General features: G+C 46.2%; 57 protein-coding genes and 1 pseudogene (1 of these 58 running past the window's edge). 25 read left to right on the top strand and 33 right to left on the bottom strand.

The window, feature by feature from the left end:
• On the top strand, positions 1–873 hold the 3' portion of the coding sequence (locus tag L5M11_RS10915; protein ID WP_263192080.1) for a response regulator. The gene continues 123 nt to the left of window position 1, outside the view; only the last 873 of its 996 coding nucleotides appear in the window; the start codon falls outside the window, past its left edge; the stop codon is at positions 871–873.
• An 18-nt stretch (positions 874–891) separates the two neighbouring features.
• Positions 892–1,866, top strand: coding sequence for a sensor domain-containing diguanylate cyclase (locus L5M11_RS10910; RefSeq protein ID WP_113939163.1), 975 nt, complete (start codon positions 892–894; stop codon positions 1,864–1,866).
• 82 nt (positions 1,867–1,948) lie between these two features.
• Here L5M11_RS10910 and rraB read toward each other — a convergent pair whose 3' ends face one another.
• The 6 genes from rraB to L5M11_RS10880 all read right to left on the bottom strand — a co-directional run bounded on the left by rraB (position 1,949) and on the right by L5M11_RS10880 (position 6,822).
• On the bottom strand, positions 1,949–2,356 hold the full coding sequence (rraB, locus tag L5M11_RS10905) for a ribonuclease E inhibitor RraB (protein WP_113939164.1): 408 nt from the start codon (positions 2,354–2,356) through the stop codon (positions 1,949–1,951).
• Positions 2,357–2,662: 306 nt separating this feature from the next.
• Positions 2,663–3,406 (bottom strand): 1-acylglycerol-3-phosphate O-acyltransferase, encoded by a 744-nt coding sequence (locus L5M11_RS10900; protein WP_105250295.1) that lies wholly within the window; start codon positions 3,404–3,406, stop codon positions 2,663–2,665.
• Positions 3,407–3,568: 162 nt separating this feature from the next.
• Positions 3,569–4,369, bottom strand: coding sequence for a metal ABC transporter permease (locus L5M11_RS10895; RefSeq protein WP_263163652.1), 801 nt, complete (start codon positions 4,367–4,369; stop codon positions 3,569–3,571).
• A gap of 4 nt (positions 4,370–4,373) precedes the next feature.
• Positions 4,374–5,282, bottom strand: a complete 909-nt coding sequence (locus tag L5M11_RS10890; protein ID WP_173913152.1) for a metal ABC transporter solute-binding protein, Zn/Mn family — start codon at positions 5,280–5,282, stop codon at positions 4,374–4,376.
• Positions 5,266–6,450, bottom strand: a complete 1,185-nt coding sequence (locus L5M11_RS10885; protein ID WP_263163654.1) for a hypothetical protein — start codon at positions 6,448–6,450, stop codon at positions 5,266–5,268. The genes L5M11_RS10890 and L5M11_RS10885 overlap by 17 nt, the downstream gene beginning before the upstream one ends.
• Before the next feature lie 81 nt (positions 6,451–6,531).
• The gene (locus L5M11_RS10880; protein WP_263163656.1) at positions 6,532–6,822 is read right to left on the bottom strand and encodes an ABC-type zinc uptake system zinc chaperone; all 291 of its coding nucleotides are present in this window, start codon (positions 6,820–6,822) and stop codon (positions 6,532–6,534) included.
• A gap of 288 nt (positions 6,823–7,110) precedes the next feature.
• On the opposite strand from L5M11_RS10880, the gene L5M11_RS10875 reads away from it, so the two are divergent.
• Entirely contained in the window at positions 7,111–7,236 is a 126-nt protein-coding gene (locus L5M11_RS10875; protein ID WP_105250299.1) for a hypothetical protein, read from the top strand.
• A gap of 146 nt (positions 7,237–7,382) precedes the next feature.
• Here L5M11_RS10875 and L5M11_RS10870 read toward each other — a convergent pair whose 3' ends face one another.
• Positions 7,383–7,712 (bottom strand): hypothetical protein, encoded by a 330-nt coding sequence (locus L5M11_RS10870; RefSeq protein WP_263192078.1) that lies wholly within the window; start codon positions 7,710–7,712, stop codon positions 7,383–7,385.
• Positions 7,713–7,947: 235 nt separating this feature from the next.
• Here L5M11_RS10870 and L5M11_RS10865 point away from each other — a divergent pair, with 235 nt between their 5' ends.
• A complete protein-coding gene (locus L5M11_RS10865; RefSeq protein ID WP_263192076.1) occupies positions 7,948–9,606 on the top strand; it encodes a mechanosensitive ion channel family protein in 1,659 nt (552 codons plus the stop codon).
• 85 nt (positions 9,607–9,691) lie between these two features.
• On the opposite strand, the gene L5M11_RS10860 is transcribed toward L5M11_RS10865, so the two are convergent.
• A complete protein-coding gene (locus L5M11_RS10860; protein WP_263163658.1) occupies positions 9,692–11,404 on the bottom strand; it encodes a formate--tetrahydrofolate ligase in 1,713 nt (570 codons plus the stop codon).
• A gap of 346 nt (positions 11,405–11,750) precedes the next feature.
• Entirely contained in the window at positions 11,751–12,581 is an 831-nt protein-coding gene (locus L5M11_RS10855; protein ID WP_106651707.1) for a MaoC/PaaZ C-terminal domain-containing protein, read from the bottom strand.
• 727 nt (positions 12,582–13,308) lie between these two features.
• Between L5M11_RS10855 and L5M11_RS10850 the strand changes: the two genes are divergently transcribed.
• The gene (locus tag L5M11_RS10850; protein WP_219234758.1) at positions 13,309–14,082 is read left to right on the top strand and encodes a methyltransferase domain-containing protein; all 774 of its coding nucleotides are present in this window, start codon (positions 13,309–13,311) and stop codon (positions 14,080–14,082) included.
• A gap of 33 nt (positions 14,083–14,115) precedes the next feature.
• On the opposite strand, the gene L5M11_RS10845 is transcribed toward L5M11_RS10850, so the two are convergent.
• Positions 14,116–15,018, bottom strand: coding sequence for a TraB/GumN family protein (locus L5M11_RS10845; protein WP_263171808.1), 903 nt, complete (start codon positions 15,016–15,018; stop codon positions 14,116–14,118).
• Between the two features lie 48 nt (positions 15,019–15,066).
• On the opposite strand from L5M11_RS10845, the gene L5M11_RS10840 reads away from it, so the two are divergent.
• Positions 15,067–15,375 carry a prephenate dehydrogenase gene (locus L5M11_RS10840; RefSeq protein WP_105250305.1) on the top strand — a complete coding sequence of 103 codons (309 nt, stop codon included), beginning with the start codon at positions 15,067–15,069 and terminating at the stop codon, positions 15,373–15,375.
• A gap of 165 nt (positions 15,376–15,540) precedes the next feature.
• Positions 15,541–17,298, top strand: a complete 1,758-nt coding sequence (locus L5M11_RS10835; protein WP_263182568.1) for a GGDEF domain-containing protein — start codon at positions 15,541–15,543, stop codon at positions 17,296–17,298.
• A gap of 43 nt (positions 17,299–17,341) precedes the next feature.
• Here the strand turns inward: L5M11_RS10835 and L5M11_RS10830 are convergent, their stop codons facing one another.
• Positions 17,342–17,866: a DUF3016 domain-containing protein gene (locus tag L5M11_RS10830; protein WP_131523944.1), complete on the bottom strand. Its 525-nt coding sequence runs from the start codon at positions 17,864–17,866 to the stop codon at positions 17,342–17,344.
• A 278-nt stretch (positions 17,867–18,144) separates the two neighbouring features.
• On the opposite strand from L5M11_RS10830, the gene L5M11_RS10825 reads away from it, so the two are divergent.
• Positions 18,145–18,453, top strand: coding sequence for a hypothetical protein (locus L5M11_RS10825; protein WP_105250308.1), 309 nt, complete (start codon positions 18,145–18,147; stop codon positions 18,451–18,453).
• Between the two features lie 135 nt (positions 18,454–18,588).
• Positions 18,589–18,903, top strand: a complete 315-nt coding sequence (locus L5M11_RS10820) for a hypothetical protein (RefSeq protein WP_263182570.1) — start codon at positions 18,589–18,591, stop codon at positions 18,901–18,903.
• A gap of 13 nt (positions 18,904–18,916) precedes the next feature.
• Here the strand turns inward: L5M11_RS10820 and L5M11_RS10815 are convergent, their stop codons facing one another.
• Positions 18,917–19,426, bottom strand: coding sequence for a DUF4240 domain-containing protein (locus L5M11_RS10815; protein ID WP_113939178.1), 510 nt, complete (start codon positions 19,424–19,426; stop codon positions 18,917–18,919).
• A gap of 127 nt (positions 19,427–19,553) precedes the next feature.
• Here L5M11_RS10815 and L5M11_RS10810 point away from each other — a divergent pair, with 127 nt between their 5' ends.
• From L5M11_RS10810 to L5M11_RS10795, 4 genes are all read left to right on the top strand, one after another.
• Positions 19,554–19,934, top strand: coding sequence for a hypothetical protein (locus L5M11_RS10810; protein ID WP_105250311.1), 381 nt, complete (start codon positions 19,554–19,556; stop codon positions 19,932–19,934).
• An 82-nt stretch (positions 19,935–20,016) separates the two neighbouring features.
• Positions 20,017–20,814, top strand: coding sequence for a response regulator (locus tag L5M11_RS10805; protein WP_105250312.1), 798 nt, complete (start codon positions 20,017–20,019; stop codon positions 20,812–20,814).
• A gap of 159 nt (positions 20,815–20,973) precedes the next feature.
• Entirely contained in the window at positions 20,974–21,246 is a 273-nt protein-coding gene (locus L5M11_RS10800) for an HU family DNA-binding protein (protein WP_006079990.1), read from the top strand.
• 291 nt (positions 21,247–21,537) lie between these two features.
• The gene (locus L5M11_RS10795; RefSeq protein ID WP_105250314.1) at positions 21,538–22,230 is read left to right on the top strand and encodes a TorF family putative porin; all 693 of its coding nucleotides are present in this window, start codon (positions 21,538–21,540) and stop codon (positions 22,228–22,230) included.
• Between the two features lie 59 nt (positions 22,231–22,289).
• On the opposite strand, the gene rimK is transcribed toward L5M11_RS10795, so the two are convergent.
• The 4 genes from rimK to L5M11_RS10775 all read right to left on the bottom strand — a co-directional run bounded on the left by rimK (position 22,290) and on the right by L5M11_RS10775 (position 27,683).
• On the bottom strand, positions 22,290–23,195 hold the full coding sequence (rimK, locus tag L5M11_RS10790; RefSeq protein WP_263192075.1) for a 30S ribosomal protein S6--L-glutamate ligase: 906 nt from the start codon (positions 23,193–23,195) through the stop codon (positions 22,290–22,292).
• 178 nt (positions 23,196–23,373) lie between these two features.
• On the bottom strand, positions 23,374–25,089 hold the full coding sequence (locus tag L5M11_RS10785; RefSeq protein WP_263192073.1) for a putative bifunctional diguanylate cyclase/phosphodiesterase: 1,716 nt from the start codon (positions 25,087–25,089) through the stop codon (positions 23,374–23,376).
• Between the two features lie 9 nt (positions 25,090–25,098).
• On the bottom strand, positions 25,099–25,533 hold the full coding sequence (locus tag L5M11_RS10780; RefSeq protein WP_105250317.1) for a response regulator: 435 nt from the start codon (positions 25,531–25,533) through the stop codon (positions 25,099–25,101).
• A complete protein-coding gene (locus tag L5M11_RS10775; protein WP_263192072.1) occupies positions 25,530–27,683 on the bottom strand; it encodes a CHASE domain-containing protein in 2,154 nt (717 codons plus the stop codon). Before L5M11_RS10775 ends, L5M11_RS10780 begins: the two co-directional genes overlap by 4 nt.
• Before the next feature lie 324 nt (positions 27,684–28,007).
• Between L5M11_RS10775 and L5M11_RS10770 the strand changes: the two genes are divergently transcribed.
• A complete protein-coding gene (locus tag L5M11_RS10770; protein ID WP_006079984.1) occupies positions 28,008–28,184 on the top strand; it encodes a PA3496 family putative envelope integrity protein in 177 nt (58 codons plus the stop codon).
• A gap of 541 nt (positions 28,185–28,725) precedes the next feature.
• Positions 28,726–30,081 (top strand): flavohemoglobin expression-modulating QEGLA motif protein, encoded by a 1,356-nt coding sequence (locus L5M11_RS10765; RefSeq protein WP_263163680.1) that lies wholly within the window; start codon positions 28,726–28,728, stop codon positions 30,079–30,081.
• A 198-nt stretch (positions 30,082–30,279) separates the two neighbouring features.
• Here L5M11_RS10765 and L5M11_RS10760 read toward each other — a convergent pair whose 3' ends face one another.
• From L5M11_RS10760 to L5M11_RS10750, 3 genes are all read right to left on the bottom strand, one after another.
• Entirely contained in the window at positions 30,280–31,719 is a 1,440-nt protein-coding gene (locus tag L5M11_RS10760; protein ID WP_263163681.1) for an MBL fold metallo-hydrolase RNA specificity domain-containing protein, read from the bottom strand.
• A 117-nt stretch (positions 31,720–31,836) separates the two neighbouring features.
• Positions 31,837–32,706 (bottom strand): DUF2927 domain-containing protein, encoded by an 870-nt coding sequence (locus tag L5M11_RS10755; RefSeq protein WP_263163682.1) that lies wholly within the window; start codon positions 32,704–32,706, stop codon positions 31,837–31,839.
• Between the two features lie 339 nt (positions 32,707–33,045).
• On the bottom strand, positions 33,046–33,282 hold the full coding sequence (locus tag L5M11_RS10750; protein WP_113939188.1) for a thioredoxin family protein: 237 nt from the start codon (positions 33,280–33,282) through the stop codon (positions 33,046–33,048).
• A gap of 566 nt (positions 33,283–33,848) precedes the next feature.
• Between L5M11_RS10750 and L5M11_RS10745 the strand changes: the two genes are divergently transcribed.
• Positions 33,849–35,486, top strand: a complete 1,638-nt coding sequence (locus tag L5M11_RS10745) for a lactate permease LctP family transporter (RefSeq protein WP_113939189.1) — start codon at positions 33,849–33,851, stop codon at positions 35,484–35,486.
• 273 nt (positions 35,487–35,759) lie between these two features.
• Here the strand turns inward: L5M11_RS10745 and L5M11_RS10740 are convergent.
• The 5 genes and pseudogenes from L5M11_RS10740 to L5M11_RS10720 all read right to left on the bottom strand — a co-directional run.
• A pseudogene (locus L5M11_RS10740) lies at positions 35,760–35,858 on the bottom strand (radical SAM protein); the annotation flags it as partial.
• 28 nt (positions 35,859–35,886) lie between these two features.
• Positions 35,887–36,213 carry a putative quinol monooxygenase gene (locus tag L5M11_RS10735; RefSeq protein ID WP_113939190.1) on the bottom strand — a complete coding sequence of 109 codons (327 nt, stop codon included), beginning with the start codon at positions 36,211–36,213 and terminating at the stop codon, positions 35,887–35,889.
• Positions 36,214–36,312: 99 nt separating this feature from the next.
• The gene (locus L5M11_RS10730; RefSeq protein WP_263192071.1) at positions 36,313–36,768 is read right to left on the bottom strand and encodes a GNAT family N-acetyltransferase; all 456 of its coding nucleotides are present in this window, start codon (positions 36,766–36,768) and stop codon (positions 36,313–36,315) included.
• A 162-nt stretch (positions 36,769–36,930) separates the two neighbouring features.
• Positions 36,931–38,559 (bottom strand): DHA2 family efflux MFS transporter permease subunit, encoded by a 1,629-nt coding sequence (locus L5M11_RS10725; protein ID WP_263192070.1) that lies wholly within the window; start codon positions 38,557–38,559, stop codon positions 36,931–36,933.
• A 1-nt stretch (position 38,560) separates the two neighbouring features.
• Entirely contained in the window at positions 38,561–39,619 is a 1,059-nt protein-coding gene (locus L5M11_RS10720; RefSeq protein ID WP_173247738.1) for an HlyD family secretion protein, read from the bottom strand.
• A 94-nt stretch (positions 39,620–39,713) separates the two neighbouring features.
• Between L5M11_RS10720 and L5M11_RS10715 the strand changes: the two genes are divergently transcribed.
• On the top strand, positions 39,714–40,658 hold the full coding sequence (locus tag L5M11_RS10715; protein WP_263169935.1) for a LysR family transcriptional regulator: 945 nt from the start codon (positions 39,714–39,716) through the stop codon (positions 40,656–40,658).
• A 203-nt stretch (positions 40,659–40,861) separates the two neighbouring features.
• Positions 40,862–41,272, top strand: coding sequence for a large-conductance mechanosensitive channel protein MscL (mscL, locus tag L5M11_RS10710; protein ID WP_105250328.1), 411 nt, complete (start codon positions 40,862–40,864; stop codon positions 41,270–41,272).
• A 76-nt stretch (positions 41,273–41,348) separates the two neighbouring features.
• On the opposite strand, the gene L5M11_RS10705 is transcribed toward mscL, so the two are convergent.
• From L5M11_RS10705 to L5M11_RS10675, 7 genes are all read right to left on the bottom strand, one after another.
• Complete coding sequence (locus L5M11_RS10705; RefSeq protein ID WP_317629872.1) at positions 41,349–41,624, bottom strand: antibiotic biosynthesis monooxygenase; 276 nt, start codon at positions 41,622–41,624, stop codon at positions 41,349–41,351.
• 479 nt (positions 41,625–42,103) lie between these two features.
• A complete protein-coding gene (locus L5M11_RS10700; protein ID WP_131524252.1) occupies positions 42,104–45,328 on the bottom strand; it encodes an efflux RND transporter permease subunit in 3,225 nt (1,074 codons plus the stop codon).
• A gap of 29 nt (positions 45,329–45,357) precedes the next feature.
• Positions 45,358–46,629 (bottom strand): efflux RND transporter periplasmic adaptor subunit, encoded by a 1,272-nt coding sequence (locus tag L5M11_RS10695; RefSeq protein ID WP_263192068.1) that lies wholly within the window; start codon positions 46,627–46,629, stop codon positions 45,358–45,360.
• A gap of 10 nt (positions 46,630–46,639) precedes the next feature.
• The gene (locus L5M11_RS10690; RefSeq protein ID WP_263192067.1) at positions 46,640–48,130 is read right to left on the bottom strand and encodes a TolC family protein; all 1,491 of its coding nucleotides are present in this window, start codon (positions 48,128–48,130) and stop codon (positions 46,640–46,642) included.
• A 329-nt stretch (positions 48,131–48,459) separates the two neighbouring features.
• A complete protein-coding gene (locus L5M11_RS10685) occupies positions 48,460–48,903 on the bottom strand; it encodes a hypothetical protein (protein WP_263192110.1) in 444 nt (147 codons plus the stop codon).
• Between the two features lie 195 nt (positions 48,904–49,098).
• Positions 49,099–49,308: a DUF3012 domain-containing protein gene (locus L5M11_RS10680; protein WP_028759383.1), complete on the bottom strand. Its 210-nt coding sequence runs from the start codon at positions 49,306–49,308 to the stop codon at positions 49,099–49,101.
• A 36-nt stretch (positions 49,309–49,344) separates the two neighbouring features.
• A complete protein-coding gene (locus L5M11_RS10675) occupies positions 49,345–49,710 on the bottom strand; it encodes an STAS/SEC14 domain-containing protein (protein ID WP_105250333.1) in 366 nt (121 codons plus the stop codon).
• 136 nt (positions 49,711–49,846) lie between these two features.
• Here L5M11_RS10675 and arfB point away from each other — a divergent pair, with 136 nt between their 5' ends.
• From arfB to L5M11_RS10655, 4 genes are all read left to right on the top strand, one after another.
• Positions 49,847–50,278 (top strand): alternative ribosome rescue aminoacyl-tRNA hydrolase ArfB, encoded by a 432-nt coding sequence (arfB, locus tag L5M11_RS10670; RefSeq protein WP_263143115.1) that lies wholly within the window; start codon positions 49,847–49,849, stop codon positions 50,276–50,278.
• A 288-nt stretch (positions 50,279–50,566) separates the two neighbouring features.
• Entirely contained in the window at positions 50,567–51,007 is a 441-nt protein-coding gene (aroQ, locus tag L5M11_RS10665; protein WP_263192066.1) for a type II 3-dehydroquinate dehydratase, read from the top strand.
• Between the two features lie 35 nt (positions 51,008–51,042).
• On the top strand, positions 51,043–51,507 hold the full coding sequence (gene accB / locus L5M11_RS10660; RefSeq protein ID WP_263192065.1) for an acetyl-CoA carboxylase biotin carboxyl carrier protein: 465 nt from the start codon (positions 51,043–51,045) through the stop codon (positions 51,505–51,507).
• An 81-nt stretch (positions 51,508–51,588) separates the two neighbouring features.
• A complete protein-coding gene (locus tag L5M11_RS10655; protein WP_263192064.1) occupies positions 51,589–52,275 on the top strand; it encodes an SDR family NAD(P)-dependent oxidoreductase in 687 nt (228 codons plus the stop codon).
• 54 nt (positions 52,276–52,329) lie between these two features.
• Here the strand turns inward: L5M11_RS10655 and L5M11_RS10650 are convergent, their stop codons facing one another.
• Both L5M11_RS10650 and L5M11_RS10645 read right to left on the bottom strand, forming a co-directional pair.
• Entirely contained in the window at positions 52,330–53,553 is a 1,224-nt protein-coding gene (locus L5M11_RS10650; protein WP_263192063.1) for an MFS transporter, read from the bottom strand.
• A gap of 109 nt (positions 53,554–53,662) precedes the next feature.
• Entirely contained in the window at positions 53,663–54,472 is an 810-nt protein-coding gene (locus L5M11_RS10645; protein WP_263192062.1) for a hypothetical protein, read from the bottom strand.
• Positions 54,473–54,631: 159 nt separating this feature from the next.
• Here L5M11_RS10645 and ubiD point away from each other — a divergent pair, with 159 nt between their 5' ends.
• The 3 genes from ubiD to L5M11_RS10630 form a co-directional block, all read left to right on the top strand.
• Positions 54,632–56,113 carry a 4-hydroxy-3-polyprenylbenzoate decarboxylase gene (ubiD, locus tag L5M11_RS10640; protein WP_113939206.1) on the top strand — a complete coding sequence of 494 codons (1,482 nt, stop codon included), beginning with the start codon at positions 54,632–54,634 and terminating at the stop codon, positions 56,111–56,113.
• 114 nt (positions 56,114–56,227) lie between these two features.
• On the top strand, positions 56,228–56,938 hold the full coding sequence (gene fre / locus L5M11_RS10635) for an NAD(P)H-flavin reductase (protein ID WP_028759394.1): 711 nt from the start codon (positions 56,228–56,230) through the stop codon (positions 56,936–56,938).
• Between the two features lie 575 nt (positions 56,939–57,513).
• The coding region (locus L5M11_RS10630) for a transposase (RefSeq protein WP_259573881.1) at positions 57,514–57,671 on the top strand (158 nt) is incomplete at its 3' end.

Raw genomic sequence — 57,671 nt, 5'->3', positions numbered from 1 at the left:
GCCATCCGCGCTGGAAAAGGCGAAGTGGTGTTTCTTGATCTCAACATGCCTGTAATGGACGGTTATGAAGTACTGCAAACCGTCCAGCAACAGGACTTACCCGCGCTGATTATTGTGGTATCCGGCGATATTCAAATCAAAGCTCACGAGCGGGTTAAAGCCTTGGGTGCGTTAGATTTTATTCAAAAACCGGTGAGCGCCGATGCCATCAGCAACATTTTACAAGATTACGGCATCTTAACGCTGACGCAGAAAGATCTCACCGACGAAGTCCCGATGATCAAAGTCGACATGCGCGACGCTTGCCAAGAAATAGCCAACGTTGCCATGGGACGCGCCGCCGATCTGTTAGCTAAGTTACTCGATGTATTCGTGTTACTACCTATCCCTAATGTGAACGTGCTTGAAGTCAGTGAGTTAACCATGGCGCTCAAAGCCACGGAAGAAAGCTCAACTGTATCAGCACTCTGCCAAGGTTTTATCGGTGCGGGTATTGCGGGAGAAGCCCTGCTTTTGTTCCATGATTCCAGCTTTAAGGACATGGCCAAGCTGATGGGATTAACTAATCCAGAAGACAAAAATACTGAGATAGAAGTCCTAATTGATACTGGAAACGTACTGATAGGCGCTTTCCTTAACGGCATTTCTGAACAGCTCGACATGAAATTTAGTCAGGCTCACCCTGTCGTGCTGGGACGGCACTGCACGGTTAACGATCTGATCCATGATAATTCAGAGAAATGGCACCGAACTTTGGCAATGGAGATCAACTATCGGATTGAAGATCATAATATTCAATGCGATTTGCTACTGCTCTTCACCGAGGATTCTATCCCCACACTTAGCTATAAACTCGGCTATTTACTCGATTAACCAGTTGGATTTTATCCTATGTCAAATGACCAAAGCGCAATGAACGAACTACACTGGCTCATCGATATGGTACAAACCATAGAGGTGGGATTAGTGGTATTAGATCGCCATTACAATATCCAGCTGTGGAACGGTTTTATGGAGAATCACAGCGGTGTTTCCCCTAATTCGATCAAAGGTCAAAACCTATTTACCCGCTTCCCCGATCTGCCTGCCACTTGGTTAAAGCAGAAAATGGAATCGGTTTTCATGCTTAAAAACCGTGCTTTTATTAGCTGGGAACAACGTCCGTACGTTTTCCAATTTAAAAACTATCGCCCGATTACAGGCCGTGCAGACTATATGTACCAGAACGTGACCCTGCTGCCGCTGGCATCGCTCACGGGACAAGTGACCCATATCAGTGTGATTATTTATGACGTGACAGATATCGCCATCAACAAATTGCAACTTAAAGCTGCCAACGAGCAACTCGAACGCCTTAGCCAAACCGATGGTCTAACTCAGTTGCATAATCGTCGTCATTGGCAAGAGTGTTTAGACCACGAGTACGACTTGTATGCCCGCTACTCAGGTATGGCAAGTTTAGTCATGATAGATATCGATAACTTTAAACATATCAACGACAGCTATGGTCATGTGGCGGGTGATAAAGTCATTCAGCATATTGCGCACTTACTCAGCCAATCCTTACGTGATACCGACTGTGCAGGGCGTTATGGCGGCGAAGAATTTGCGGTTGTATTGCCTAAAACCAGCGGCGCAGATGCGATGAACTTTACCGAGCGACTCAGGGAGAAAATCGCCGCATCCGTCATAGTGTATGAAAGCCTTAAGATTACTGTGACGGTAAGTTTAGGCGTATGTGAAATTGGCTCCCATATTACCAGCAGTTCTAGCTGGATCTCCTGCTCCGATAAAGCCCTGTACGAAGCGAAACAAAAAGGCCGTAACTGCAGTGTTTTACATACGAGTAAAACAAGTAAATCCTAAGTATACCCAATAAAAATGCCCATCAATGATGGGCATTTTTATTTAAAACGAGTGAAGATTAAACTCGAGATCCGCCAACGAATTAATGAGGAAAACCATCATCTTCTTCGTCTTCATCTTCTTCGTCATCCATTTCATCGCCGACGAAATAGGTACCCCAACCGTCATATTCCACTTTCTGCTTTACCGCTAATTGCAGCAATTGCTCGGCCGCTTTGTCCAGTAATTCAACATCCAGTTTGTGGTGTGCGACAGCATCGAAACAGAAGATAATTGAACCATCCTCCAGTTCCATTTCTTCGGCATCATTCACCTCAAAACCTAATTTGAAGGCGTCCACAGCCGCTTTTTCAAGACGGTCAAAATTGGTCGATGAAAAGTGATGCTCAATAACATATTCCGCATCAGGCTCTGAGCCATCGTCAAGCAGGGCTTGCACTATGTCACGATTCTCTGCAAGTTGGGCTTTTAACTGACTTTCAATAGACATGGATTTGTCTCCGTTAAGGTAAATCTGGCTCAAATTGGCATTATACCCAAACAACCTGAAGATGCAGGATTCAGCGGGAATTTAACGCACTTTAGGTAAGGCGGTTATTTGCAGACCTAGCGGGCTAAGTTAAAAATAACCAACTCAGCATAAAGTGCTTTAAAACCCGCCGGGACGGAGCGCCTAGGGCACTCCATTTCCGTGTTGCATCAATTCAAAAGGTGACCGACATTCTTTCATTGATGCGCCTTGAATTGAAACACCCTAGGCGCTCTGAAACTCGTATCTTCAGGTAGCTTGGGTATATTATACGTCATCACTCGCGAGAGTTTTACCCATAAGTGCTGCCGCTTCTTGATTTATCTCAGCAAATCTCGCCGACATACTGGCATGAATTTGCGCAGAGAAGTTTTTCACATCGGCTTTATCTAAACCTGCGGTCGGCACAGGTGCCATCATATCGATGATGACGACACCGTTATTCCAGCGATTTAACTTAATATGGCTCTGACACGAAGCAACCACTGGCACCACTGGTACTCCCGCCGCGATTGCAGTATGGAAAGCTCCCGCTTTAAAAGGTAACAGACCACGCCCACGCGAACGTGTACCTTCAGGAAAAATCCATACGGATAGATTCTTCTGCTTAATTTTTTCAACCGTTTTAGCCATAGTATCAAAGGCACTGTGACGGTTTTTACGGTCGATAAGAATATTTCCTGACAACCAATAGATTTGACCGAATAGCGGCATCCACGCCAAACTCTTCTTGCCTAAACTCACTGTACCTTTAGGAACTGCTGTCGTATGAGTAAAGAGATCAAAGTTATTCTGATGATTTGCTAAGAAAATATACGGGCCGTCCTGCACATCTTCGTGCCGGCGAACAATCACTTTAATCCCAAGGATTGGCGCAACCGATGAGAAGATCTTGGCGAACATATGTACATTGTCGCGATGGCGAGGCCTTAATAAACACACTAAGCCACCAAAAATAAAGGCAAGCAACAAGGATACCGCCAACAACATTGATCTGACGATTAAAAGCACGATTTACTCCGACTGTAAAAGTGGCGACAGTATAGCCACCATGGCTTTGGGACTCAATATATTGTTTACATCTGTAAGCTGACTTGCTAACAAGCAAGCAAAAAAAGCCCATCGATATACTGAACCTCCAGTGTATCGATGGGCTTTAAGATTAATATCGAACTAAGCGTGGTGCTTGGGTAAGATTTCAGGCTCAGTTGCCTGAGGTGAGACTTTACTTAACACAAAGCGGATAACTAAGGCACTCACGGCCAAAGTCGCGACAATTGCCGCACCACTAGGGAGATCTAAGGTCGTCGACAGAACTAAGCCCAAAACATAGCCCAGTAAACCGACGAGGTAAGCGTAAAATAGCCGACCTTTACCACGGTACTTGTTCAACGCTAAAGCTGGCAATATCAAGGTACTGAACACCAGATAAACGCCTACTAATTCAACCGATAAGGTAATCACTAGCGCAAATAGCAGATAAAATCCTGCCCCGTCCAACATCTGGGGGCGCAGGAATATCGCTAATAACACCAGTGAATACACTACGGCCGGCAAAATCAGTTGTGACCAACTCACCCACAGGATCTGACCTGACATCAATTGCTTTAACAACTCGGCGCCATGTGGGTCGTTTGCCAGCAACAGCATTGCGGCCACCGCAGACAAGACGTAAAAGCAGCCAATCATAGCCTCCAACTCACCCGCCATACGCTTAGCTAACCAAGCGATAAACCCTGCACCAGCAAGGGCAAACAGCGCTGGCATCCACACATTAGCAAACGGCATATCTTCTAATCTGTGGTCCATGTGAGCGACAATCGCGCCTAAAGCGGCAACTTGCGCTATCGCTAAATCAATAAAAATGATGCCACGCTTAAGCACTTGTCTCCCAAGTACAATATGCGTCGACAACACTAAGATCCCCGCTGCCAATGCAGGTAACAGAATCGACATCAGCTCAAGATCAAACATAGGTTTATTTCACTCCATTTAAGAGGGAAATCACGCTGTCATACAGGCTAAATAAATCTTGGCTCTTATCATTCCCCCCCACAGACATAGGCAGCATTACCACGGGCAAGTTCGCTTTTTCACCCAGCCATTTTGCACCGCGTTCATCCTGATAAGATGCCACAACTACGGCCAGAATATCCCCCTGCTCGGCGCGCGTCAGCAGACTCGCTAAGTGGCCGCTAGTGGGAGCTAAACCCGGTTTTGGCTCTAAATCTGCCACTTGCTCGATACCAATCCAGTTGAATAAGTATCTGAAGCTTGAGTGGTAAGCGATCACTTTTTTACCTTGTAATCCCTTAGCTTGCGCTTCCCAACGCGGGACTGCGGCTTGCCAGCGAGTGGTAAAATCTGCCAGTGACTGTTGATAATCGGCCGCACCAGCAGGATCTAACTGAGTCAGCTTAGCACTCAGTGCCGTGGCGACTTTTAACAGTCGCGTCGGGTCAAAATGAATATGTGGATTGCCTTGAGCATGCACATCCCCCATGCTGCGATCGACACTGGCCAGTTTATCTAAAGTTTCAATTTGATCGGCTGCGAAAAATAAGCCTTGCTCGGTCGAGCGCACTTTTGCGTTTGCCGACTTCATCTGCAGCATAGGTAACCAACCCACTTCAAGATCGGCACCTGCGCACACCACAAGATCCGCCTGACGCATTTTAGCGATCAAACTCGGACGCGCCTGCACTTGGTGAGGGTCTTGTAATGCCGTCGTTGCCGAATAGATGCTAGCCGTTGGAGCAAGCTCCTTGGTCAATGCCGCGTATTCAGGTTCACAGGCAAACACATTCAGCTCGGCATGGGCCAAACCAGTATAAGTGACAGATAAGGCCACTGCGGCCAATTTAGCTAAATTAGAATTGATGCGCACCGTGAGCCCCCAGAGACATAATGTATTGAATAGTGAAGATGTTATCGTCTTCTATTCCATCGAAGTTAGTACCCTTTTGATTGGTATACTGGAAACGAACCGTCGAGAAGTGGCTAGAATGCCAAGCCAAACTCACCTCAGATTCCTTCAACTTTTGCCCATGAAAATGATCGCCATGGAGCTCTTGGGTATCAGCTTCACCATAACGCACCCCCGCTGACCAGCTCGGCGTGAATTGGTACACACTGCTCAGATACCAACCTTGGTGGTAATCTTGGCTCGGTGCATCCTCAGGATGTAAATCGATAGGTGTAAAATCGCTCACGCGATAGTACTCACCGCTCACAGTGAGATTTTGATATTTGTAGTTACCGTTAGGCGCCCACTTATAAACAAAATCAGCACCATAGGTATTTTTACCTGTGTAAGATGCGGCATGGCTATGACCTTCGTGCTCATCACCATGGGCATGCTCATCTTCATGTTCCCCTTCTTCATGGGCAGTCACTTGGCCATTTTCGTTGCGCAAGTAACTCAACCCCGCTTGCCATGAGCTGTTATCGCCTATGTCGCCACCAATTTTTGAGTACAAGGTATAAACGCCGACCTTCTTAAACTCACGCTCACCATGCTCATCGGCAGCACGTAAACTATCGCCTTTAAAGGCTTCAACGCCCATGGTCCAATACAAGTCCGTCGGCGCTACGTAGTTAAAACGTATACCGTCATCAAAATAATGTCCCCCTAAGAATGCACGGTAAACCACAGGACGGTCGGTGAAGGAATCAGTATGTAAATGTTGGTTATTGAGGTAACCAATGTCCGATAAGAAACGGCCACCACGGATAGAAAACCCCGCTGGCATTGCCATGGTTTGAATAAAGGCTTCTTCCAGATTCAGTTCAGTCTCACCGTCATGCATTTCAACTACTGCGGTGATTTTACCGTAAAACATATCATCGATATTGGCACTCATCGCCAGTTCAGTTTCACCTAAACCAAAGCCATCTGGACTCTCGGCTAATGGGCGCTCTCCCGTCTGATAATATCCATTTAGCACACCACTGATATTAGGGTTGGTCAAGCTCGAGTCTTCTGCAAATAAGCTAGGCGAAACGAGCGCACACGCCAAAGCCACCAAAGAAATTCGGGTATTTAAAACATTCATGATATCTCCAAAATACAACTAGCACTCGACGACCGATATAAAGTCATCAAGAAATACAATAAGTTAAAATTTTAAGTTGATTTAGAGAGCGAAGGGAGGCGCACGACTGCGATAAACACTGACGTGTTCAAAAATAGAGGAAGGTAAAATAAATTCGACCACATCTAAATGCTGTATAGCTAAATTCAGCGTCAGCGGATGGGTCAATAAAATCTTGTTGAGTTGGTGCTGATGGAAGCACAGAGTACAGTGAGTCTTAGCGCCATCATCAAGATGGGTCACACTATGGGCTGAGGCAGCAAGAGACAGCAATATCAGTACGGCAGCAAGCCATATCGAAATTGTGCGTCTAATGTGACTTTTAAGTCTCACTCAGTCGTCCCCATAGTTAAAAAGTTGCATAAGTCTATGTCAGTGCCATAGCAAGTTGCAATAAGGTAATCGCTTTGCAAAAGGTTACAAGATATTTGAGGTACCCAGTCTTACCAATAACTTCTTGTTTCAATAGCGGTAGGATCTTGCCAGGACACAGGTAAAAAAACGCATTTAAGATTAGCTTAAGTGAGTGTAACTATAGTGTATTTAGTTTTTATGTCTGCGAGCACAATGACGAAATCAAGCTCGATATGGCTCCGTTTTATCCACCTAAAGGCAACTATTATGCTAGCATTTTTTCGTGAAAACTTAGGGCTTATCTTAGGGATAGTCATCTTCAGCGCGGTGATATTTGGTGGTATTTATTACGTTGAGCACTCTTTAACGAGTCAAGAACAAGTCGTGCAGTAAACAAAGACTCATTAACCGCGGCTGCAGTTCACCCCTTAAACCCTCTTCGTTGCATTTTGAGCGCCTGCTAAAGGCGCTCAAATGATGTTCGTCTCTGGAAAATTGTATCGCCGATTTTCCTATCCATAACGAATCCACTTATTAGCCTAACGATACTTCTGCCTTTGATCGCTATCATCGACTTGCTCGGGCGCTTCAATGGTGATGACTTGATCCATAAAATGGCTCACAAACAACAACATCAACGAAAAAATCATTACAGGGATCGCAAAATACCGCACAGAGGAATCAAAGTAACTGTATCCCGCCATAAACACACTCAAATAAAATCCTAATAACTTGAGTTTAGCCAATGTTGGGCTGCGGCCTAACCAAGCCGCACAATGGGGGCAACGCACTTGGGCGTCGAAACCTTTGCCTCTTTGCTGGCTAATGTCACTGACCTTGATGTATTGATTACAATGGGAACACAACATGAAAACACGATTCCTAAATAACGATGCGCAAGTTTACCAGATACCGACTAGAGTTCGGCCTGTAAATACCCAAAATGTCGGAAAAAGCAGATAAAGCACCGCACTCAAGGTTAAGCTCAAATCAACCCTTCCCTAAAAAAGTTTAATTCCAAGGGCTATTTCACTCGCAGATATTTTACAGTAGATCCGGCAACATCTATCATACTCAGACATATTTCTACTTAAGATCACTCCTATGCACCGCTACCTCGCTCTCGTGTTTGCCCTGCTAATACCACTACTGAGCCTTTCATCCCAAGCGCAAACTGAACCTGTCGCTGCAACCGAAAGCCCATTAAGCACTCCTGTAACGCTCAAGGCAGAACTGGCAATGCTGCAACAGGCTATCGATACGGATATACGTAAACTAAAAAATGCCAAAGGCGAATTGAAGACAATTGTTGAATATCGAATTCAAAACAAAACCTTACAGTTACGTAATAAGATTAAAGATCTGCTCGAAGCAACACCAATCGACAAGGCTTTTCTGCAGCCATTAATCCAAGGACAACTTAACTACATCCAACAAATTGATGCTTATATCGATGTCAACATTAGTAAATTGGAACAGCAATTAGGTTCAAGCACAGATGATGCGACTCTGCTGGAAATATCAAAGCGCGAATTAGAAAAAGACACCTATTACAAGCAACAACTCGAGACGCTCACTTGGCTCGAACAAGTTGGCCAAGATATTAGCGAAGCACAAAAATCACTGATGCAAATTTTAGTAGCACGTGCCGATACGCTAGAAAGTTTAGTGACTTATACCCAGCAGCAACTACAAGCAGCAATCGATATCGCAACCAATGCAGGTAAAGATGTCACTTCGGCGCAAACCAGCCACGTAATGATGCTAAAGGAACGCTTAGCACAGAATAGTCAGAGCTTAAATATCGACATCAGCCTACTCGACGCCTTAGGCCATGATACCGCCGCGCTGAAAAAGACACTCTTTAGTGTTTCAGGTGATATAACTCAAGATGTGTTGAACTTTGATGTGGCATCAAGTCTCGTTGAGCAGTGGCTAAATACGGCACAAGAACAAGCGATTAATCACGGCCCAACCGTCGTGTTTAAGTTATTTGTTTTCTGTTTGATCTTGTTTATTGCGGGTCTCGCCGGCAAGTTAGCCAAACAGATAGTGAAAAATACCGTTAGCAATTCTAAGTTGAATTTAAGTAAGTTATTACAAGACTTCTTCACCTCGCTATCAGGTAAAGCCGTCTTTACTATCGGGCTGTTAATCGCCCTTTCACAGCTTGGGATCGAACTTGGTCCCCTGCTCGCAGGCTTTGGTATCGCGGGTGTAATTATTGGTTTTGCCCTGCAAGATACCCTGTCGAATTTCGCCTCAGGCATGATGATCTTAATTTACCGTCCCTATGATGTGGGCGATTTGATCAACGCCGCTGGCGTCACCGGACGCGTCAGTCACATGAGCCTTGTCTCCACCACGATTAAAACCATGGATAACCAACGTCTTATTATTCCTAATAATAAGATTTGGGGTGACACGATTAACAACATCACAGCTGAGCATCAACGTCGAGTCGATATGACCTTTGGGATCAGTTATAGCGACAGCATCGAACAGGCTGAAGCGATTCTCAAGTCCATCGTCGAAGCGCATCCTAAGGTACAACCATTACCAGAACCGACGATTAAACTACATCTATTGAGCGAATCTTCGGTCGACTTTATCGTTCGCCCTTGGGCAAAACCGGAAGATTACTGGGAAGTGTATTGGGACATTACCCGCGAAGTGAAAATGCGCTTTGACGCCGAAGGGATCAGTATTCCCTTCCCACAGCGTGATGTGCATATCTATCAAACTACGAAATCACCGCTTTAAACCAGCGTTAAATGAGAGAAGAAGGGCGTTGCAATGAGCTCGCCCTTATTTTTTATCTCTGGCCTATAAATCTCTGCATCAAGTGTTAGCCTAAGCCGACTATCTCACCTTGCGCATCAATATCAATTTTTAAGTAACCCGGTTTCAGCCCAAGTCCTGGCATAGTCATCACATTCCCCACCAAGGCGGTAATAAACCCCGCACCAGCATGCAAGACTAAACCACGCACTGGGATCTCAAAGTCCTGAGGAACGCCCTTTAAGCTAGGATCGTGACTAATTGATAACGGCGTTTTGGCCATACACAGGGGCAAATGTCCATAACCTAATACGGCCAGCTGCTGCGCCTGTTGTTTGGCCTCGATAGAAAGGCTAACGCCCGCTGCGCCATACCCCACTTCGGCTAAGGTGGATAACTTAGCCTCCAATGAGGCTTCATCTGAATATAACAGCTTGAACTGACTCTCGGTTTCAGCGGCGCGAACCACAGTCTGCGCTAAGGCGACAGCGCCCGCCTCCCCTTGGCTAAAAGCATCGCTGACCTCACAGCCAAAGGCGCTGCTCGCGTTAACAGCCGCAGTTAGCCATTGCAACTCGGCATCAGTATCAATGGCGAAACGGTTAATGGCAACCACCACAGGAATACCATATCGAGCCACATTGTTGATATGCCAGTTTAAATTTTCAAAGCCCGCTTCGAGTCGAGCCTGATCTGGTAGATTGATATCTGACGCAGACACCAAACCACTATTGGCCTTCAGCGCTTTTAAAGTAGTGACCAGCACAGCGGCAGCGGGCACCTGACCCGATTGACGCACTTTGATATTACAGAACTTTTCAAAGCCCATATCTGATCCAAAACCAGCTTCAGTCACCACAAAATCCGCCAGTCTGAGGGCGATATCATCAGCAATAATGGATGAATTACCGTGGGCAATATTGGCAAAGGGTCCCGCATGGATCAGGCAAGGTGAACCATTTAAAGTCTGCATTAACGTCGGCTTTATCGCATCCGCCATGATGGCCGTCATCGCACCAGCGACACCTAAGTCTTCGGCTGTGATCACTTGCCCTTGAGTATTTAATGCCAGCACTAGACGACCTATTCGCGCCCGCATATCCGCCAAATTATGACTTAAGGCTAAAATCGCCATTAACTCAGAGGCGGCGGTGATATCAAAACTGGAGGCGTACTCTGGGCCATTATTATCGCCTAAGCCCACCTGGATTTGCCTAAGACAACGATCGTTGTGATCGACCACTCGGTGCCAACGGATCTCACTGGGATCTATATCCAAAAACGCTTGCCCAGATTGCGCCTCAAATTCCGCCTTACCTAAGCGCGCTTCATGAAATAGCCGCGCCGCAATCGCTGCAGCCCCTAAATTGTGGGCACTGCTCACGGCATGAATATCACCCGTGAGATGCAAATTCATCTCCTGCATGGGTACCACTTGCGCATAACCGCCACCCGCAGCACCACCTTTCACCCCAAATACAGGCCCCATGCTGGGCTGGCGAATACAGGCACAGGCCTTTTTACCTATGGCATTTAACGCTTGCGTTAAGCCAATGCTCGTCACTGTTTTACCTTCACCGTGAGGCGTAGGCGTGACTGCGGTGACGATAATCAATTTTCCTTTGCGTTGCCCAGCTAAACGCTGCAACACACTGAGCTCGACCTTGGTTTTAGTGTGACCAAATTGCATCATCTCTTCGGGTAATAGACCTAAGTCGGCGCCCAGTTCATTAATGTCTTTTAGGCTAGCGCGATTCGAAATATCCATATCTGTCAGCATGCGTCGATTTCTCCCTTTCAAATACGCTTTGGTTTAGTATGAGGGGTTGCTAAGCACAACACTCATTGAATAGGGCGGATATTAGGTGATTGGCTTTAAGATATATAGCCATCGAAAGGGTTAATGAGCGATTCCTTAATCTGCATCAAATAATCTGTCCTGCGTTCGAGCGGCTCAAGAGCGCCGTCGCCGCCAATGAGATCGAGCTCAGTCATTAGCAATGGTTCAGTATCTGGTAGGCATCTATGGGTCACAGCGTACCTTGATTTTTGTTTCTCAAAAGCAACAACCATAAACAACAACGGCGCCAGAAGGCGCCGTGGTTGTATGTATTATTGAGTGCGGCTTAAAACTGCACATCGCCACTTAAATGAGGTCGACGGCCTTTGCTGTCACGTAATTCAAATACCATATTATTAGCATTCTGCTCATAGCCAAATCCAACATCGGCAGGCATCAACAGTGGCAGTTTAAAGGTCACATCCACAGTAAATGGACGATCGCCAATGCTTGGCATCAACTCCGCCAAACAACGGGCCTTAGACCACATACCATGGGCGAGCACGCGATCAAAACCAAAACGCTTTGAGAGCACAGGATGCAAGTGGATCAAGTTATAGTCACCAGATGCCTTAGCATAACGACGACCTAAATCTTCACTCAAACTCCAGCTTTGTGGCGTTTCCCACGCCATATCAATGGCTTTAGGTGGACGAACCCGACGTCCAGCAACATCGATACGATATAAATAGGTGGAAAGCGATTCCCAAACGAGTTCTTCACCCACAAACGCCTTAGACACAAATTCAAACTCTAAGCCAGAATCCGTCTCACGGCTTGTGGTCAAGGCACACTCGAGGGAGAAAGTCTCGTCAACCGTTACAGGGCGATACACTTGAATGCGGTTCTTTAGGTGGATCATCCCAAGCAGTGGGAAAGTGATGCCATCGTGGGTAAAAATCACCGCATGCAGGCGAAATGCCATCACGTACAAATAGGTTGGCGGCAGCACTTTACCGTCAAATTGAAAACCACACACCTGCGCATATTGGCTTACTTTAGTTTCAGACACAGTCACATGCGGCGCAGTCACCTTTATATAGGGCAGCGGTTGCTGATCCCAACCCGGCTTACGGCCAAAGAAGATCTTGCGATAAAGAGAAAACAGCGACGGCATCGCGTTCAATTCAACACAATATGCATTATTCAAGTCTGAGTACCTTTTAATTAACTATCCCTTGGCACATAAATGCATTGCCATAAATTACCCCGCACAGACGAGTAACGTCTGCTCAATCAAGTTGATAACGAGTGTAAAACAGGCAGTGCTGCGTCTTAATAAGGGCTGATGCTGACTCTCCGAATGGACAACTATACCCAAACAACCTGAAAATGCAGGATTCAGCGGGAATTTAACGCACTTTAGGCAAGGCCCTTTATTGCTCCTGCATAAATGGCATTCACGCCATCCATGGCGATTGCGGTTATTTGCGGACCTAGCGGGCTAAGTTCAAAATAACCAACACAGCATAAAGTGCGTTAAAACCCGCCGGGACGGAGCGCCTAGGGCACTTCACTTCCGTGTTGCATCAATTCAAAAGGTGGCCGACATTCTGTCATTGATGCGCCTTGAATTGAAGCATCCTAGGCGCTCTGAAACTCGTATCTTCAGGTCGCTTGGGTATATAGAGTCAGGTTTGGCGAAAACGGCGTGATTATAACCCAGAGCACAGAGTTCTGTGTATCCCTAAGTTTAGTAGGAATAATTACTACTAATAAAATCAATAGATTAAAAATTAACGATGCAAATTTATCCATCTCAACTCGGCAATAACATCTCCAGAGTGCGAAAAATTTACGACTGTGCCACACTATCGTTCCACTCTCTTTAACCTAGTTATCACGTGCAAGATAAGAATTTTGATAAGCTCGCGCAAAAATTTGCGAAAAACATCTATGGTACGCCCAAGGGCGAAATTCGTGCCGCTGTGCTATGGCGCGACCTCGTCCCCGCGCTGGCAAAACTGGGGGATAAAAAACTCAGAGTATTAGATGCGGGCGGTGGTTTTGGTTACTTTAGCCAAAGATTAGCGCGCCTCGGCCACGAAGTTGTACTCTGCGACATCTCTGCTGAGATGCTGGCTCAAGCCAAAGAACAAATTGATGCCTCACCTGAACCATTAGCTATCCAGCTTATCCATGCGCCTATCCAAGCATTATCGGTCGATAACCATGGCTATTTCGATATTATACTGTGTCATGCGGTCGTTGAATGGTTAACGGATGCTAAGCCCACTGTAGCGGGTTTACTTACTATGCTAAAACCCGGCGGATTATTCTCTTTGATGTTTTACAACAAAGAAGCCATGCGCTTTCATGCTTTAGTGTCGGGCAATTTCGATTACGTCGCCGCTGATTTAAAAGTGAAGAAGAAAGTGCGACTAACTCCCACTCATCCGCTTTATATTCAAGAAGTTAAAGATTGGTTTAGCGAGTGGCGAATGTCGCTCATCAGCCAGTCTGGCGTGCGTGTAATCCACGACTATTTGAAAAAGAGTCAGCCCGCGGATTTCGACTATCACAAGCTGCTACAAATGGAGCTGGAGTACTCGCAACGCGAACCCTATATTTCCCTCGGCCGATATGTGCACTTTTTAGGGCAAAGCTTTGCAGTGTGAACGCGCGTCGTTACAAACGCACTGCCTAAACGATTACTGACAAGTCTGTTTCCAGCAGGCGCTCACTTTGGCGCCTGCTTGCTCTAGCAATTGCACCACGCTTTTATCCCCCACCACATGGCCAGCACCAACCACCACAAACAAAGGTGAAGTCACGTCAGTCGAGCCCATTAATTTTATAATGCCATCGGCCATCACATGGTTTCGCTGCCAGAGGATTTTCTCTAGCATTTTAGTGTCGCCCTCGCCGCCCATTTGCTCCTGCATTATGGTATCAAGCTCAGTTTCATTACCTGAACGCCAAGCCGTTATTAACGATAAAAGCTCCGCATCCGATGCGCTAATCGCCTCACGCACCATAGACCACTGCTCTTGACTATTAAAAGACGCTAACAATTGAAATTGTGACTCGGCGGTTTCCAACGGATACACAGGCAAAGCCGCATATCGAGCCATCAACTGCATATCAACGCCATAATCCGTGCTGTAACCTAAGTCGTTATAACGCAATAAGTTAACTTGAGTAGCCTGCAGCCAAGGTGCAAAAGATTGTATCGACTGACAAACATTTGCCGTGGCCGCGCAATAGGGCGTCATGCTCTCGACCGTTTGCTTATCTCGGCTCTGCCAATCTAAACCCTTAGTTTTATCCGCGCGGCCGTATTGTTGCAGTAAGGCTGTGCTATCGACTTTATTGATATCGACTTCTACAACTAAGCCCTTAGCTTTACCCAACGCGGTTTCAATTTGGGTGGGTAAAGGATAAAAGTCGGCACGTCCAATATGAATCGAACCCAGCAAATACGCGCTCTTGCCTTGCCATTGCACTTGATAAAATGGTGGTTTATCGGTTTCTGCGCCCACCACTTTTGCGCTCAAACCCGCTAACGCCATAAAACAGATTGATGCAATTAGTCGCCATTGGCTTGTTGCCATATCCTTTGCCCCTTATAATTCCTGCAAATTTTGCAATGAGACGCTGTTATGCCACATACCAAGGTTATAGAGCAACTGAAAGAAAATCTTCAAATCGCCTATCGCCAAGCCATAGACGCCGACGCTAAGTTAGATGAGCTAAAGAAAGCTGGCCATGGAAACTTCACCAGCATATTCACGGCAGAACAAGGTTTTATCGCTTCGAGTAATCGCTTTCTGCCCTATGTGCAAGAGTTGGTCGATGACTTAACTCGCATGGAAGAGCATCAAACGCTCGATCCTAAAGAACTCGAAACCTATGTGCGTCAGTTAGGCGCATTACTGCAAACATTGCAGGCCTTTAAGAAGCAAAGCTAAACCGAGATTAGGGGCTGAAACTCATCTTAGATTTCAGCTCTTTCCATAGCATATCTAATCAAGCCCACCAACACAGATAGATAGCACTAAGCTTCCCCAAAACTGTCATCATTTTGTCATTTCTAAGTCATAGACTCCGCTCACATAGACGAAGGGGCTGACGTAATGACAAGTTTAGATCTGGCTAAAGAGCTCGATAAAATAATCTCTAAAGCGGCAATCAGTCCCTTATTTCAGCCAATTTTCAATATATTAGAACATAAAATTCATGGTTTTGAGGCGTTAAGCCGTGGCCCTGAACACAGCCCGTTATACTCCCCAGTCCCGCTATTTCAGACCGCCGAACATCAAGGTAAATTAAGCGAGCTAGAAACCCTTTGTCGCCGTATTTCACTCGAGCAATTTAAGTTGCGTCAGTTTCAAGGCAAGCTGTTTATCAATATCTCGCCCAAGGCATTGTTAGATCCCGCCCACCCCAAGGGCATGACCTTACAACTGCTGCAACAACTTGGCATAGCGCCATCACAGGTTGTGATTGAACTGTCAGAGCAATATCCCGCCGATGATATCGATTTACTCAAATCCTGCTTAAATCACTATCGTAGCCAAGGTTTTTTAACGGCGATCGATGACTTAGGTGCAGGTTATTCGGGTCTGAGACTCTGGTCAGAATTGTCACCTGACTATGTCAAAATCGACCGTCACTTTATCCATCAGATTGATTCGACTCCAGTCAAACAGGAATTTGTCCGCTCGATTGTGGAGTTATGCCAAAGCTTAACCTGCAAAGTGATAGCCGAAGGAATTGAAACGCAAGAGGAATTAGCCGTACTCAAACAACTGGGTATCGTCTATTGCCAAGGCTACTTACTCGGTCGTCCAGAAGTGCTCCCCTGCCGCGCGATGAAAGCGACCTTAGTGCCGAGCAATACTCAAATTCAACCTAGATACAGCGAATCGGCCGAGAGCCTGTGCACGAGCGCCATAACCGTAGTGCCTACACTTAAACTCAAATTTTTAAGTGACACCTTTATCTCGCAACCTGCATTACAGGCGGTTGTAGTGGTCGATAACCAGTTGCCACTCGGTATTATCAGCCGCGCGACCTTACTTGAACTCTTCAGCACACCCTATGGTCGCGCCTTACATGAAAATCATGCTGTGAGTGAAGTGATGGACCCGCAAGTCATCCAGATTGAGGCCAACGAACCATTATCCATCGTAAGTCAATTACTGACCTCAGAGAGTGCTAATACGGTAGCGCAACAGTTCATTATCCTTCGCCGTGGTAAACTACTCGGCATAGGCCATACCAAGGATCTGCTACAAAGGATCACAGAGCACAGAATTAAGATGGCGCGCCATGCAAATCCTCTTACAGACTTGCCGGGTAATGTGCCCATTCAAGAGGAATTAAAACGCCTTAAGATCCAAAAGAAACATTTTTATCTAGCCTATTTTGATCTGTGTAACTTTAAGCCCTATAACGATATTTATGGATTTTGCCGTGGCGATGAAGTGATTTGTGAAGTGGCGAATCTGTTACTGAAGTATAAAAGCGACAATTGCTTTGTTGGCCATGTCGGCGGCGATGACTTTGTCATTATCAGCACCTGTGAGCATATGATCAGCCGTTGCCAGCGAATTCTAGCGGATTTTGAAACCCATAAGCATTTATTTTATAGCGCAGATCACTGGCTGGCCCAGGAAATGCTCGCCGACGATAGAAAAGGTGAAGCCTGTTACCATCAATTGATCAGTCTGTGTGTAGGCATTTTACCACCCGCACTCACCTTTAACGCCCATGAACATAGTCTATCGACCTTAAGCGCTAGGGCAAAAAAACAGGCAAAATCCGCAAATAACGGATTTTACCTGTTAGAAAATCATCTAATTATCGACACTCAGGCACTAACAGCATAGCTAAACAGCTTTAATACTCAGCATTAGCGACCGATATGAGATATTAAAGTTGTGGTGCAATCGTCTTCTTTAACCACTCGGTTAACATTTTGGTTTCATACATAAAAGGTTTATCATTTAAAGATTGGATCCCATCCATGAACCCCATATTCGACAGTTTTTCATCGCCCGCGATAATCACTTTATCGTTTTCCATGACTTGATAAGAAAAAGTCATACGTGGCGGATAAATGTCTTTGATAATGCGTAAATCATTGGCGGTCGCACCAAATGTTGGACGCATATCACCCGCAAGATCAACATCGGTAATGGTCATTTCAAGCTTTTGATTTGGCTTTAAAATCTTCGCAGCTTCTTTATTGATGTTTTCAGTTAAGGTCTCAAATAAGCGTTTCTCATAACGGGATTGGAGCTCCCCTGATGATTTTATATCGCGATAATCTTTAGGACTTTGCCAAACAATTTTAACCACACCATCTTCGGTGACGGGATCCACAGGCGCTTCATCGGCCGCCCAAGCCGCACTGCAACTTAATACACCTGCGAGTAAAAGGGACTGAATTTTCATGTTTGCCTCCAAGGCCTAAATAACTTTCTGAGAACCACAGTACAAAATCTAACCTGAACTAGAGCTTAACGCAAAACTGATATAAGTACAGCAAATGTGCCGTAAGCTTTTGTATAATTGAGTAAATATTATTTAACCATCACAACCGATACGTATCTTTTTGTATCGGAATTGCACCAAGTAAGTGCATAGTTATCAATTTGTGAACATTTCACGCGCATAACGACAAAAAAAGCGTTATCCTTCCGCTATTGTTTACATTGCCCACTTAATAAAAAATGAAATTCCCTGTTGTACCTGTGTTCATTCTTATCCTGTTTACCTGCGTCGTAAGTGCGATTTGGTTTATCTCCCCGAGTGACAAAAATACTGGCCCTAAAACTTGGTCAGCCTTTATCTACAACCATGGCTATGATTCAGGAAAATATAAAAAAACCGATAACTTTGACAGCTATAATACTTGCCGCGATTTTGCACGCGAACAATCTGCCTTCTACGACAATGTGCCTTGGGAATGTGGATCTATGTGCCAGTTCGATACTCGTAAGCAAGGATTTCAATGCGAAGAAATGAAGAATGAGCACTAACTAACCATTCAGTATAGGTTCAATATTTATACAATAAACTCAGCTCCTCACAGTACAACTCGTTTTCTTTACCGTCTAAGGATGCACGATTTAGAACTAACGTGTTAAACGTAATTTTTAACTTGGAGCTTACCTATGAACCTAAACACGGCTTATCTATTCAACCCATATTCACCAAAACTCGCTTTATTGGCACTGCTGACAATTGGAACGAGTATCAGCCTTTCAAGCCAAGCTGCACCATTGACCATCAGCCAGCAACAGGCTGTTACTGTTCATTTGAGCAAATTGGCTCAGGTGCAAAATGCGGCTGAACATCAAATGACAGAGCAGCTTAAGCAAGATTTTAGTCAACAATTAACGGCGCAAGAACATGAGTTTATGAGCGACATCTGCCCTAAATACGGCATGACCTTCGATGTCACTACCAACGCTTGCTTACGCTCGTAAGGTATTGCCAAGATTAAAATGGAAAACGGGCGCTGAGCTCAGGGTATTGCAGCTTTAAATCCTTGGGCTTAGTGCTAAATTTTTTACCCACGGGCGTCGCCTTGCCCGATGGCATAAAGGGCAGTTCCTCACCGGTTCTATCTTCGTATAATTGCCCTGCGATAAGGTCGTATTCATCTACAAAAGGGTAAGCATAGGCATCTCGCTCTGGCCAAGCGACTAAACGTGCTAAAGTGTCAGGCTGATTAACCACACCTTCGAAAATTTCTTTACCGAGTGAAATCAAAAAACACCTAAACTCGGCAAAAGCATATTCAGAATCACAGCCCGTAATAATGTAAGCCGCCCCCCAAACAGACCACAAATAACTACGGCGCATCTGCTGACCAAAGATTTTATCGAAAGCTTTTAACTCTTCATTACTCAATTCGGCAAGTTTCTGCTTCAGTGCTTGAGTCAAAGACTCCTGTGATTGTGCCGCTTCCGTTCGCGTGACTAAACCCCAAAACTCAACTTCTGTCATAAACGTCACCTATTAGAGCCTCTAGCAAAAAGGCATATTCTACACGATATTACGGTTATACTGGACTCGGATTAGGGCATTTCCTACACTTGCTCATCTTCTTTGCTACTGGTGTGCACTTCAATCTATGCCTAAACGTCTTATACTACTGATCACGTTATATTGCCTCTTCAGCATTGCTGCACTTTGGCGTACTGTGATGACTCAATCCCTAGATGTATTCACCCTAGGTGTCCTCCCCGTGCTCGTTGGCATACTCATACGCGCGCCGTGGTCTAGCTTAGTGTTGAAGATTTATATTGGCATGCAAACCTTAGGATTCTCGGCTCTGGGGATTACAGCAATTATTGCCTATCGCATTACCCCTGAGGATGTAAAAGTGGTTGTTTCTGGCCACAACATTCCTATGTTGCCACTCACAGTGAGCATTATTGTTATTTTACTCGTGCAGTATTGGATCGCATTTTCTAAGGTCACGAGACACTATTTGACCCGCCAAACTCAGTAATGGACTTTGTTGCTAAGCTGTTATCAATAGCGTAGCTTAGCGACCCAGTAAAATACTTACGACTCTTAACTTGAAGTAAACTATGAGCCATTTATCGCCCAGCGAACTTTCCATTCTTTTGGTAGAACCTTCAGAGACACAGCGTCGAATTATTATTCAGCGCTTACAACAAGAAGGCATTCTCAGCATTCAAACCGCAGAAAACATAGAAGCGGCTAAAGATATTATTGCTCGCCATAAACCTGACCTTATTGCGAGCGCCATGCATTTCGATGATGGCACTGCCATCGATCTCTTGGGCTACTTAAGGGCCAACGCTGACTGCAAAGATATCCAATTTATGCTGGTCTCGAGTGAGTGCCGCCGTGAGCAACTTGAAATATTCCGCCAATCGGGTGTAGTAGCGATTCTACCTAAACCCTTCAGTGCCGACCATTTAGGTACAGCATTGAATGCCACGATTGATTTACTCAGCCACGATGAACTCGACCTGAGTAATTTCGATGTACAAGATGTGCGTGTATTAGTGGTCGATGATAGCCGTATGGCAAGAAACGTCATTAAACGTACGATTGGTAACTTAGGGATGAAGCTGATTACCGAGGCCGAGGATGGCGCGCAAGCCATAGCGTTAATGAAACACAATATGTTCGACTTAGTGATCACTGATTACAATATGCCGAGTGTAGATGGGCTAGCTTTGACACAATTTATCCGCAATGAAAGCCAACAATCACACATTCCCATCTTGATGGTGTCTTCCGAAGCCAACGATACCCACCTCAGCAATGTATCCCAAGCGGGTGTAAATGCCTTATGTGACAAACCCTTTGAACCCAAACTTGTTAAAAAATTACTCTATCAACTGTTAGAAGAATAAAACCAGAATAAAACTTAAGTCACGAACTGAGTAAATATTCTGCGCTTTACTGAACATCCTGCTGCACGCTAGACGCAAAAGGCTTTCCAAGTGCTAAACCTTATGGCATGTTAGGCACGCTTATTTCAAATAAATCTACGGAAAGAAGAGACAATAAAAATGAACAAAACTGAACTAATCGCCAAAATTGCAGAAAATGCCGATCTAACGAAAGTAGAAGCAGCACGCGCATTGAAGTCTTTTGAAGCAGCTATTACCGAATCAATGAAAAATGGTGACAAAATCTCCATCGTAGGTTTCGGTTCTTTTGAAACAGCGACTCGTGCCGCTCGCACTGGCCGTAACCCACAAACGGGTAAAGAAATTCAAATTGCTGAAGCGACAGTGCCTAAGTTTAAAGCGGGTAAAACCCTACGTGACAGCGTAAACTAAGTTATAAAATTCAATACAACGCCTCCATTGTGAGGCGTTTTTTTTGCCCAATCCCAGTGAAGCACTGAATATTTTTTGCACAACAAAAGTGCGCCTCTGCCCCACAAACTGGCAAATAAAAACATTTCATTAACATTGCAAGTTCTAATACCTTGTTTTACATGGCATTGTAATAGTGGCATGTGATTAGCAAATCCTTCCTTAGAAAAAAACCAAGATGCACTAATGAACACAGCTGACTTTGAGTGTGCCAATGGTGAATCGATAAATAAGTCAATCGAGGGGATGAGCATGAAGAAATCACTGTACAGCGTTTTGGCCTTATCGACGGGAATGTTACTGGCAGGCAACGCCTTTGCAGCCGTATCAGGCAACATTGGCGGTACCTCTAATTATCTATGGCGCGGTGCGACCCAAACTAAAGATGCGGTCGCAATCCAAGGTGGCCTTGACTACAGCCACGATTCTGGATTTTATGCGGGAACTTGGGCATCGAATGTGGATTTTGGTGATGATACTAGCTACGAGCTTGATCTATATGCGGGTTATGGCGGCAGTATTACCGAAGACATCAGCTACGACTTTGGCTATCTCTACTACGCCTATCCAGACGCGCCAGGCAGTATTGATTTTGGTGAGCTCCATGCTGCTGTCACGTGGAAATGGCTCGAACTTGCTTACTCCCAAGTCATCAATGCCGGTGACGATCTGGCCGCCGATCCTTTAGATAATAAAGATCTCAGTTATCTTGCCGCGACGGTATCCGTTCCTCTCACTGAAAAGCTGAGTTTATCAGTGCACTATGGTTACTCAAACGGTGATGTCGTCCAATCTTGGTTTGGCGAAGATAATTATGCCGACTATAACGTGACTCTCAGTGCAGATACCAGCATAGGCACAGTGTCATTTATGGTCTCAGATACCGATCTCACCGATGATGATGCCAAACTAGTACTCGGATATTCCTACAGTTTTGATCTATAGGCTCTAAGCATAACAAAACGCCACCTTAAAAAGTGGCGTCGTTTTATCACAATCACCTACTAGGCAATAATTGACCTGTTCGTTTTACGGGCCGCAACCATTTTCTCGATATACTCAACAATGGGCTCAGTCACTGAAATCCCTGTTGTTTGCTCAATCCCTTCAATGCCAGGCGCCGAATTAACCTCAAGGATCAGTGGACCACGGTTAGAACGTAAAATATCTACTCCCGCGACAACCAATCCCATCGCCTTCACAGCGGCAATAGCCATCTTACGTTCCACTGCAGTGATTTTAACCACCTCACCACAGCCGCCCAAATGCAGATTGGAGCGAAAATCACCCTCAGGTCCTTGTCGCTTCATCGAAGCAACAACCTTGTCACCGACAACAAAACAACGAATATCACTACCATTGGATTCTTTAATGTATTCCTGTACTAAGATATTCGCTTTGAGCCCCAAGAATGCTTCAATCACGCTCTCAGCAGCCGTTTTAGTTTCAGCGAGTACGACACCAATCCCTTGAGTGCCTTCGAGTAATTTAATGACTAACGGAGCGCCGCCCACCATATTGATGAGATCTGGGATATCATTTGGCTTATTGGCAAAACCCGTCACTGGCATGCCAATCCCTTTGCGGGAAAGTAGTTGCAGTGCCCGCAATTTGTCCCGCGAACGCGCAATGGAGATTGAATCATTCGCGGCATATACACCCATCATTTCAAACTGACGTACAACGGCACAACCATAAAAAGTCACGCTAGCATGAATACGCGGAATGATGGCATCAAACCCAACTAATTCAGTACCTTCATAATGAATGCTAGGTTTAATAGAATTAATATTCATGTAGCAATTCAGCGTATTGATCACGACCGCTTCATGTCCACGACTTTGGCAAGCCGCGACTAAGCGTTGTGTTGAATACAACTGGGGGAATTGGGATAAAATACCTATTTTCATTGCTGAGTGACCAACTTAAGCATGAGTGAATAAACCGTTCTGCGGCACCAAAAGCACAGCGACAGAAAAAGGGGCTGATATTTGTCTATTGCTCAGTGTAAAGCAAGAAAATATTCCTCACCAGACGAAATCATTATGCTAATGAAATACTTCAAGACCTATCACATTCGGAACTCGTTTAAATTAACAGCGGCAAAATATACTTAGCCTCAAACTCCGTTGCATCTAAGGGACGAGAAAATAAATAACCTTGTAATACAGTACAATGGCGAGAAGTACAAAACTCAGCCTGCTCAATTGTTTCAACGCCCTCAGCTACTGATATGACATTAAACCCATGGGCGAAGTTAAGTAATGCAGCGAGCAAACGAGTGTCTTTATCATCCTTATCATAGGAAGCGACAAAGCTTTTATCGATTTTCAGCACGCTAATGGGAAACAATTTGATATGTTCTAAGGACGAAAAACCCGTCCCAAAATCATCGAGGGCAAAACGCACCCCTAACTCGGCGATTCTATCGAGCATTTTGGCATGTTCATGGGGATCTTCAATAAGGCAATTTTCAGTAATTTCAAGCTCTAATGCTACAGCAGGAAGTCCTGTCTTAGTCAGCGTACTCGCTATTTTATCAAACAGGTTCTCATTTCCAATTTGCGATGCAGACAGGTTAACGGCAATGGTGAATTCTTTCCCTGTTGGCTGTAATTGGGTTAGCCAACTCAATGCCTGTGTACAGGCTTGCTCAAGTACCCAGTCATCAATGTCCTCCATTAATCCGATCTCTTCGGCTATGGGTAAAAACTGATCTGGGGCGATAATACCATCCACAGGATGCTGCCATCGGATAAGGGCTTCCATCCCCACCAGCTGATGGGTTTTCGCATTCACTTGCGCTTGATAATGAACCTTAAATTCATTTCTTTTTAAGGCAGTACGCAAACTCGACTCGATATGATTACGGTAACGCACCTCTTTATCTAAAGCTTCTGAGTAAAACTGAATCTGGTTTCGGCCCATTTTTTTAGCGCGATACATAGCAATATCGGCACATTTCATCAGCTCAGAACTGTTCGAAGCCGCTTCATTATAAAAAGCCACACCGATACTGGCACCAATAAGCACATCGTTATCACCGAGACAAAATACGTCCTCAAACACTTTGAGCAATCGATTAGCCACAATCATAGGGAAATATTTATAATCATTATCAGTGACTAGCACGACAAATTCGTCCCCACCTAAACGGGCAATAATGTCGCCATCTCGTAGTACTTCACTTAATCGAGCGGCTACTTTAACTAAAAGAATATCCCCCGTCTGATGGCCTAGAGTGTCATTGATCGCTTTAAAATCATCTAAATCGAGTAAGATAACGGCTAAATAGTCGTGACAACGTTTGGCCCTTGCTATCGCTCGATTAAGACAAAGTTCAAAACCATAGCGATTAACCAGCTTAGTCAACGAATCGTGTTCAGCTAGCTCTTTTAGTTTTTGGTGACTATTACGTAACGCCAACGCCATTGAAGATCTTTGTTTCGCATAACGAATTGCACGGGTTAGTATCCGCGAGTTGACCTCATCTTTAAGCAAGAAGTCCTGTGCCCCTAGTTCAATACAGCGTTGAGCCAGTTTCTCATCTTCATAGCGACTCAGCATAACGACTACAGTCTGGTCTTGCGTCATGGCATTGAGCTTGATCAACACTTCTAAGCCATTAGCATCGGGTAATAAATAATCCAATAGAATACCGTCAAAATGACGTTCTAATGCGAGATTTAAACCATCAAATGCACAATTTGCTTCGACCACATTAAAAGTCAACTTTGACTGTCTGAGTGCTCGGATGATCGCAGTTCTATCAACTTCATCATCATCGATCAGTAGTAAATCCATATACTCACCTTATGCGGATGGGAGCTCCACTATTCGCCAATAACCTTCAAGCATATTAAAAATATTGTTAAAACCGTCTTTCATATCAGTTTTAACCATGTAACCAGCCACATGATGGCTATAGGCTTTCATCCTATCTTCATCGGTACTCGACGTGGTGAGCATAAAAACGACAGACGAAGAAAGAGAAGGATCTGAACGTATTCGCTCAAGGAACTCAAACCCATTCATTCTTGGCATATTAAGATCGAGCAAAATAAGATACGGACCTTTGATCGTGTCTAAACTCGTTAGAATAGTTAATGCTTCGATCCCATCTCGAGCACGCACTAAGGGATTGAGTAACCTCAATTGTCTCATCGCCCGCTGCACGGCCATGTAATCCACGTCATCGTCATCAACCAATAAAATGGTGACCTGTTGATAGTGATTTGCTGCGCTCATAGAAGCTCCTTTTTCACTATTTGCTTAGGCCAACTAAAGCAAAAACAACAACCTCGGCCCTGCGATTTAAGCTGAATCTCTCCACCTAAACTTTCAACCGTTTTCCTCACAAGTGATAAGCCTAAACCACTGCCTTCAACTTCATCCCTTGGTTTAAGTGTTTGAAACATCTCGAAGACTTTTTCATGATATGAGCTTGATATCCCCGGACCATCATCTATCACACTGAATCGATACTGCTGATCAACCGCCTCACATGAAACCGTAATCACACCTGTACCTAAGTCATGGTGTTTTATGGCGTTACTGATTAAATTTCGTATAACTAATTCCAACAATGGCCTTACGGTATAAAAATTTGGAAATTCACCTTTTAGGACTAATTCAAATCCCTGTGGCGGCGCGACGAGCGCAAACATGTCTTCAACCAGTTGCCGACTTTTCACTTCAGTAGTTTCGGTATCGACACGACCAATCCGAGAAAACATCAATAGTCCATCGAGTAATAACACCATTCGATGAATACGACTTTGGATAAGCCCTAGGTATTTCTGTACATTTTCATTGGTGTTATCGACTAAATCCTCTGATAACCAAGAGGTTAGCTGCTCGATACCACGTAAGGGGGATTTCAAATCATGGGAAGCAATATAGGCGAACCTGTCTAATTCTTGATTGATACGCTCAAGCTCAAGCATATGTTCTGCACGCTGAACTTCAATGCGTTTACGTTCAGAGACATTGTTAATTGTCGCGAGAATAGAAATGCCATTACTAAAATGAATAGGCGTCAACCCCACTTCAATTGCGAGTCGACTGCCATCTTTGCAACAGCCAAACAGGTCATCCCGCATCGACATATTTTTCGCAATAGGCTGCACTAAATAGTTACTCATGTGCTGCTGATGAGCATCCCTTAGGGTTTCGGGCAATAACATATTGATGGAACGACCGAGTAACTCGTCTCTGGTATAGCCGAACAAACGTTCAGCATGGGTATTCACTAAAGTAATAAATCCAGATTTATCCACCATAAATAGCGCACTTGGAGAGGCTTCAATTACTAATCTAAAGCGTTTTTCGTTAGCAATTAACTCTGAAGTCAGTAAAGACTCCTTATATCGATTACGCGCCATAATTAACACTGAGTAAAACAATGCCAAAATAAAACCACAACCGATAAATTGGAGCCACATACCTTGGGTCTGTTCCGCTCTCGAGATAAAACGCGATTGTGATGAAATGTCTAAGCGCCACAACTGCCCTCCAACTAAGTAAGTCTGTGAGTGATAAAACACATCCTGCTCATTCGGGGTCACTTTGCTGCTGGTAAACATTAAACTGTCAGCGCTAGCCTGCGGACTTTCATAAATGGCAAGTTTCAAACCTGAGAATCGCTCCCCCATAATCCCTTGCATGAGGTCATCCATCCTAAACGCTGCATACACAAGTCCAAACACGTGCTGTTTACGCTCAGCCTCTGTTGTTGTGGTGCCTTGATAAAGCGGTAAATACATTAAAAAACCCGCTTTAGCATCATCAGAAGTATCTTGAACTAATACTACTTTGCCAGAAACTGTCGGCAGTCCAGTGGTAATAGCGCGAGTGATGGCTTTATATCGATTAGACTCGGAGCACATGTCATAACCCAAGGCTCTTTGATTACGCCAATCAAAGGGTTCTAAGTACACAATCACGCAATACTGATCACGCATTCCTTCTGGGTAAACTTTATAGTCTTTAAAACCTTCAGCTTGAACTTGTTGGATGTGCGCACTTAATGCTTCAGGTTGAAGTAACTGAGCATAGCCAAAACCTTGAAAACCTGGATAATACTCAGATAAATGAGCATTGATGACATAAGTTTGCCATTCCTGTCGTGTCACATTACTCGACGATAATAATAAGCCAACGCCACCACGTAAGACTTGCTCATAGGCAAGCATTCTGCGATTCACGGCTTCTGTTAATTCTTGAACGCTATTTTCGAAACGCTCTTCACCTCTATCCCTAAGATATTGCTCAAGCACATACCAAGAGATCCCCATGAAAAGTAAGGCAGCCACTATCATCAGCCAGCTAGAGCTCAGCACGCTAAAGTAGATATTATTAGATGGGGGGAGTGATTTAGAAAACTGATCCTTGTCCATGTAAGCCAATTCCCTAGCAAACGATTAACAACAAACACTGGTACAAGTGTTGTTGTAATTATGACTAAATTCAAGTTTATCCTACTATTTAACTCGGAATTAACCCGAATATATCTATGACTATACAGTGCTCTTAATCACAAAATAAGCAAAAACTAAATTAATCAAATATTCAATTGCTGTCTCGGGCCTACGCCAAACAGCAGTAAGCTGAATCATCCGACTCACGGGAAGAATTTTTCACCCTAACTCACAAAATTATTTGCTTTTCTACCATACTCTTTTTAGTTAGAAAGTCGTTAGGAACAACAAGAGGAATTCGTTATGGCTCATATTACTGAAGTCGTGCCCAACGATACTGAACTTGAGGCAATGACCACACCAAGAAACAGCAAAGCCGCCGAGGCAATGCAGCATAGACGCGAAGTCAAAAAGCGTTTAGAAGACTACCTCGAGCGGGCGGAGTTAAAACGTGCATTAGGAGATGACGATTTTTTCTAGCCAATTCTATCTCGCTATCTAGTGGTCAAAATGATGGGATGATGATCTCAGTCGGTGATCATTTGTTTCGAACTCGCTGAGTTTTGGCCCACTAAAATCGAATATCTCACCCAGCCAATAATGCTGGGTGTGACTCTGCTTTAGCTCACTAACCTCCAGATTTAATATCGCGTCATCACAGTCATTTTTACCACTCTTGTCGGCTTGAGTTTTGATTAACAAGCATTCAGCCTGAACACACTCAAATAACTCATCGCTGTCATGCTTTGCTCCAATCAATCTATTTCTATATCAAGAACAAAGCAGCTTTAATGTCATATCAATAAAATATTATTAAACAGATGGTTACTTATTTATGTCCCATAGACATAGCGCTAGAATTGTAACAAGTGCACCAAAATGATTCACAAAATCGATAACAGCTAATTTATTTAATCGGTATATTTTCTCAGCTAGCCTGCGAATCAATATGAATAAATGAGGTTTAAGGCTATGATTAGCCACATCTCTCTCGCTGAAATTACCTGCAGGATATACGGGAATGTCTGAGTCGTTAGCCCAATATCAACAAGATCTACGCCGTTTTTCCGATGAATTAATTCGCATTCAAACGCCAATAAAAATTTTAGATGCCATTAAATGGCCGCGGGAAATGGAGGAACGTTTTCTCTCCAATAAGGGCACGGTACTTCCGGCTATCAAGCAAGAGTTTTATCAAAACATTGCTTTACCTTTTGATCCTGTTAAAACCCAAGCTGAGCTAGCCTCCCTAAAACAGGACATCCATAGACGTTTGGGTAAACGAGACAAACTCGGCAAGATATTAGTGGCAAACGTCGATCAGTATCGCCTTGTCATTGATATGTTGGGGAGCAGAGGCACGCCAACCTTTGGTAAGCTCAGCCAAGAATTGTACGGCAGTGCTAGCCATAAACTGCATGGCGATCGCCATACCTTGCGCCAGTTAGGCGATAAACTCAGCTACATTTTCTCGCTGCCCGCGGCGAGGCACATGAATAAACACCACCCTAAAATTATTAGCGCGCCAGAAGCGGTTAACGTTCTCAGCCAACGTTTAGAAAAGTACTTCCATAGCGATGATATGCGTGTACGCCTTAGTGACGGTATCGTCTCTGACGCTGCAGTCGGTGGCGACACTGTTAAGCTCAATAGCAAAGCAATGTTCAGCGAATCGGATCTTAATGTATATGAAGTTCACGAAGGTTGGGTGCATGTTGGCACGACGCTAAACGGCCGAGCTCAACCCCACGCCACTTGGCTCAGTGTCGGTTCTCCGCGCGTAGCAGCAACCCAAGAAGGTCTAGCCGTTTTACTGGAAATGCTGACGCTAAGCTCAAATCCAGGACGGGCTCGGCGAATTAGTGACCGTGTTGCCGCGGTCGATATGGCTGAAAATGGTGCTGACTTTATAGAGGTATTCAATTATTTCAGAGGATTGAATCTAAGTGCGACAGACAGTTACCGTGTCACCCAAAGGGTTTTCCGTGGGGGTATGGTGGAAGGCGGTAGTTTCTTCACTAAGGATATTTCCTATGTACGTGGCTATGTGGAAAACATTAACTTTATCCGCAGCGCCATAACCTCAGGCCTTCCTGAACTCATCCCTATGCTATTCCTCGGTAAATTGGCGATCGAAGATATCCCCGTGTTATACCAAGCTTGCCAAGAGGGCATTCTGACTACGCCTAAATATCTACCGCCCATGTTTGATAACTTTAGTGGCCTTTATGCTTGGTTTGGTTTTGCATCAGGTTTAGCAGGAATCGATTTGAAAGGTGTACAGCGCCATTTCACTCGCTTATTTAAAGACGTACCGAATGTCGTCCCCGCCTTTGAGTTACTCGATGATACTGAATTTGACAACAACTCGGACTAATACAGTAACCTGATTGATTTAAAATAAAAAAGCTCACAACTATGTGAGCTTTTTATAAAACTAAACACTAATCTTCGATAGAAAAACCTTCACCATTACATTCAAAATACAACTCACAGGCAGGATAACTCGCTTTGCCACACGTGTAGAAAATAATGGCATTTCCACCCAACTTTTGAACTTGTACTTTCAACTCTTTTAAGGCTTCCACACTAACTGCGGCAGTGCATTTAAATCCAATCGATCACCCTGGGTCGCAATTGCTATAGCCTTTGGTTTAGTCTGAGGATCTTGGTTAATCACATCGACTAATCCATGCTGCGCCTCGGGTTCTCCATGGACTAAAATTAACGGCGGCTGGCCTTCAAAATGGTGATACCAACGTAATAACTCTGCTTGATCCGCATGGGCTGAAAGTCCACCCACTGTGTGTAACGTAGCCGCTACTTTAATGCTGTTACCATGAATAGACAGTTCCTCAGCGCCATCGACGAGGGCGCGCCCCGGTGTTCCAAGCGCTTGATAACCACAAATAATCACATCACATTCTGGGCGCCATAGATTATGCTCTAAGTGGCTACGAATACGTCCACCGTTACACATGCCGCTCCCTGCGATAATGATCAATCCCTTATGCACGTCGTTCAGCGCTATCGACTCTTCGGTCGTTTGGATAAATTCGACATTCGACAACAGCGGATGCTGCCCAGGATGTTGGCGGGTAAAGCGTTTAAAGTCCTCATCCATCAGCGGATAATTATTAACGTAAACGCGGGTCGCCTCAATTGCCATCGGACTATCTAGGCAGATTTTCCAACGGCCGAGATCCCATTCTTTAGCATATAAATGAAATAGATATAATAACTCCTGTGCTCGTCCAACCGAAAAAGCAGGGAGCAATATATTGCCTTGGCTCTCGTTGACTGTCTTAGCAAAAATGGCTTTCAATTCAGCTAAGGTATCCGTCCAACTGCGGTGAAAACGATTGCCATAGGTGCTTTCCATTAAGACTAAATCTGCCGTATCCACTAAGGTAGGATTACGTAAAATCGGCATACCTGCACGGCCAAGATCGCCACTGAAGACGATTTTCTTCTGGGATTTGCCCTCACCTAACCACAACTCGACTAAGGCGGAACCTAAAATATGCCCTGCATCTGAGAGGCAAATATCCACATGGGGAATAACCCGAGTCACTTGACCATATTCCAATGGTACAAATTGAGTTATCGCGAGTTCAGCATCTTCAACGGTGAATAGCGGTTCTAGGGGTTCAAGATCATGTTTAGCACGCTTTTTATTGACTCTTTCGGTATCGCGGGTCTGCAGCATAGCCGCATCTTTGAGCATGATAGCGCACAGCTCTGCCGTGGCTTTATGGGTGTAGATAGGCCCATCAAAACCCGCTTTGACTAAGAGTGGTAAACGCCCAGAATGATCGATATGGGCATGGCTAAGCACGACAGCAGAAATAGACTCAGGATCAAATGCGAAGGGATCATGATTACGCAACTCATCAGATTTACCACCTTGGATCAAACCACAGTCGAGCAATAAGTGTTCATGATCAACCGAGAGTAAATGACACGAACCTGTCACTTCCGCTGTCGCCCCTAAAAACTGCAATGTCATTCGCATGGTGTCCCTCCAAGGTGTTTATCTCATATAAAGATAGACTATGCCCTTATTCCTAAAACAAAAAGGATTAATTAGTCACGTGCGAGCAATGTCAACTTTAGCTGTAATGCTTAGTCATCAATAACCTAACAATGGGTACAACTGACCTTGACGTACCGTTTTGCCAGCGCTAGCAATAGTGCCATCGCGCAGCCATTGTTCGAGCAAGATCTGCAAAGGCTGTTTGACTTCTGCGGCCGTCATTCCAGCGCTAATACTTGGGCTATAGAGTAATTTAAGCAAAATAAAATCGAGCCCGGTGAGTAAGTCCTGCGGAGTTTTGTCGTTAAAGATGGAGGGAAATACTTTCTCTGAATCATTAGGTAAACCAAGCACTTGAGTAATCTCTTCCACTACGCAAGCCACTAACTTACCGTGCATTTTGGCTTGATCTACAGGAATAATAATCCAAGCACGTTCAATCTCTTGCCGTGAATTGAGAGCAAACTTTGCCATACACACAGAGCCATGGACATTTTTCGCCGAGCTCGGTCCCATTAAGCGCATCACCTCACTTGCCCATAGGGATTGACGGGTAAACACTAAGTGCAGATTCGCCTCAGAGAGCGTATCTACCCGTTGAATATCGAGGCCGGTGATCTTGCCTAAGTGTGTTAAGTGCATCAACACTAATTGAGTGTGCAGCGCCTTATCACCCACTTGATGCTCAATAAACACTCGTACCGGTATGCGCCACTTACGCACGCTATGTTTAGCAAGGTCATACTCATTTTGTAGGGCGACTTCACTAAATGCTTGGGTGATATAAGCGGAGTTTTTCCAATCCGTAGCGGGCGTTAATACTTGGGTTAATCCGGGAGATGTTTGAGCAGCAAATAAAGGTAAAGCTAATAAACTTAGCGTTAGAAAAAGCCCTAAACGAAACAGACGTGCAGTAAAAAATAACCAACTGTAGAAACGTGTTAATACCCTAAGCCACTTTTGCATTGGCACTCATCCCGCAACTTGACGAGGTCACTGAATCAAAATCATAGCAGTGATACTGATAAAAGAAGTCGAAATCTGCAAACAATCTCCTACGACATAGACTTAATAAACTCGCCCAGATAATGCAATGCCGACTAAACCGTAGCCAATAAAACCCCATAATAAAATTACTACACAAAGCATCAATACATTGTTTTTAAACAAATTATATTTAACGATCATTAATCGTATACTGATGATATTACACCACCATTGCCAAGGATTCAGGATGACAATGGTGTGCATTTTTAGCTTAAGCGCTTTCTAACGAGCATAATCCGTGCAACTATTCAGCGAGCTCTAGTCCCTTAACCACCCCTCAACTTCATCGCGCGTCGGTACTGAGCCGCTATGTACGAGCTCACCATCGATCACTACCGCTGGGGTTTTCATCACTTTAAATTTCAATAGGCTTTGAGGATCTGTGTCCTTTTTTACAATAACATCCACACCCATTTCTTCTGATATGTCCGCAATCATCTCAGCGGTTTTGCTACATTTAGCGCAACCACTGCCTAATACTTTGACTTGTTTCATGTTACTTCCTTAACGAACTGTGCTGCAAAATTAAAAATTTCAACCTACTGTCATACTCGCAGCCACATATAGCAAGGTAAATTTCCAGCCAAGCAAACTCATAGACAAGAGTATGGCAACATCTATAGCTCAATTCAGGCCACAATAAGATAACTGCATTATTAGTTGCATTGCATTGATTGCTATTAATTTCTATATATAAATATAAACAAATATTTATAAACCATCTGTTATAAACACTACCAAAAAACTAAAAAAGTACAGCCTAGTTTTTCATAAAATCACAATACTCTAGTTAATTTCACGACTCAAAAAAATAATCTTGATAACACAACAAATATTAATACAACCTAAATTAGATGTTTGGTGAATATAGCTAAAACAATCAATATTTTACTTGATTATTATTCAGGTATTTCCCCGTCATCATTTATCCACACATCTCGTGACCCATATCACTTATTGCAACATTTAAGATTGATCCTACATCACTAAACACTAGTATCTGCTATGTTGCGACTGCGACACGATTTATCAACATATTATAACAATACGGAAACCACCCTATGACCTGGACCCAAACATACACGCCACTCGGTAGCTTGTGGCTAACCGCAATGGTTGCTTTACTGCCTATTGTGTTTTTCTTCCTAGCCTTAACTGTGTTAAAACTTAAAGGCTATATCGCTGGGGCATTAACCTTATTAATTGCCTTAGCAGTCGCGATACTCGCCTACAAAATGCCTATTAGTATCGCGCTTGCTTCTGCTATATATGGTTTTAGTTATGGGCTATGGCCAATTGCTTGGATTATTATTACCGCAGTATTTTTATATAAAATCACCGTTAAAACAGGTCAATTTGAGGTTATTCGCTCGTCAGTCATCTCAGTCACGGAAGATCAACGATTACAAATGCTATTGGTTGGCTTTTCATTTGGAGCCTTCCTCGAAGGTGCTGCGGGTTTTGGTGCACCTGTTGCTATTACAGCTGCGTTACTTGTCGGGCTTGGATTCAATCCATTGTATGCAGCAGGACTTTGCTTAATCGCAAATACGGCACCCGTCGCCTTTGGAGCTATGGGTATCCCAATTATCGTAGCGGGTCAGGTTTCATCACTAGACCCATTCCATATTGGACAACTCGCTGGCCGTCAGTTGCCAATATTATCAATTATTGTCCCCTTCTGGCTCATCGCAATGATGGATGGCATCAGGGGAATACGTCAAACTTGGCCCGCAACATTAGTAGCAGGCGTTTCATTTGCGATCACCCAATTTTTAACCTCAAACTTTATCGGCCCCGAATTACCCGATATTACTTCGGCGTTAGTCAGTCTAATTTGTTTAACGTTATTTTTAAAAGTCTGGCAACCAAAAGAAATATTCACTTTCTCAGGCATGAAACAAAGAGTTACTACCCCTAAATCTACTTTTTCTAATAGCCAGATATTTAAAGCATGGTCTCCCTTTATTATTCTCACGGCAATTGTAACTCTGTGGAGTCTTAAAGATGTACAACTGGCATTAAGTTTTGCCACTATCAGTATTGAAGTACCTTATTTGCATAATCTCGTTATCAAAAGTGCGCCTATTGTCGCTAAGGAAACCCCTTATGCAGCAATATATAAACTTAATTTATTGGGCGCTGTTGGAACTGCAATTTTAATCGCAGCAATGATCTCAATTGTGGTCCTTAAAATGTCAGTAAGTAATGCACTGACATCCTTTAAAGACACTTTAATTGAATTAAAATTCCCGATATTGTCGATTGGATTAGTATTAGCATTTGCCTTTGTTGCAAACTATTCAGGTCTATCTTCAACCTTAGCACTCGTGCTCGCTGGCACTGGCGTAGCATTCCCCTTCTTCTCGCCATTCTTAGGTTGGTTAGGTGTGTTTTTAACAGGTTCAGACACCTCATCAAATGCCCTATTTGGCGCGCTGCAAGCCAATACAGCAAACCAAATAGGTGTAACACCGGAGTTATTAGTCGCCGCAAACACTACGGGAGGTGTAACGGGCAAAATGATTTCGCCACAATCTATTGCCGTTGCTTGCGCTGCAACGGGATTGGCAGGTAAAGAGTCAGATCTTTTCCGCTTTACGCTAAAGCACAGTCTATTTTTCTGTACTTTCATTGGCGTGATCACAGTACTCCAAGCATACGTAGTCCCTTGGACATTAGTGTTTTTCACTAAATAAAGCGATATCTAATATATATTAAAAGCCGAGTGATAAACCACTCGGCTTTTTAGATTGGAATGGATATAAAACTCACTCTGCGATGAAATTCGAATGGGTTCAATTAAGCAAAGTAGCAAGGCAGCTTTATTAATCCCAGTGAAGTCATACAATCAAAGTCTAGGTTGTCATTCTTGTCGTAGATAACTACTCGGTACATTGATGGCAAATGCAACTTAAGCCAGCAACTTCACCTTGTCCTTACTAATACACCCTTTAACACTAAAGAGTTAAAGTGCAATAGTTCCAGCTGCGGCCATTAGTCACTTGCAGTATCAATGAGATCCATTCGGATAGAGATCTAAATACTGGCTCGATAGCGTTAATCAACACTGCAAGCTCCTAATCGTTTATCTCATGGTTAAACAATCACTTGATGATAGGTTTCCACATGGTATGACTCGACTAATTCGGGCATAACTTGGTGGAAATAGTGTTGAATCGCATCTTTAGCGCAGTGCTCATCAAAGGCGGCAATATCGACAAACTTCTCTACAAACGTCACGCGGCGTGGTTCATCACGGCTCACATTGAGTTCGTAACGAATACAACCCGCTTCGCGGCGCGTATCAGGAATAAGGCTCGCGAGCGCAGCGATTAGTGCTTCGGTTTTGCCCTCTTTAGCCAGAAAACTCGCCACGCAGGCAATTTGCTGTTGATTGATTCTATAGTCCGTTGAAGTCGACATCTCGGTTCCTTATTGGCTTAATGTTGAATACTTATGTGCCTAGCTTTTGTTGATCGCTTATGTTGATAATTGATGTAGATAACTCATATTGATAGCCGCTTATGCTGATTGGTAGCGCATATCCAAATGGAGAATACCATCTTCTAAGTACATCTCAGAGCAGGCGACAAAGCCGAGTTTTTGATAGAAAGCTTTGAGGTAATCTTGGGCGCCAATTTGGATCCCCGCATCGGGCCATGTCGTCAGTGCAGATTCGATGGCGTGCTGCATTAAAGGCATGGCTAGCCCTTTGCCTCGACCCGCTGGCGATACCACCACACGGCCGATACTCGCCTCTAGATAACTCAACCCCGGCGGCAAAATACGCGCGTAGGCAAGCAGTTCCCCGTCTGGCGATAAACCGATCAAATGCTGGGTTTCTGGATGCCTATCCTTATCGTCAAGCTCAGGATAAGCGCAGGCCTGCTCTACCACAAACACATCGACTCTTAGCTTCAATATGTCATATAGCCTATTGGCATTTAATTGATTAAATGTAAGATTTTGCCACTGCAAACGATATCCCTCTGCAAATCATCGAAAAAGAACTTTGAGTCTACCACAGCATAAAGACCATAAAAAAGCGCCTTAATCCGCGAGGACTAAGGCGCAAAGCTGTTGCGCAAACCAATAGATCTGGGGAAATCTATGGCGACAACAGGATAACGAAAAACGTTATTACTCAACCATGGCATCGTGGGCCACAGGCCCTGTCGGTTTACGGATCAGCAGCACAGCGAATACAGCGATGAGTAGCAGAGCGCCCATGATGTAAAACACATCGTTATAGGCCTGAATATAAGCTTGCTGACTCATGGTTTTGCCCAGCAAGGCTTTCGCCTGCGCGGCGGCGGTATAGGGATCTGAACCTCCCGCCTGCAACATACTTGCGCTTTGGGTTAAATAATCCTGTGCTTGCGTGCTCACTGCGGGTAAAGATTCCTTAATATGAGCCAAATGCCCGCGCGACAAAGTATCAGTCAGGGTCGCCACCAGCGCGATACCAAAAGCACCACCTAAGTTACGCATCACGTTTAATACCGTCGATGCCGAGGCATTTTCATGGGGTTTTAAATGCATAGTCGCAAGCATACCAATAGGCACCAGAATAAAAGGCTGACCTAAGGCCCGCACGACTTGCGAAGCGATCATCTGCGGTCCGGCATAATCTGCGGTCATCTGGCTATTCATGTAATAGCTAATGGCGAACATTAAAAAGCCAAAAGCAGCGAGATAACGACTATCGAAGCGCTCCATCAATTTCGGCACTAAGGGCAAGACCAATAGCTGCGGAAATCCCATCCACATAATCACGCCACCAATCTCTAACGGTGTGTAATCATGGACTTGTGATAGATAAAGCGGGATCAAGTAAATAGCGCCGAATAGTGCCATCCCCAGTAAAAAATACGCCACGGTGGAGAGCACAAAATCACGCTTACCGAGCAGGCGCAAATTCACTAACGGCTCTTTACGCCTTAACTGGATCCAAACAAATAACACCAGATTCACGACGGCAATAATGGCCAGATTACGAATGAGTTCTGAACCAAACCAGTCCTTGCGGTTACCTTCTTCGAGCACCACTTCAAGGCAACCCATACCCAGCGCCATAGTGACTATGCCCGCCAGATCGACATTCTTCAGCTTATCCCAAACGACCGACTGCTTCTCTAAACCGTAGGCCAACATGGCCATCACCAACAAACCCGGTGGCACATTGATATAAAACAGATAATGCCAGCTAAATTGCTCGGTCAGCCAACCGCCTAAGGTCGGGCCGATTGAAGGCGCAAAAGTCGCCGTCACGCCAAATAACGCCATGCCGACGGCACGTTTGTTATCGGGTAAAAACTCAAGAATAAGCCTAAAGGCTAACGGAATAAGCGCACCACCAAAAAAGCCCTGTAGCGCCCGAAAGGCGATCATGGCCTCTAAGTTCCACGCGATTGAGCAAAGCACAGAAGCAAAGATAAAAGCAGCCGTGGTCCATAACAGATAACGCCTGACCGACAATCCTGTGCTGAGCCAGCCAGAGAGCGGGATCGCGATCATCTCAGCCACCAGATACGCGGTTGAAATCCAGCTACCTTCTTCGAGCGTTGCCCCAAGGCTGCCTTGAACCTCTTTCATCGATGCATTGGTGATTTGAATATCGAGGATCGCCATAAAGGCGCCGATCAAACCACCAAATACCGCAATCCATGAACGGCGACTGCCACGTTCATAATCGGTAGGCTTTCTAGGTACACTGATGCCCTGCGCCTCCATATCGGCAGACGCAGTGATAGAGCCAGTTGCGCTCATACTAACGACCTGTATTTGCAGCGATTGCCGATATTGCAGTACCCGACGCCGTATCCACTTTCACGACTGCACTTAAGCCCGGTAGCATGTGTGCTTCTTCCTCAGATAAATCTAAGCGAATACGCACGGGAATACGTTGGACGATTTTAGTGAAGTTACCTGTGGCGTTTTCCGCCGGCAGTAGACTGAATTTGGCTCCGGACGCCGGTGACAGACTATCGATAACACCTATAAAGGTTTTGTCGGGAAACGCATCGAGACTGACCTGCACCGACTGTCCTGGTTGCATATGTTGGATCTGGGTCTCTTTAAAGTTCGCAGTAATCCACACTGCCCCATCCGGAACCAAACTGTAGAGTGCTTGGCCGGGTTGCACATACTGCCCCACCATAGCGCCACGTTTACCAATCACCCCTGAAAAAGGTGCGGTCACGCGGGTATCATTTAATTGAATTTTCGCCAGTTCTAAAGTCGCATCGGCCTGCTCTACTACTGAGCCCGCCTGATCTAATTGGGCATTAAAAACTGCTAACTCCCGTTGCTTTGCCACTAGCACGGCTTGAGCTTCATCGAGACGGGCGGCGGCAGAATCAAATCCGGCCTGTAGTTGGTCGACATCATCTTGGGAGCTGTAATTACTGACTTTGAGCTTTTTCGAACGGCTCAATTGTTGTTGTGCCCGTATTTTATCAGCCTTTGCCGCTACCACGCCTGCGCTGGCTTGAGTGATTAACGCCCGTTGCAACTCCACCTTTGCGGCTAAAGTTTGCAAGTCCGCCTTCGCACTCGCCTGTGAGGCTTCGGCTTGACTTACTTTGGCACTAAACTGGTTATCTTCCAGCTGAGCTAATAACTCACCCTTCTGCACATGCTGGTTATCAGTTACATCGCTTAACACAACGTAGCCGGGCACTTTCACGCTGATATGGGAAATATCGGCCTCAACATAAGCGTTATCCGTGGTTTCGATAAAACGTACCTGTGTCCACCAGTAATAACCGCCTCCCGCAACTGCAGCGAGTAACAGTGGAACGGCGATAATGAGTTTACTTTTGGACATGAATGACTCCTTGATTAGTGATATCTAGTGTACTACTGTCTCACTAAGTTTATTAGTCAGTAAAAAATCAACCCACTGTTTCACAGGTGTAACAATGATGGATCTCAATCGCGTGCAAATTTTCGCTCAAGTGGTCGAGCAAGGTAGCTTTACGGGTGCCGCCAAAGCCCTTGGGCTCACTAAGGCAACCGTCAGTCGCAAGATAGCCGAGCTCGAAGCCGATACTGGCACACAACTGCTGTTTCGCACCACCAGAGCCCTAAAACTCACCGAAGCAGGATCGAGTTATTACAACAGGATCAATAAGATCCTCAGCGATCTGCAGAGCGCCGAAAATCAGCTCAGCGCCCAACAGCAATTGATTAAAGGCAATCTAAAAATTGTCTGCCCAATTGAATTAGGCCAATTGTTTTTAGGGCCAATTTTCGCGCAGTTTTTAACGCTTTATCCCGAAATCACCATAGAGGCTGAACTCACCAATCGAAAGGTTGATGTGATAGAAGAAGGCATCGATCTGTTATTTCAAATTGCCGATTCTGGCGACACTCGCTTACAAAGCTATGCCTTAGTCAACGCCCACAAATCGCTCATGGCAAGCCCAGCTTATTTAGCTGTCCATGGAACACCCAAGGTGCCACAGGACTTAGCCAAACATAAAGCGATTCGCTTGCAGTCGGCGCATATTGAAGGTGCGTGGAAATTATTCGATGGCAAAACTTGGATTGTCGCCGAGCCTAAGACTCAACTGACAGTAAACAATGTCACCCTCGCTCGCGAGGCCGCCATAGCGGGGCTTGGGATCACAGCAGTGCCATCCATCATAGCCCAAGTCGCATTAGAAAAAGGCGATTTAATCCCGCTACTAGATGACTATCCAATGGTGCAAACTAAGGTAGTGCTTAGCTATCCACAGCGGGCGTATCTACCGCGAAAATACCGCGTCTTTATCGAATTCATCTATAGCTCCCTATTTAAACGTTGGGGATCGCAAGTCTTAGAAGTCCCTGATTTTATCGGCCATGCCGATCTAGATGAATAAATCGAACACCCAAAACAGTAACAATTGTTACTTTGTAAAGTGAAAATCATTGCCTTGAGGATAAATCCTCTATGTCAGAATTGCCTTAATCCATAAGCCCCTATAAGCTTGGCAAGGTAACAGGCTGCAAAAGACCTTAGGTTTTCCTGATACAGTTTGCACAATAAAATTTAACATTTAATCTCAATTTTGGAGGAAACCTAATGAGCTTAATTAAAGAGTTCAAGGCTTTTGCGTCCCGTGGCAATGTGATCGACATGGCCGTTGGTATCATCATAGGTGCCGCATTCGGCAAAATCGTCTCGTCCTTCGTGGCCGATGTCATCATGCCACCGATTGGTATCATCCTAGGTGGTGTGAATTTTAGTGATTTGAGCATAGTGCTACAAGCAGCTCAAGGTGATGCGCCTTCTGTGGTCATTGCCTATGGCAAATTCATTCAGACTATTATCGACTTTACGATTATCGCCTTCGCCATTTTTATGGGTTTAAAAGCCATTAACACCCTAAAACGCAAGGAAGAAGATGCGCCTAAAGCGCCACCAGCACCGACCAAAGAAGAAGAGTTGCTGTCTGAAATCCGCGATCTATTGAAAGCTCAACAAGAAAAATAATCTCAAACTTAAGTGTCACGCATAAAAAACCCATCTCTAGAGATGGGTTTTGTTTTTACATCAGCGAGATAAGTGATTACTCAACTTCAACATGCACAGTTTCACTGTAATCTTGCACTACTTCTGCCACCCGAATGCGATAAGAGTTAAACAAACAAGGCACTATACCCGTTTGCTCGGCAATACTGTGGGCCATCTGATTGCGCCATTGGGTAATAGAGGCTTGGTCCTCCCAGAACGACAGGCTCAGTACTTTGCCATCGTCGGTTAAGCTCTGAAAACGTTCGATCGAAATCAATCCCTTGCGGCCAAGATACCCAAACAACCTCAAGATGCAGGATTCAGCGGGAATTTAACGCACTTTAGGCAAGGCGGCTATTTGCAGACCTAGTGGGTAAGTTAAAAATAGTCAACACAGCATAAAGTGCGTTAAAACCCGCCGGGACGGAGCGCCCAGGGCACTCCACTTCTGTGTTGCATCAATTCAAAAGGTAGCCGACATTCTGTCATTGATGCGCCTTGAATTGAAGCACCCTGGACGCTCTGAAACTCGTATCTAGAGATTATTTGGGTATCAATATTGGCGCATTTCAGCGGCCACGTGCAGATACTCTTCCTTCCCTTCCTTTGTCGGGATGACTTCAAAAATTACCGCAATCATAATGTTCTCCAGAAATGAATGTCCTTAATGTCGACTCTAAGACTAGCCCATCTATCACTCTTTAGCTCACTGATTTTAAGCCTTTTAGTCAATGTGATAACCCTGTCTACAACGAAGGCAATAACCCGAAACATAACAAGTTATTGCCCACGATGACGGCTTACCTGTGATTAACCGAGCTCATCAATGCGCTTATCGCCGCGATATAACCAGCGATACAAGGTCGGCAAGACGAGTAAGGTCAGCGCCGTCGAGCTAAACAAGCCACCGATAATCACCACTGCCAAGGGCTTTTGGATCTCACTGCCGACACCCGATGACAATAAAATCGGGATCAAACCTAAGGCCGAGGTCAGTGCCGTCATCAATACCGGCCGTAAACGCCCAACCGTGCCCTCATAAACACAATCATAGAGTGCTTCGCCGCTTTGCCTGCGCTGATTAATCGAATCCACCAGCACCACACCGTTGAGCACCGCTACCCCAAATAGAGTGATAAAGCCAATAGAGCTAGGCACAGATAAATAAGTGCCACTGACATACAGGGCCACTATGCCGCCAATCAAAGCTAAGGGCACGTTCGCCATGATGAGCAACACTTGCTTGAATGAACCAAAGGAGAAGTACAACAACAAGGCAATCAAGGCGATAGAAATCGGCACCACTAGCATCAACTTTTGCTGCGCTCGCTGCTGATTCTCATACTGGCCGCCAATGATCACTGTATATCCCGCTGGCAAATCCGCCTTTGGCACTAGGGCATAAATATCTTTTACAACCGAGCCCATATCGCGCCCCGCCACGTTGGCCTGCACCACAACACGGCGCTGCACATCGTCACGGCGAATATTCGGCGGCGCCATTTCCACTTCGACGCTGGCGACTTCCCCTAAGCGCACTGTGGCGCCATTTGTACCACTGAGTAATAAGTCTTTAATCGCATCAGGGCTTTGGCGAAACTCGGCCGCGAGTCGCACATTGATGTCGTATCTGGCATTGCCATCGATCACTTGCCCTGCACTCGCGCCGCCAATACCTTGGCTGACGAGGCTCATCACTTGATCGACACTGATGCCGTAACGCGCCAATAGCTCGCGTTTGGGGCGCACGACTAATTGCGCCTCACCGCTCACTTGCTCAAGCGACACATCCACGGCACCGGGGATTTTCGCGACAAGATCGGTAAGCGCTTGGCCTTTCTGTGACAATACTGCTAAATCTGGGCCGAAGATTTTGATCGCTAACTGGGCTTTTACCCCCGAAAGTAATTCATCTACCCGAGTCGCAATCGGCTGCGAAAAGGTCAACAAGAGTCCGGGGAACACGCTGAGTTTTTCCTCCATCAAGCGTTGCAGTTCCAAGCGCGAGCTTGCCGACTGCCACTCTGCTATCGGTTTCAAGCCAATATAGACTTCAATATTACTCACAGGCTCGGGATCGCCGCCCAATTCAGGTGCACCAATACGGCTCAGGGCATATTCCACCTCGGGAAATGCTAGCAAAATAGCCTCAAGCTTAGGTGCGACTTGGAGCGAAGTGCCTAAACTCGCCGTTGGTGCCAGCGTCACCCTCAAGTTAATCGTGCCTTCCTCCAGTTCAGGCACAAATTCGGTACCCAGCCTTGGTAGCAATAATAGACTCAAGCCGAACATCACCAAGGCGCTGAGCATCACCACCTTTGGCCTAGCAAGCGTTGCCGTCAGTAACTTGCGATAAGCGGCATCCAGCGGCGCTAAAATCACACTTTGTTTAAGCAGTACACCGCGCTTAAACAGATACACGGCAAGGGCTGGCACAGCAATCAGCGCCACCAGCAGCGCCGACATCATAGCCAAAATGATACTGACCGCCATCGGCTGGAACAGCTTGCCTTCAACGCCTTCGAGGGCAAATAACGGCGCAAATACGACGATAATAATGGCGGTGGCGAAGAAGATTGGACTACACACCTCTTTTGCCGCGAGCATTATCCGAATAACCATATTCGATTCGCTGACATCACCACTGGCTTTAGCACCATCCTCCTCACTGTGATAGGGATCGTCCTCACCATCGGCACGCGCCCTCGCCTCGGGTAAATGGCGGCGATCCGGTTGGGTTAAGTGTTTGAAAATATTCTCCACCATCACCACAGAGCCATCGACTAACATACCAATCGCCACAGCTAAACCGCCGAGCGACATCAGGTTTGCCGACAGACCATAATAGGACATCACCATAAGTGCGAGCCCGATAGACACAGGAATCGACAGCAACACCAACAAGGTCGCGCGGATATTGACGAGGAACAACGCCAAGATCACCACGATAAACACAAAGGCCATTAGCAGCGCATCGCGCACTGTGGTCACAGCCTTATCGACCAGATCCGCTTGGTCGTAAAACACCTCAAAGGACACGCCATCGGGCAATGCCTGCTCAATAAGGCTCACCCGCGCACCAATATCGTCAATCGTCGCCTTAGTGTTTGCCCCCATGCGTTTGAGCACGACACCAGCCACCACTTCACCGAGATTTTGCACTTGGCCAGATTCATCGCGGCGCGTCATAGTCACTGCCCCGACACGGATCTCGCTGCCGAAATCCACCTGAGCGATATCGCCAATACGCACTGGCGTACCGCTGGCTTCGGTCAGAGGGATCTGCGCGATCGCCGCCAATCCCGCGTCTCCTGCGGGCAACATGCCATAACCGCGCACCACAAGTTGCTCTTGGCCTTGGTCCATAAACCAGCCGCCAGCGTTGCGGTTATTGCTCTCTAGCGCTTCGGTAACTTGCGCCATCGACAAGCCATAGGCACGCAGTTTATTCGGGTCGACCTGAACTTGGTATTGGCGCACATCGCCACCAAAAGACAAGACTTCAGTCACGCCGCCCACTGGCATCAATATCAACTTCACCAGATAATCATTTAAGCTACGCAGCTCGGCGGCATTAATGCCAGAGTTAGGTTCTGCGCGCAGAATATACTGATAAATCTGCCCTAATCCCGAGGTATTCGGGCCGATTTCAGGCACTCCGACGCCGCTTGGGATCATCTCCCGCGCCGCCTGCAACTGTTCAAACACTTGCTGACGGGCGAAGTAAATATCCGTCCCCTCGGCAAATACCACAGTCACAATCGACAAGCCGGTACGCGATAACGAGCGCACCTCAGTCACAGCTGGCAAGGCGTACATGGCCGATTCCACCGGATAACTGATAAGTTTTTCCACCTCTTCAGCGGCTAAGCCTTCGGCCGCAGTATTGATGGTCACTTGCACGTTCGTCACATCAGGAAAGGCATCGAGATTCAACTTTGGTAGCATGGCCACACAGCCCACAATCACGGCGAGCAGAGCCAATACCACTAACAGCCGATTTTTAATCGCGGCTTCGATTAACTTTTGCAACATAGAAAATCTCCAAAATGAGGGCGCTCATATTAGTGGGCGTGAATATCAAAGCCCGCTTTCGCCTGCTCGGATGCCAAGAAGAACGCGCCAGCCACCACAACCTTGAGCTGTGCCTGTTGGGCTTTTTCAAGCTCAGGTCCACGCACTAGACTCAAGCCGCGTTGACGTTGCACCACTTCTACCTCAATGGACTCGAAGCCATCTTCATCTTGAATAAAAATCTGCCAGTCGCCATCGCCGCTGCGGGTGAGCGCCGCATCGGGCAGCACGATTCCACCAGCCTTATTAGCAGAGTTGGCGGCAGTATTGGCAAAGTAGAGTTCGGCAAATTGCCCCGCATGCATCATATGATCAGGATTGGGCATACTCACCAGCACTTGTTCGGTGCGAGTCACGCTATCGAGTTCATGGGAGCGACCGATTATCTTACCTGCCAACGTCTTATCCCCCACTTGCACTAAGGCCGCACTGCCGACAGTGATATGCGCGGTTTGGGTAGGCGTTAACTGCGCCTCGACCCACAGATAGGACTCGTCGGTCAGCTGCATTAACGGCGTGCCCGCACTAAACACTTGGCCTAGCATGGCGATATCCTGCTGCACTCGTCCGTCAATCGGCGCTAAAAGTTGATAACCTCCAATCGCTTCGGGCGTCGATTCCAGTGCGCGAATTTGTGCGGACGTCATCTTAATCGCCTCTAAAATTGCGCGTTTAAGTTCGGCATCCACCTGCGCCTGCATACGGCGGCTGACACTCACGGCGCCTTCGCTCATGCGTTTGACTCGGCTCCATTCGGCGGCGGCATTGATGTAATCCGCCTGTGCCTGCGCAACGGCTGAGCCGCCCAAGGTAAGTAAAGGTTCACCTTTTTTAACTTCTTGCCCCGGCACCACGTGGCGCGCTAACACGCGCACATCGAGCTGCGGCGCAAGGGTGGCGGTTCGATCGCGATCAACCACTAAGGTCGCCGTCGCCCTGATATCTAGATTCAAATTGGCGAGGTTCAAGCTATCGCTCGACAAAGGTAACAAGCTAATCCCCGCCAAGGCTTGCTGCGCTTCGGTCAATTTCAGCGCCTGTTCGCCGTGTTCATCCGTCGACGCCATTTGCGTTACCGAATCGCCGCTTTCCTTAGCGACGGGGGCGTGATCACCGCCAGCCAATACAGGCTGAGCGAGAAAGGCCAGCGTGCTCAGCACGAATAATGCGAGCGCAATTTTTGATAGGTTAAACCGACGCTTTTCAGGCGTCATTACAGCATCCAGTTGAAGGACATTTTCGTGGTGAGTATTTGAATTCATTATTGTGACCTCATGGGTTTACTGTGCGTGCGGCGGCATTAGATGTTATCGAAGGGACTGCATTTAGCTTTTCTATAATGAGCTTTTCGATAAAAGGCATAAGCTGGCCACTTTCGCCCATCCAAGTTAACCAACTCTGATAGATAGCCGTTTCTAGGTTTAAGCCCACCAAATAACTGGCGGCTAACTGACGACGGCTCTGTAAGTACTCGCTAGTACTCACATCCCCCGCCTGCCATTGTTGGCTTAAGGATTTAGCGGCTTTAGCACCTGACACTTGTACTAACTCACGCCAGTCTTGGTAACGTTCGAGTAAACGCGGTAACGCATAGAGGAATTGTTTCTGCTTAGCGGTAAGCACTCGCTCACGGGCAAGATAGCCTTGCTCCGCGATAGCGATGCCCTTATCGGCTACGGCTTGTAACTCACTGTAGTTATTGCGAACTTGTAGAGGAATCGACACGCCGACACCGAGCTTATTGTCCGTGCCCTCCTTTTCAGCGCCTAGGCTAATAGTCGGGTCAGCCGAAGCTTCCGCTTTGACTTGCATGACATTAACTCTGGCGAGCAGCACTTGCTGATAAGCACTCGCCAGTGCTGGCAAGGCTGATGTAGAGGTGCCCAACTCGGCCGCTGGCGCTTGCTTAGCCTGAGTCACGAAGACATGGATCTCCTTGATGAACTCACTAAAGGCGAGATTATTATCCCCAAGCAACTCAATCACTTTGCCGTCAGCTACTAAAGCTACCTGCTCGGCTAAGGCATAATCTGCGGTATTGGTTGCTAACTCGAGTTGCATCAATTGCAGCTCGACGTTAGACAAATCCCCCGCCGCCAACCGCTGCTTGGCAATACCGAGCTGCGCCTTAGTAAACCTGAGTTGCTGCTCGGCAAAAGTCAGTGCCTTACGACTTTGCGCCTGTTCTGCCAACGCCAGTAAGCGTTCGGCCAACATTTGGTTACGCTCTAAACCTATATCAGCGAACAGAATTTGGGCTTCAAGCTCGACACGTTTTGTCGCCACGCCGCGCTTATCACCCCAATCAAGGGTTTGACTCAGGCCCAAGCTGTAGGAATCTGTGTCGGCTTTTTGATAGTTAAGCCCAAGTTCAGGGTTATACACGGCGCGATCTGCCGCCTGAATGGCAAGCTTTGCTTGTTGCTGCCGTGTAAGCTGCGCCTGCACTTCAGGCAACTGATTAAACTGTGTGAGTAACACGGGCAACCATTGGCCAAAGGCGACATATGGCGTGTCGGTTTCTTTGGCGGGTAAGCCCAGTGATTGAGCTTTAAACACCTCGGCTTCAGGAGCTTTGGTTTCAAGCGCATTGGTTTCCAAGGGATTGGCTTCAGCGGCTTTGGTTTCAAGGAAGACTTCAAGAGTGTCATTTTCTGCCGCGGGGGCAAAGGCTAGCAATCCGGCGGCCAATACTAATCCGCAGCTCAACAAGCCCGATCGAAACAGGCAAGCCAAGGTACGGGCGAGAGTCGTTTTGTTCATCGCAAATCCTAACAATATCGAATGTGGATCGGCTGACTTTTGCGCCCAAAGCGAAACGGCTAGATGTGAGCTTCATTTAAATAGCTCAATGCAAAGCAATCATATCGTTCTGGGCATGGCAAATAAGCGCCGATCGAATCATCCCGCCAAGCAATACAGTGCGCGGCTAAAAAGCCAATGACGGCTCCAACAGTTAACGCTGCAAGCATCAGTTCAAGCGTATCTTTTGGGGGATGAACATAACGGGCTTATCACGCGGCAAAATAGAATGAGATCCAATCAGATGAATCAATCGTCCTAGGCCGAGAAATAAGCCGAATATTAGAGAATTAAGCGATAGGAGGGCGGTATTTAGGTAAATTTTCAGGCGGAAAATAGGATACATCGGTAGGCAGATAGACGCTTTCTAACGCCTGTACAGGCTGACTCACTGCCTGAGATAACAACGCCACATGACCGCCATGGCATTGGCAGTCGAGGCATAGGTCAAAATCTTGTATTTCAGTGGTTTTCACTAAGTGTGAATGAAATCCGCTGCTTTGGTTTTCTCCCGTGTGATGACTGGTGACACCCGTGGAGTCCGCAAAGCCTAAGGCTTGCTCGCTTGGACAAACGCAATCGACACATTGGGCCAAAGTGGTCACTTGAGCACTAAATTGCAGATGGGGATGATTCTCAGCTTCTTCCGCGCCATTGCCCGCATGTAACTGATGCGCACCCAAATTCGCGCCAGCAAATTGCAGCACGATAATGGCTATCAGTAGGGTCACCATTCGAGTAAAAAATGGCTTAGCGGTAGAATTCAAATATCACCTATAGCAAATAACGGATAACGGATAACGGATAACGGAACATCTGACCCGTATGATAAACATAAGTTCACAGCTCGCAAGCAAAGTCTTTCAAGCTGTGATCTCTAAAGGCTAACGCTGACTTAAACACCCAGTGCTTATTTAAATACACAGCACTTATTTAAATACACAGTGCTTAGCGTAATCAGCGGCTTCGTTAGCAGTCCAATCGCCAGACGGCTTATTTTTCATCTGTTTACACCAAGCATCACTGCCCACTTCTGGCGCGCAGGCACTCAGTCCAGCAGTAAATGCCAACACTAACGCAATCGCACTGACCTTAGAAACTGTTAGCGAAGAAAAAGAGCCCGATTTCAATAATGACATACTTAATTCCTTGTAAATATGGCCTAAATTAGACCATTAAATATTCGAACGCTTAGTGATCCAAGCAATCGCTTTGGCTTTCTGTTCGAGTGGAAACCAAGCCACTTCGCCCTGCATAAAAGGTCCGAGTAAGCGCACCGCATTTCCTACCCAATCAGGGCCGCCCACAAACACTAAGGCTTCAAAATTCGGTAACTGAACTTCACCACTACCGGTCAGCGACTCAAATTCCCAGCCTTCGAGTAACACATCCGCCTCAATATACAGGCAAACTTGGCCCCAATCCTTACGATAACTCTTAATCGCTGGCTGTAAACGGGTCCGATAATCGGTGGAGGATAGTCGGCCACTGGCAAAAAGACTGATAACACCCTTAGCAATATCGGGGATTTGGCATAACATAGAGGCACTCCGAATCGAGAACACTTTTGCAGGCAATGGCTTTAGCCAATGCAGCGGCAAAGAATGCGCCCGATGATAACAAATCTATTGGAAAGCCATAAGTCATTATTGATGGCTTCTCAATCCATGCTGAAAAATGCCTAAGTTTGCCATGATAAAAATCTCAAACCGTGTGGAACTTCAGGAAAATGAAATCGAGTGGCAATTTATCCGTTCGAGTGGTGCAGGCGGCCAGCACTTAAATAAAGTGTCCACAGCTGCGCAGCTGATTTTCGATATTAAAAGCTCATCATTACCCGAGTTTTACCAAGAACGCTTGCTCAACAAGGCGGATCACCGCATCACTAAAAGCGGCAAAATCATCATCAAATGTCAAGCGAGTCGCAGCCAAGATGCCAACCGCCAAACAGCCTTGGAGCAATTTATCGCCTTGATTGCCAGTGTCGGTGAAGTGCAGAAAAAACGCATCCCCACCCGCGCCACTAAAGGCAGCCAAACTCGGCGATTAGAAACCAAGAAACAAAAAGGTGCCACTAAGGCCATGCGTCAACAGAAGAGTGACTATTAACTTAGGTGACAGTTAACTTAGATGACAATTAACTCAACTGACAGTCAACTTAGGCAATTGCTAACTCGGTACCAGAGAAATAACCGCAATTGAACCCAGCCAACAATGGCACAGGATTTCAAAGGTATAATCGGCTCGCACATGATCAGCTCGCACACAATTGACTAACGGATAATGCAAAATCGATTTGAACAGGTTAAGTTAATGGCCTATGTAGAAAACTGAAATAAATTTATTCCAACTTTAATCCCAGCATAAATCCCAAGGCATGCCGTAAAGGAAAGCGCAATGAGTCACAAAATTTTGCTCGTCAATGGCCCCAATCTCAACCTCTTAGGCCGCCGCGAGCCCAGCGTTTATGGTCATCAAACCTTAGCCGACATAGTGGCGGAGTTAAATCAGCAGGCAAAGTTGGCGGGAGTTGAGCTCGAACATATTCAGTCCAACGCCGAATTTGAGCTAATCAATGCGATTCATGCAACCGATGCCCAGATGATTATTATCAATCCCGCCGCCTTTACCCATACCAGCGTCGCCCTGCGTGATGCCCTGCTTGGCGTGGCAATTCCGTTCTTTGAAGTGCATTTATCCAATGTGCACGCCCGTGAAGCCTTTCGCCACCATTCCTATTTTTCCGATAAGGCGATAGGCGTGATTTGCGGTTTCGGTTCACAAGGTTATGAGTTTGCACTGGCGGCAGCCATTAAGCGGCTCAACCAGCAACAGTAATCCCATTCAATAGCGTGCTTTGCAAGGGCAGATAAATGGCAATGGATCTTCGTAAAATTAAAAAACTCATTGAGTTAGTACAAGAATCTGACATAGCAGAACTGGCGATCACAGAAGGTGAAGAATCAATTCGCATCACCCGCTACAGCCCTATGCCAGCCAATATGCAGTCATCGCAAACGCCAGCCATAGCACGAGTAGCGCCTTTGAGTGAACAGGCAAAGCAAACAAGCCATTCGCAAACAGGCATTACGCCAAGTACAGAAGGTTTTGTACAAGTCTCACCTATGGTCGGCACTTTTTACGCGGCGGCAGAACTCGATGATGTGCCGCTGGTTAAAGTCGGTCAACGTGTGAGCCAAGGTGAAGTTGTCTGCATTATCGAAGCGATGAGAATGATGAATCCCATCCAAGCCGAGCGCGATGGCGTGATCAGCGCTATTTGGGCCAAAGACGGCAATGAAGTGGCATTCGATCAGCCGCTATTTACCTTAATCTAACCGCTCGCCTTCCCATGAATTGAAGCGCACTTGAGTTTAAGATGCGGTTTTCAAGCCAAGACAGCATTAACCGAGGTCACTATGATATTAATTACCGGCGCCAGCAGTGGTTTAGGCGCGGCACTCGCATCGCTCTACGCCAAAGAGAACGAAGCACTGACACTCACAGGCCGCCATGCCGAGCGTCTGCAAACCGTCGCCAATGCATTAACGCCCTTCTCCAACAAAACGATCGCCGCGATCGCCGCGATCACCGCCGATCTCGCCAGTGAATCGAGTCTCGAAGCCCTGTTCGATGGCCTAACGCAAGCCCCTAAAACCGTGATCCACTGTGCGGGCAGCGGCTACTTTGGTGCGATTGAAACCCAAACCGCCAGCGATATCCAGAGCCTGCTCAATAACAATGTCACCTCGACGATTCTGTTAGTACGGGAATTAGTGAAACGCTATAAAGATCAAGCAGTCACTGTGGTTGTGGTCATGTCCACCGCAGCACTGGCCGCCAAGGCGGGAGAATCCACTTACTGCGCGGCAAAATGGGCGGTGCGGGGATTTATCGAGTCGGTGCGATTAGAGCTTAAACAAAGCCCAATGAAGTTGATTGCCGTGTATCCCGGCGGCATGGACACAGGCTTTTGGCCCAGTAGCGGTAAGGCTTTAGATACCTCAAGCTTTATGTCCGCCGATGAAGCGGCTGGCATGCTCAAACAAGCCTTAGTTGCCACAGAGCATGGTTATATCGCCGATATCACCATACAAAGGGGCTAAATGTGCGGATTCGAGACGCAGAATATGACCACTGCGTCTCTTCCTTAGCACTCGCTAGTCGGCGCAGTTCGCTGTGTTTAGGGTAACGACGCGACGGCTTTCTCTGTGGGTCAGCCACCACATCAGCAGTCCCCCCAATGACAACAAAGATGCCGCATAACCTGTCGCGGCAATGCCTTGTCCAGACAGTATCACTAAACTGCCCACCCAAGGCCCAATTGCATTGGCAAGATTAAAGGCGCATTGCACTAAAGCGCCTGTCATGGCTTGCCCATCGGGTGCCACATCCATCAATCTGGCTTGCACAATAGTGGCAAGCCCTAACCCACAACCGACAAAAAATACCACGGGCATCAGCGCCCAGTAATGTCCAGTCAAACTCGGGTAAATCGCCAACACCACAGTGCTTAACACTAACGACCAAAACGCCGCCGCTAAGGCCGACTTATCCGCCGCCCAGCCACACACTAAGGTCCCAAGTGTTGCGCCAATACCAAATACCGCCATCATGATTGGGATCTTAAACGGCTCGACTTGTGTCACTTGGATTAAGGTTTCGGCCAGATAGGTATACACGCAGAAGATACCGCCAAAGCCAATGGCCGCGATGCCGAGCGTCAGCCAGACTTCACGATTTTTAAGGGTTTGTAGCTCTTTTTTGGGACTCGCATCAGCGGGCACGGCTTGATTAGGTGCTAAAAAATACACCATTATCGCGGTAATGGTCGCCAGAATAGCCACTATGCCAATGCCCGAGCGCCAGCCCACAGTTTGCCCCATCCAAGTCGCAAACGGCACACCGATAATCGTCGCCAGCGTAAGGCCAATAATCACCCGCGATACGGCGCGGGCCTTCATTTCTGGCGGCACTAAAGAGGCGGCGAGCAACATAGCCACGCCGAAATAAGCGCCGTGGGGCAAGCCGCTGAGAAAACGAAAAAAGATTAACCAATTCAACGATGGCGCTAACGCACTTAAGCCATTGGCCACCGCCATTAACGCGGCTAAGGCAATCAAGAGTGTTCGCCGTCTGACCCTAACGGCTAGCACCATGATAATTGGCGAACCGACCACAACCCCCAGCGCATAGGCACTAATGGCATAACTCACATGGGCAACCTCTACCCCTAAATCACTCGCGATATAAGGCACTAAGGTCATGGAAGCAAATTCTGTGGTGCCTAAGGCAAATGTGCCAAGCGCTAAGGCGAGCAACACCCACAGAGTACTGGCTCCCTTAGCCTTATTTTGAGCTGCCTGATTTTGAGCAATGTCCAAACGTCTTCTCCGTTATTCTATAAAATGATATTAATTAAAAAGTTAAGTGCTAAAAATAAATTGGAGCCCACTATGGGGCTCCGATTTTCAGTAATTAAGTGATTTGAATCTATCGTGCTAACTGTTCTTGATAGGTTTGACTGTTCCAGTCGTAGGCGTAAAGCGTGCCTTGCCACTCGTAAAGTGTACGACCATCCTGCTGCACAACCCTAGCATTGCTCGGCAAGCTAGACACACTGTGCGGTGCGCGTGGGCGCGGAGTCGCAACTGTTTTGCCTGTGCCGTTACTAGTTTGCGACACCAGTTGCCCAGTCGATTGTCCGGCCATATTTACAGGCATACTCGACACCATACGGCCTTCACTCGCAGAATACTGCATACTGGTTGTTACCCGTACAGGTGCAGAAATGGCCACAGGTTCATCGTCGTAGGCCATAGGAATCGACAAACCTATGCCCGAATAGGGCGAGTTCCAGTAATTTCGAGCGTAGGCGTCACGCGATGTATTCCAACCCCAATCATTGTTCCAATGGGTGTTCACACCATAACCGACATTCCAACCCGATCCCCACCCCGTAGCGAGCCCTAAACCCAGTCCTAAACCCCAAGGGTAATAAGGTCGATAATAGGGACGATAATGGCGATTATCTTTACGCACATGGCGGTTGTCGTAATAATTGTCATGACGATTGTTGTAATGACTATCGCCACGACTGTGGCTATCACGATGACCGTGACGTTCGTCTTGATCCGAATAGCCTCTATTTCCGGCCACCGCCACAGTCGGCACACTGAGCGCCCCCAAAAGTGAGATCCCCACGGCAAGCGATAAAACCAAGCACTTTAGCGACCGCTTATGCGCGCCATGTGATTGAGTTTGAACACACTTTTCTTGAGCAAACCATACAGGAATATTCATATAAACCTCGAAATAAAGGGCGTAAGCGAGATCTATCGCGACTTACTGGTAACCATTTTACGCTTCCTAAGCTTGAAGATCACTGAATTGGTTAACCCTAAAACAGAAAAATGCTATAGTGCGCGCCACATGGATTTTCACTGCAGAGGCTATTTCCACATGAGTTTTAAGGATTTACGCAGCTTTATTGATCACTTAGAAGCCAATGGCGAACTCAAACGCATTAGCTACCCAGTTGATCCTCATTTAGAAATGACAGAGATCGCCGATCGCGTATTACGCGCTCAAGGCCCTGCGCTATTATTTGAAAATCCCAAAAATCATCACATGCCCGTGTTGGTAAACCTGTTCGGTACGCCAAAACGTGTGGCCATGGCACTCGGCAAAGACGACCCATTAGCCCTGCGCGAAGTGGGTGAACTGTTAGCCTTTTTAAAAGAACCCGAACCACCTAGGGGTTTTAAAGACGCGATCGCTAAGATCCCTATGTTCAAGCAAGCCTTGAATATGCCGCCAAAAACAGTGCGTAATCCGCCTTGCCAACAAATCATCAAAACCGGCGATGAGGTCGATTTAACTAAATTGCCTATTCAGCATTGCTGGCCTGGCGATGTCGCGCCACTGGTGACCTGGGGCTTAACCATCACCAAAGGCCCGCGCAAGAGTCGTCAGAATTTAGGCATTTATCGCCAACAATTACTGGGTAAAAACAAGCTGATCATGCGCTGGTTGTCCCACCGTGGCGGCGCGTTAGATTTTGCTGATTTTAAACAACAATTCCCCGGTGAGCGTTATCCTGTTGTGGTCGCACTCGGCGCCGATCCTGTGACCATTCTAGGTGCCGTCACCCCAGTCCCCGATTCCATGAGCGAATACGCTTTTGCCGGTTTACTGCGCGGTGAACGTACCGAAGTCTGTAAGGCATTAAGCTGTGACTTAGAAGTGCCCGCCACCAGTGAAATCATCCTCGAAGGCTATATCGATCCTGAGGAACTGGCGGAAGAAGGCCCCTACGGCGATCACACGGGTTACTACAACGAAACCGATAAATTTCCAGTATTTACCGTTACTCACATCACTCAGCGTAAAGATGCCATCTACCACAGCACTTACACTGGCCGTCCACCGGATGAGCCCGCCATGCTGGGGGTCGCATTAAACGAAGTGTTTGTGCCGATTTTGCGTAAGCAATATCCTGAGATCGTTGATTTTTATCTGCCGCCTGAGGGTTGTTCGTACCGCATGGCAGTGATCTCCATTCGCAAACAATATCCGGGACATGCCAAACGAGTGATGATGGGCGCTTGGTCTTTCCTGCGCCAATTTATGTACACTAAGTTTATTGTCATAGTGGATGAAGATGTGAACTGTCGTGACTGGCAGGATGTGATCTGGGCGATCACCACCCGCATGGACCCTAAACGCGATACTGTGATGATCGAAAACACCCCGATCGACTACCTCGATTTTGCTTCACCCGTTGCGGGCTTAGGCTCAAAAATGGGACTCGATGCCACCAATAAGTGGGAAGGTGAAACCAACCGCGAATGGGGCACGCCAATCGTGATGGATCCAAAAGTAAAACAAAAGATCGACTCAATCTGGGATGAGTTAGGCATAGACGACAGCCCAACCCTATAATTCAGCTTAAGCCATTACTCAAGTATCGGCTTAAGCCAAGAGAATAGGCCAATAACAGGCCTCTAAAGCGACACCTAGACACATACTGTTGAAGAAAGGTGCAAAGGAAGTTTGATGAAAACCATACGTTGTAAGATAGAGAAAGTTAACCCATTTAACGATGCCGTATATCAAGTATTGTTAAGGCCTGAAACCGCCTTCGATTTCCAAGCGGGGCAATACTTATGTGTTGTCATGGGTGAAAAAGATAAACGCCCCTTCTCTATCGCATCAGCGCCAAACGCCGAGCTGATCGAATTACACATTGGCGCCGCTGTGAGTGAAAGCTACCCAATGCAAGTGGTCGAGCGCCTGAAAGCCTGCGCCATTGATGGCAGCACTATCGACATCGAAGCCCCAGGCGGCGAAGCCCACCTGCGTCACGAAAGCATTCGCCCTCGTCTGTTAATCGCCGGCGGCACAGGTTTCTCTTACATTAAAAGTATCATCGAGCACCAAATCGCCCTCGGCCAACAAGTTGAAACTATGCTGTATTGGGGTTGTCGCACCCAAGATGCCATGTATTTTGAAACCATCGCCCGCCAATGGCACGACGCTCACCCTTGGTTACACTTTGTGCCAGTCATCGAAGAAGCTCCCGCAAATTGGCAAGGCAAAACCGCCAATCTGTTAGCGCAAATCAAACAAGATTTTGTCAGCTTAAATGGCTACGACATCTATATCGCCGGCCGTTTCGATATGGTCGGTGCGGCACGGGAAATTTTCCGTGAGATTGGTGTAGAAGAAGCACATCTCTACGGTGATGCGTTCGCGTTTATCAAATAACGCGATAATTTGTATGCTTGGCTGGCTAACCTTTGCCAGCATAGGCTTAAATAATAAACCCCAGTTTTTACTGGGGTTTTGTTTTTCAATCTTGCAGATGGCAGTCGATTGAGTTTACCCAAACTTCGTTTGGATTAAAGTCGTGGGGCTTCACCCCACACCCGACCAAGGAGGACTGCTCGTCCTATCCTCCTTGGATGCTCCAAGACGCCCCTAGCGAAGTTACATGCATTATTACTGGCTTCGTGCTTACTCGAAAATAGCTAACGCTTCCGATGGGGCGTCCCTTCCCCCCGAAAGCTACGCAGACGTCCTGTCTGCGTCACGCTATTTTCTTCAACGCCCTTCAGCAACTTCGCAGTGGGAGGTGAACTACTGTGACCTCGGTGTCGGCTGTTTATCCCAAAAGAGTTTTGCATGTCCTATCTTTTTGCAGTAATAGCTATCAAATTCTCTAAATAATATACACTATTAATCAGTTTGTTTAGGGTCTGTTGATCTTTCGAGAGTAATTTTTAGACAGCATGGCAAGACGTTATAATTTGCTTCGCCAAAAGTAACCATAACCTCAAGCCATGCCAAGACTTATGCTAACCGATGCACGCTGGGAAAAGCTATTTCATTTAATGAAAAGCACAGGCCGTGTTTATGACAAACCTGAACATAGACAAACATTCGAAGGTATTCTTTACCGCCTTAGAACAGGTATCCCTTGGCGAGATTTACCTAAAGA

The organism is Shewanella sp. SM87, assembly GCF_025653705.1.
Lineage (GTDB): Bacteria > Pseudomonadota > Gammaproteobacteria > Enterobacterales > Shewanellaceae > Shewanella > Shewanella oncorhynchi.
This window is presented reverse-complemented; position numbering and strand designations above follow the sequence as displayed.

Excerpts from the sequence above, each read along its gene's own strand:
- L5M11_RS10910 (WP_113939163.1), top strand. The coding sequence starts at position 892 with ATGTCAAATGACCAAAGCGCAATGAACGAACTACACTGGCTCATCGAT.
- rraB (WP_113939164.1), bottom strand. The coding sequence starts at position 2,356 with ATGTCTATTGAAAGTCAGTTAAAAGCCCAACTTGCAGAGAATCGTGAC.
- L5M11_RS10895 (WP_263163652.1), bottom strand. The coding sequence starts at position 4,369 with ATGTTTGATCTTGAGCTGATGTCGATTCTGTTACCTGCATTGGCAGCG.
- L5M11_RS10885 (WP_263163654.1), bottom strand. The coding sequence starts at position 6,450 with ATGAATGTTTTAAATACCCGAATTTCTTTGGTGGCTTTGGCGTGTGCG.
- L5M11_RS10875 (WP_105250299.1), top strand. The coding sequence starts at position 7,111 with ATGCTAGCATTTTTTCGTGAAAACTTAGGGCTTATCTTAGGGATAGTC.
- L5M11_RS10870 (WP_263192078.1), bottom strand. The coding sequence starts at position 7,712 with ATGTTGTGTTCCCATTGTAATCAATACATCAAGGTCAGTGACATTAGC.
- L5M11_RS10865 (WP_263192076.1), top strand. The coding sequence starts at position 7,948 with ATGCACCGCTACCTCGCTCTCGTGTTTGCCCTGCTAATACCACTACTG.
- L5M11_RS10860 (WP_263163658.1), bottom strand. The coding sequence starts at position 11,404 with ATGCTGACAGATATGGATATTTCGAATCGCGCTAGCCTAAAAGACATT.
- L5M11_RS10855 (WP_106651707.1), bottom strand. The coding sequence starts at position 12,581 with ATGCCGTCGCTGTTTTCTCTTTATCGCAAGATCTTCTTTGGCCGTAAG.
- L5M11_RS10845 (WP_263171808.1), bottom strand. The coding sequence starts at position 15,018 with ATGGCAACAAGCCAATGGCGACTAATTGCATCAATCTGTTTTATGGCG.
- L5M11_RS10840 (WP_105250305.1), top strand. The coding sequence starts at position 15,067 with ATGCCACATACCAAGGTTATAGAGCAACTGAAAGAAAATCTTCAAATC.
- L5M11_RS10835 (WP_263182568.1), top strand. The coding sequence starts at position 15,541 with ATGACAAGTTTAGATCTGGCTAAAGAGCTCGATAAAATAATCTCTAAA.
- L5M11_RS10830 (WP_131523944.1), bottom strand. The coding sequence starts at position 17,866 with ATGAAAATTCAGTCCCTTTTACTCGCAGGTGTATTAAGTTGCAGTGCG.
- L5M11_RS10825 (WP_105250308.1), top strand. The coding sequence starts at position 18,145 with ATGAAATTCCCTGTTGTACCTGTGTTCATTCTTATCCTGTTTACCTGC.
- L5M11_RS10820 (WP_263182570.1), top strand. The coding sequence starts at position 18,589 with ATGAACCTAAACACGGCTTATCTATTCAACCCATATTCACCAAAACTC.
- L5M11_RS10815 (WP_113939178.1), bottom strand. The coding sequence starts at position 19,426 with ATGACAGAAGTTGAGTTTTGGGGTTTAGTCACGCGAACGGAAGCGGCA.
- L5M11_RS10810 (WP_105250311.1), top strand. The coding sequence starts at position 19,554 with ATGCCTAAACGTCTTATACTACTGATCACGTTATATTGCCTCTTCAGC.
- L5M11_RS10805 (WP_105250312.1), top strand. The coding sequence starts at position 20,017 with ATGAGCCATTTATCGCCCAGCGAACTTTCCATTCTTTTGGTAGAACCT.
- L5M11_RS10800 (WP_006079990.1), top strand. The coding sequence starts at position 20,974 with ATGAACAAAACTGAACTAATCGCCAAAATTGCAGAAAATGCCGATCTA.
- L5M11_RS10795 (WP_105250314.1), top strand. The coding sequence starts at position 21,538 with ATGAAGAAATCACTGTACAGCGTTTTGGCCTTATCGACGGGAATGTTA.
- rimK (WP_263192075.1), bottom strand. The coding sequence starts at position 23,195 with ATGAAAATAGGTATTTTATCCCAATTCCCCCAGTTGTATTCAACACAA.
- L5M11_RS10785 (WP_263192073.1), bottom strand. The coding sequence starts at position 25,089 with ATGGATTTACTACTGATCGATGATGATGAAGTTGATAGAACTGCGATC.
- L5M11_RS10780 (WP_105250317.1), bottom strand. The coding sequence starts at position 25,533 with ATGAGCGCAGCAAATCACTATCAACAGGTCACCATTTTATTGGTTGAT.
- L5M11_RS10775 (WP_263192072.1), bottom strand. The coding sequence starts at position 27,683 with ATGGACAAGGATCAGTTTTCTAAATCACTCCCCCCATCTAATAATATC.
- L5M11_RS10770 (WP_006079984.1), top strand. The coding sequence starts at position 28,008 with ATGGCTCATATTACTGAAGTCGTGCCCAACGATACTGAACTTGAGGCA.
- L5M11_RS10765 (WP_263163680.1), top strand. The coding sequence starts at position 28,726 with ATGTCTGAGTCGTTAGCCCAATATCAACAAGATCTACGCCGTTTTTCC.
- L5M11_RS10760 (WP_263163681.1), bottom strand. The coding sequence starts at position 31,719 with ATGCGAATGACATTGCAGTTTTTAGGGGCGACAGCGGAAGTGACAGGT.
- L5M11_RS10755 (WP_263163682.1), bottom strand. The coding sequence starts at position 32,706 with ATGCAAAAGTGGCTTAGGGTATTAACACGTTTCTACAGTTGGTTATTT.
- L5M11_RS10750 (WP_113939188.1), bottom strand. The coding sequence starts at position 33,282 with ATGAAACAAGTCAAAGTATTAGGCAGTGGTTGCGCTAAATGTAGCAAA.
- L5M11_RS10745 (WP_113939189.1), top strand. The coding sequence starts at position 33,849 with ATGACCTGGACCCAAACATACACGCCACTCGGTAGCTTGTGGCTAACC.
- L5M11_RS10735 (WP_113939190.1), bottom strand. The coding sequence starts at position 36,213 with ATGTCGACTTCAACGGACTATAGAATCAATCAACAGCAAATTGCCTGC.
- L5M11_RS10725 (WP_263192070.1), bottom strand. The coding sequence starts at position 38,559 with ATGAGCGCAACTGGCTCTATCACTGCGTCTGCCGATATGGAGGCGCAG.
- L5M11_RS10720 (WP_173247738.1), bottom strand. The coding sequence starts at position 39,619 with ATGTCCAAAAGTAAACTCATTATCGCCGTTCCACTGTTACTCGCTGCA.
- L5M11_RS10715 (WP_263169935.1), top strand. The coding sequence starts at position 39,714 with ATGATGGATCTCAATCGCGTGCAAATTTTCGCTCAAGTGGTCGAGCAA.
- mscL (WP_105250328.1), top strand. The coding sequence starts at position 40,862 with ATGAGCTTAATTAAAGAGTTCAAGGCTTTTGCGTCCCGTGGCAATGTG.
- L5M11_RS10700 (WP_131524252.1), bottom strand. The coding sequence starts at position 45,328 with ATGTTGCAAAAGTTAATCGAAGCCGCGATTAAAAATCGGCTGTTAGTG.
- L5M11_RS10695 (WP_263192068.1), bottom strand. The coding sequence starts at position 46,629 with ATGAATTCAAATACTCACCACGAAAATGTCCTTCAACTGGATGCTGTA.
- L5M11_RS10690 (WP_263192067.1), bottom strand. The coding sequence starts at position 48,130 with ATGAACAAAACGACTCTCGCCCGTACCTTGGCTTGCCTGTTTCGATCG.
- L5M11_RS10685 (WP_263192110.1), bottom strand. The coding sequence starts at position 48,903 with ATGGTGACCCTACTGATAGCCATTATCGTGCTGCAATTTGCTGGCGCG.
- L5M11_RS10680 (WP_028759383.1), bottom strand. The coding sequence starts at position 49,308 with ATGTCATTATTGAAATCGGGCTCTTTTTCTTCGCTAACAGTTTCTAAG.
- L5M11_RS10675 (WP_105250333.1), bottom strand. The coding sequence starts at position 49,710 with ATGTTATGCCAAATCCCCGATATTGCTAAGGGTGTTATCAGTCTTTTT.
- arfB (WP_263143115.1), top strand. The coding sequence starts at position 49,847 with ATGCCTAAGTTTGCCATGATAAAAATCTCAAACCGTGTGGAACTTCAG.
- aroQ (WP_263192066.1), top strand. The coding sequence starts at position 50,567 with ATGAGTCACAAAATTTTGCTCGTCAATGGCCCCAATCTCAACCTCTTA.
- accB (WP_263192065.1), top strand. The coding sequence starts at position 51,043 with ATGGCAATGGATCTTCGTAAAATTAAAAAACTCATTGAGTTAGTACAA.
- L5M11_RS10655 (WP_263192064.1), top strand. The coding sequence starts at position 51,589 with ATGATATTAATTACCGGCGCCAGCAGTGGTTTAGGCGCGGCACTCGCA.
- L5M11_RS10645 (WP_263192062.1), bottom strand. The coding sequence starts at position 54,472 with ATGAATATTCCTGTATGGTTTGCTCAAGAAAAGTGTGTTCAAACTCAA.
- ubiD (WP_113939206.1), top strand. The coding sequence starts at position 54,632 with ATGAGTTTTAAGGATTTACGCAGCTTTATTGATCACTTAGAAGCCAAT.
- fre (WP_028759394.1), top strand. The coding sequence starts at position 56,228 with ATGAAAACCATACGTTGTAAGATAGAGAAAGTTAACCCATTTAACGAT.